59 protein-coding genes (2 of these 59 running past the window's edge) are annotated in these 56,434 nt (G+C 64.2%); 38 read left to right on the forward strand and 21 right to left on the reverse strand.

What is annotated here, in order from left to right; all coding sequences use genetic code 11:
* The 6 genes from B8784_RS06615 to fabD all read right to left on the reverse strand — a co-directional run.
* Positions 1-834: the 5' portion of a YicC/YloC family endoribonuclease gene (locus B8784_RS06615; RefSeq protein WP_084396809.1), read on the reverse strand. The gene continues 60 nt to the left of window position 1, outside the view; only the first 834 of its 894 coding nucleotides appear in the window; its start codon is at positions 832-834; the stop codon falls past the left edge of the window.
* On the reverse strand, positions 831-1,865 hold the full coding sequence (gene mltG / locus B8784_RS06620) for an endolytic transglycosylase MltG (protein WP_084396810.1): 1,035 nt from the start codon (positions 1,863-1,865) through the stop codon (positions 831-833). Before mltG ends, B8784_RS06615 begins: the two co-directional genes overlap by 4 nt.
* Positions 1,866-1,920: 55 nt before the next feature.
* Complete coding sequence (fabF, locus tag B8784_RS06625) at positions 1,921-3,204, reverse strand: beta-ketoacyl-ACP synthase II (protein WP_084396811.1); 1,284 nt, start codon at positions 3,202-3,204, stop codon at positions 1,921-1,923.
* A gap of 12 nt (positions 3,205-3,216) precedes the next feature.
* Positions 3,217-3,453, reverse strand: a complete 237-nt coding sequence (locus tag B8784_RS06630; RefSeq protein WP_084396812.1) for an acyl carrier protein — start codon at positions 3,451-3,453, stop codon at positions 3,217-3,219.
* A 109-nt stretch (positions 3,454-3,562) separates the two neighbouring features.
* Positions 3,563-4,303, reverse strand: a complete 741-nt coding sequence (fabG, locus tag B8784_RS06635; RefSeq protein WP_084396813.1) for a 3-oxoacyl-[acyl-carrier-protein] reductase — start codon at positions 4,301-4,303, stop codon at positions 3,563-3,565.
* A gap of 50 nt (positions 4,304-4,353) precedes the next feature.
* Positions 4,354-5,298 carry an ACP S-malonyltransferase gene (gene fabD / locus B8784_RS06640; RefSeq protein ID WP_084396814.1) on the reverse strand — a complete coding sequence of 315 codons (945 nt, stop codon included), beginning with the start codon at positions 5,296-5,298 and terminating at the stop codon, positions 4,354-4,356.
* 234 nt (positions 5,299-5,532) lie between these two features.
* On the opposite strand from fabD, the gene rpsF reads away from it, so the two are divergent.
* From rpsF to B8784_RS06685, 9 genes are all read left to right on the forward strand, one after another.
* Complete coding sequence (gene rpsF, locus B8784_RS06645; RefSeq protein ID WP_084396815.1) at positions 5,533-5,868, forward strand: 30S ribosomal protein S6; 336 nt, start codon at positions 5,533-5,535, stop codon at positions 5,866-5,868.
* A gap of 11 nt (positions 5,869-5,879) precedes the next feature.
* Positions 5,880-6,152, forward strand: coding sequence for a 30S ribosomal protein S18 (gene rpsR / locus B8784_RS06650; protein ID WP_084396816.1), 273 nt, complete (start codon positions 5,880-5,882; stop codon positions 6,150-6,152).
* Positions 6,153-6,164: 12 nt separating this feature from the next.
* Entirely contained in the window at positions 6,165-6,758 is a 594-nt protein-coding gene (rplI, locus tag B8784_RS06655; RefSeq protein ID WP_084396817.1) for a 50S ribosomal protein L9, read from the forward strand.
* 166 nt (positions 6,759-6,924) lie between these two features.
* Complete coding sequence (locus tag B8784_RS06660) at positions 6,925-7,317, forward strand: DUF4345 domain-containing protein (protein ID WP_158085612.1); 393 nt, start codon at positions 6,925-6,927, stop codon at positions 7,315-7,317.
* 147 nt (positions 7,318-7,464) lie between these two features.
* Positions 7,465-8,952, forward strand: coding sequence for a replicative DNA helicase (locus tag B8784_RS06665; protein ID WP_084396819.1), 1,488 nt, complete (start codon positions 7,465-7,467; stop codon positions 8,950-8,952).
* Between the two features lie 65 nt (positions 8,953-9,017).
* Positions 9,018-10,079 (forward strand): alanine racemase, encoded by a 1,062-nt coding sequence (gene alr / locus B8784_RS06670; protein WP_084396820.1) that lies wholly within the window; start codon positions 9,018-9,020, stop codon positions 10,077-10,079.
* The gene (locus B8784_RS06675) at positions 10,057-10,872 is read left to right on the forward strand and encodes an MlaE family ABC transporter permease (protein WP_084396821.1); all 816 of its coding nucleotides are present in this window, start codon (positions 10,057-10,059) and stop codon (positions 10,870-10,872) included. The genes alr and B8784_RS06675 overlap by 23 nt, the downstream gene beginning before the upstream one ends.
* Before the next feature lie 2 nt (positions 10,873-10,874).
* Entirely contained in the window at positions 10,875-11,648 is a 774-nt protein-coding gene (locus B8784_RS06680; protein ID WP_084396822.1) for an ABC transporter ATP-binding protein, read from the forward strand.
* 9 nt (positions 11,649-11,657) lie between these two features.
* On the forward strand, positions 11,658-11,849 hold the full coding sequence (locus tag B8784_RS06685) for a hypothetical protein (RefSeq protein ID WP_084396823.1): 192 nt from the start codon (positions 11,658-11,660) through the stop codon (positions 11,847-11,849).
* Between the two features lie 532 nt (positions 11,850-12,381).
* Here B8784_RS06685 and B8784_RS06690 read toward each other — a convergent pair.
* Complete coding sequence (locus tag B8784_RS06690) at positions 12,382-12,711, reverse strand: UrcA family protein (RefSeq protein ID WP_084396824.1); 330 nt, start codon at positions 12,709-12,711, stop codon at positions 12,382-12,384.
* Positions 12,712-12,871: 160 nt separating this feature from the next.
* Between B8784_RS06690 and radA the strand changes: the two genes are divergently transcribed.
* From radA to B8784_RS06710, 4 genes are read left to right on the forward strand one after another with little or no spacing between them, the layout of a single operon-like run.
* Positions 12,872-14,248: a DNA repair protein RadA gene (gene radA / locus B8784_RS06695; protein WP_084396825.1), complete on the forward strand. Its 1,377-nt coding sequence runs from the start codon at positions 12,872-12,874 to the stop codon at positions 14,246-14,248.
* On the forward strand, positions 14,245-14,793 hold the full coding sequence (locus B8784_RS06700; RefSeq protein WP_233356003.1) for a CvpA family protein: 549 nt from the start codon (positions 14,245-14,247) through the stop codon (positions 14,791-14,793). Before radA ends, B8784_RS06700 begins: the two co-directional genes overlap by 4 nt.
* A 29-nt stretch (positions 14,794-14,822) precedes the next feature.
* Positions 14,823-16,262: an amidophosphoribosyltransferase gene (purF, locus tag B8784_RS06705; RefSeq protein ID WP_084396826.1), complete on the forward strand. Its 1,440-nt coding sequence runs from the start codon at positions 14,823-14,825 to the stop codon at positions 16,260-16,262.
* A 28-nt stretch (positions 16,263-16,290) separates the two neighbouring features.
* Positions 16,291-16,989, forward strand: coding sequence for an SDR family NAD(P)-dependent oxidoreductase (locus tag B8784_RS06710; RefSeq protein ID WP_084396827.1), 699 nt, complete (start codon positions 16,291-16,293; stop codon positions 16,987-16,989).
* A 12-nt stretch (positions 16,990-17,001) separates the two neighbouring features.
* Here the strand turns inward: B8784_RS06710 and der are convergent, their stop codons facing one another.
* From der to B8784_RS06735, 5 genes are all read right to left on the reverse strand, one after another.
* On the reverse strand, positions 17,002-18,531 hold the full coding sequence (gene der, locus B8784_RS06715) for a ribosome biogenesis GTPase Der (protein ID WP_084396828.1): 1,530 nt from the start codon (positions 18,529-18,531) through the stop codon (positions 17,002-17,004).
* A gap of 54 nt (positions 18,532-18,585) precedes the next feature.
* Positions 18,586-19,932, reverse strand: coding sequence for a PQQ-like beta-propeller repeat protein (locus B8784_RS06720; protein WP_084396829.1), 1,347 nt, complete (start codon positions 19,930-19,932; stop codon positions 18,586-18,588).
* Positions 19,933-20,685: a hypothetical protein gene (locus B8784_RS06725; RefSeq protein WP_084396830.1), complete on the reverse strand. Its 753-nt coding sequence runs from the start codon at positions 20,683-20,685 to the stop codon at positions 19,933-19,935.
* 90 nt (positions 20,686-20,775) lie between these two features.
* Positions 20,776-21,597: a 3-methyl-2-oxobutanoate hydroxymethyltransferase gene (gene panB, locus B8784_RS06730; RefSeq protein WP_084396831.1), complete on the reverse strand. Its 822-nt coding sequence runs from the start codon at positions 21,595-21,597 to the stop codon at positions 20,776-20,778.
* Between the two features lie 114 nt (positions 21,598-21,711).
* The gene (locus tag B8784_RS06735; RefSeq protein ID WP_084396832.1) at positions 21,712-22,296 is read right to left on the reverse strand and encodes an NnrU family protein; all 585 of its coding nucleotides are present in this window, start codon (positions 22,294-22,296) and stop codon (positions 21,712-21,714) included.
* Between the two features lie 107 nt (positions 22,297-22,403).
* Here B8784_RS06735 and B8784_RS06740 point away from each other — a divergent pair, with 107 nt between their 5' ends.
* Entirely contained in the window at positions 22,404-23,624 is a 1,221-nt protein-coding gene (locus tag B8784_RS06740; RefSeq protein WP_084396833.1) for an FAD-dependent monooxygenase, read from the forward strand.
* Here the strand turns inward: B8784_RS06740 and B8784_RS06745 are convergent.
* Complete coding sequence (locus B8784_RS06745) at positions 23,605-24,603, reverse strand: NADPH:quinone oxidoreductase family protein (protein ID WP_084396834.1); 999 nt, start codon at positions 24,601-24,603, stop codon at positions 23,605-23,607. The two genes, B8784_RS06740 and B8784_RS06745, sit on opposite strands and share 20 nt — an antisense overlap.
* A 175-nt stretch (positions 24,604-24,778) precedes the next feature.
* Between B8784_RS06745 and B8784_RS21230 the strand changes: the two genes are divergently transcribed.
* Positions 24,779-25,534: a prepilin peptidase gene (locus tag B8784_RS21230; protein WP_158085613.1), complete on the forward strand. Its 756-nt coding sequence runs from the start codon at positions 24,779-24,781 to the stop codon at positions 25,532-25,534.
* Here the strand turns inward: B8784_RS21230 and B8784_RS06760 are convergent.
* Positions 25,531-27,207, reverse strand: coding sequence for a BCCT family transporter (locus B8784_RS06760; RefSeq protein WP_233356004.1), 1,677 nt, complete (start codon positions 27,205-27,207; stop codon positions 25,531-25,533). The genes B8784_RS21230 and B8784_RS06760 overlap by 4 nt on opposite strands.
* Before the next feature lie 316 nt (positions 27,208-27,523).
* Here B8784_RS06760 and B8784_RS06765 point away from each other — a divergent pair, with 316 nt between their 5' ends.
* The 19 genes from B8784_RS06765 (at position 27,524) to B8784_RS06855 (ending at position 45,152) form a co-directional block, all read left to right on the forward strand.
* A complete protein-coding gene (locus B8784_RS06765; RefSeq protein WP_084396893.1) occupies positions 27,524-29,998 on the forward strand; it encodes a TonB-dependent receptor in 2,475 nt (824 codons plus the stop codon).
* A gap of 95 nt (positions 29,999-30,093) precedes the next feature.
* On the forward strand, positions 30,094-32,088 hold the full coding sequence (locus tag B8784_RS06770) for a tetratricopeptide repeat-containing sulfotransferase family protein (protein WP_233356005.1): 1,995 nt from the start codon (positions 30,094-30,096) through the stop codon (positions 32,086-32,088).
* A gap of 5 nt (positions 32,089-32,093) precedes the next feature.
* Positions 32,094-32,585, forward strand: coding sequence for a MarR family winged helix-turn-helix transcriptional regulator (locus B8784_RS06775; RefSeq protein WP_084396837.1), 492 nt, complete (start codon positions 32,094-32,096; stop codon positions 32,583-32,585).
* A gap of 270 nt (positions 32,586-32,855) precedes the next feature.
* The gene (locus tag B8784_RS06780) at positions 32,856-33,308 is read left to right on the forward strand and encodes a (2Fe-2S)-binding protein (protein ID WP_084396838.1); all 453 of its coding nucleotides are present in this window, start codon (positions 32,856-32,858) and stop codon (positions 33,306-33,308) included.
* A gap of 13 nt (positions 33,309-33,321) precedes the next feature.
* Complete coding sequence (locus tag B8784_RS06785; RefSeq protein WP_084396839.1) at positions 33,322-35,523, forward strand: xanthine dehydrogenase family protein molybdopterin-binding subunit; 2,202 nt, start codon at positions 33,322-33,324, stop codon at positions 35,521-35,523.
* Entirely contained in the window at positions 35,520-35,918 is a 399-nt protein-coding gene (locus B8784_RS06790; RefSeq protein ID WP_084396840.1) for a c-type cytochrome, read from the forward strand. Before B8784_RS06785 ends, B8784_RS06790 begins: the two co-directional genes overlap by 4 nt.
* On the forward strand, positions 35,915-37,198 hold the full coding sequence (locus B8784_RS06795) for an NAD(P)/FAD-dependent oxidoreductase (RefSeq protein ID WP_084396841.1): 1,284 nt from the start codon (positions 35,915-35,917) through the stop codon (positions 37,196-37,198). The genes B8784_RS06790 and B8784_RS06795 overlap by 4 nt, the downstream gene beginning before the upstream one ends.
* A 5-nt stretch (positions 37,199-37,203) precedes the next feature.
* Positions 37,204-37,644: a sulfur oxidation c-type cytochrome SoxX gene (soxX, locus tag B8784_RS06800; RefSeq protein ID WP_233356006.1), complete on the forward strand. Its 441-nt coding sequence runs from the start codon at positions 37,204-37,206 to the stop codon at positions 37,642-37,644.
* Positions 37,645-37,655: 11 nt separating this feature from the next.
* Entirely contained in the window at positions 37,656-38,126 is a 471-nt protein-coding gene (locus B8784_RS06805; protein WP_084396843.1) for a SoxY-related AACIE arm protein, read from the forward strand.
* Between the two features lie 9 nt (positions 38,127-38,135).
* The gene (gene soxZ / locus B8784_RS06810) at positions 38,136-38,453 is read left to right on the forward strand and encodes a thiosulfate oxidation carrier complex protein SoxZ (RefSeq protein ID WP_084396844.1); all 318 of its coding nucleotides are present in this window, start codon (positions 38,136-38,138) and stop codon (positions 38,451-38,453) included.
* Complete coding sequence (gene soxA / locus B8784_RS06815; RefSeq protein WP_084396845.1) at positions 38,450-39,244, forward strand: sulfur oxidation c-type cytochrome SoxA; 795 nt, start codon at positions 38,450-38,452, stop codon at positions 39,242-39,244. The genes soxZ and soxA overlap by 4 nt, the downstream gene beginning before the upstream one ends.
* Positions 39,241-39,597: a winged helix-turn-helix domain-containing protein gene (locus tag B8784_RS06820; RefSeq protein WP_084396846.1), complete on the forward strand. Its 357-nt coding sequence runs from the start codon at positions 39,241-39,243 to the stop codon at positions 39,595-39,597. The genes soxA and B8784_RS06820 overlap by 4 nt, the downstream gene beginning before the upstream one ends.
* 42 nt (positions 39,598-39,639) lie before the next feature.
* Complete coding sequence (locus B8784_RS06825; RefSeq protein ID WP_084396847.1) at positions 39,640-41,178, forward strand: NTP transferase domain-containing protein; 1,539 nt, start codon at positions 39,640-39,642, stop codon at positions 41,176-41,178.
* Entirely contained in the window at positions 41,171-42,205 is a 1,035-nt protein-coding gene (moaA, locus tag B8784_RS06830; protein WP_084396848.1) for a GTP 3',8-cyclase MoaA, read from the forward strand. The genes B8784_RS06825 and moaA overlap by 8 nt, the downstream gene beginning before the upstream one ends.
* Before the next feature lie 4 nt (positions 42,206-42,209).
* On the forward strand, positions 42,210-42,458 hold the full coding sequence (gene moaD / locus B8784_RS06835; protein WP_084396849.1) for a molybdopterin converting factor subunit 1: 249 nt from the start codon (positions 42,210-42,212) through the stop codon (positions 42,456-42,458).
* 1 nt (position 42,459) lies between these two features.
* On the forward strand, positions 42,460-42,921 hold the full coding sequence (locus B8784_RS06840) for a molybdenum cofactor biosynthesis protein MoaE (protein WP_084396850.1): 462 nt from the start codon (positions 42,460-42,462) through the stop codon (positions 42,919-42,921).
* A 4-nt stretch (positions 42,922-42,925) separates the two neighbouring features.
* A complete protein-coding gene (moaB, locus tag B8784_RS06845) occupies positions 42,926-43,471 on the forward strand; it encodes a molybdenum cofactor biosynthesis protein B (protein WP_084396851.1) in 546 nt (181 codons plus the stop codon).
* On the forward strand, positions 43,468-43,953 hold the full coding sequence (moaC, locus tag B8784_RS06850; protein ID WP_084396852.1) for a cyclic pyranopterin monophosphate synthase MoaC: 486 nt from the start codon (positions 43,468-43,470) through the stop codon (positions 43,951-43,953). The genes moaB and moaC overlap by 4 nt, the downstream gene beginning before the upstream one ends.
* On the forward strand, positions 43,950-45,152 hold the full coding sequence (locus tag B8784_RS06855; protein WP_084396853.1) for a molybdopterin molybdotransferase MoeA: 1,203 nt from the start codon (positions 43,950-43,952) through the stop codon (positions 45,150-45,152). Before moaC ends, B8784_RS06855 begins: the two co-directional genes overlap by 4 nt.
* Before the next feature lie 22 nt (positions 45,153-45,174).
* Here B8784_RS06855 and B8784_RS06860 read toward each other — a convergent pair whose 3' ends face one another.
* The gene (locus B8784_RS06860) at positions 45,175-45,732 is read right to left on the reverse strand and encodes a c-type cytochrome (protein ID WP_233356007.1); all 558 of its coding nucleotides are present in this window, start codon (positions 45,730-45,732) and stop codon (positions 45,175-45,177) included.
* Between the two features lie 102 nt (positions 45,733-45,834).
* Between B8784_RS06860 and modA the strand changes: the two genes are divergently transcribed.
* The 3 genes from modA to modC are packed head-to-tail and all read left to right on the forward strand — an operon-like array spanning position 45,835 to position 48,366.
* Positions 45,835-46,623: a molybdate ABC transporter substrate-binding protein gene (gene modA, locus B8784_RS06865; protein WP_233356008.1), complete on the forward strand. Its 789-nt coding sequence runs from the start codon at positions 45,835-45,837 to the stop codon at positions 46,621-46,623.
* The gene (modB, locus tag B8784_RS06870; protein WP_084396854.1) at positions 46,620-47,297 is read left to right on the forward strand and encodes a molybdate ABC transporter permease subunit; all 678 of its coding nucleotides are present in this window, start codon (positions 46,620-46,622) and stop codon (positions 47,295-47,297) included. Before modA ends, modB begins: the two co-directional genes overlap by 4 nt.
* Positions 47,287-48,366, forward strand: coding sequence for a molybdenum ABC transporter ATP-binding protein (gene modC / locus B8784_RS06875; protein ID WP_158085614.1), 1,080 nt, complete (start codon positions 47,287-47,289; stop codon positions 48,364-48,366). Before modB ends, modC begins: the two co-directional genes overlap by 11 nt.
* 4 nt (positions 48,367-48,370) lie before the next feature.
* Here the strand turns inward: modC and B8784_RS06880 are convergent, their stop codons facing one another.
* Positions 48,371-49,354, reverse strand: a complete 984-nt coding sequence (locus tag B8784_RS06880; protein ID WP_084396856.1) for an alpha/beta hydrolase — start codon at positions 49,352-49,354, stop codon at positions 48,371-48,373.
* A gap of 112 nt (positions 49,355-49,466) precedes the next feature.
* Between B8784_RS06880 and B8784_RS06885 the strand changes: the two genes are divergently transcribed.
* Positions 49,467-50,297, forward strand: coding sequence for an AraC family transcriptional regulator (locus tag B8784_RS06885; protein WP_084396857.1), 831 nt, complete (start codon positions 49,467-49,469; stop codon positions 50,295-50,297).
* Between the two features lie 21 nt (positions 50,298-50,318).
* On the opposite strand, the gene B8784_RS06890 is transcribed toward B8784_RS06885, so the two are convergent.
* From B8784_RS06890 to B8784_RS06910, 5 genes are all read right to left on the reverse strand, one after another.
* A complete protein-coding gene (locus B8784_RS06890; RefSeq protein ID WP_084396858.1) occupies positions 50,319-51,311 on the reverse strand; it encodes a DUF1611 domain-containing protein in 993 nt (330 codons plus the stop codon).
* 42 nt (positions 51,312-51,353) lie between these two features.
* Positions 51,354-52,400: an N-acetyl-D-Glu racemase DgcA gene (gene dgcA / locus B8784_RS06895; RefSeq protein WP_233356009.1), complete on the reverse strand. Its 1,047-nt coding sequence runs from the start codon at positions 52,398-52,400 to the stop codon at positions 51,354-51,356.
* Between the two features lie 7 nt (positions 52,401-52,407).
* A complete protein-coding gene (locus B8784_RS06900) occupies positions 52,408-53,820 on the reverse strand; it encodes an alanine/glycine:cation symporter family protein (protein ID WP_084396859.1) in 1,413 nt (470 codons plus the stop codon).
* Between the two features lie 189 nt (positions 53,821-54,009).
* The gene (locus B8784_RS06905; protein ID WP_084396860.1) at positions 54,010-55,302 is read right to left on the reverse strand and encodes a D-serine ammonia-lyase; all 1,293 of its coding nucleotides are present in this window, start codon (positions 55,300-55,302) and stop codon (positions 54,010-54,012) included.
* Positions 55,293-56,434: the 3' portion of a serine hydrolase domain-containing protein gene (locus B8784_RS06910; RefSeq protein WP_084396861.1), read on the reverse strand. It continues 157 nt past the right edge of the window; the window shows 1,142 of its 1,299 coding nt (coding positions 158-1,299); its start codon lies beyond the right edge, outside the window; its stop codon occupies positions 55,293-55,295. Before B8784_RS06910 ends, B8784_RS06905 begins: the two co-directional genes overlap by 10 nt.

Here is a 56,434-nt window from a genome sequence, read left to right on the forward strand (position 1 = left end):
CTCATTCGTCAAATCGAGGCTGGCCGATTTGGAGCAGAGGGTATTGGCCTCGCGATTGAATTCCTGGGCGAGGAAATCGAGCTTGCGCCCGATCGTGCCACCTTGCGCCAGCAGGTCGCGGCCCGACGCGATATGGGCGGTCAGCCGGTCGAGTTCCTCGCGGACATCCGCCTTGGCCGCCGACAGCGCCACCTCGGCGGCCAGCCGGTCGGCATCGACACTGCGGTCAGCCTCGATCTCGGAGAGCTGTTTTTCCAGCCGCGCCTTGATCAGCCCCGGCTGGTCGCCAGCCAACGCTGTCGCGCGTGTAACCGCCGCAGCCATGTCATCGAGATGGGCCTTCAGCAGGCCCGCCAGCGCGTCGCCTTCGGCGTTACGCGCCTCCGCCAGCTGCACCAGAAGCGCATCCCCGGCCGCCTTCAGCATGGCGACAGTGTCCTTGTCGGCGGCAATATCTCGGGTCGACTGACTGCCTGTCTCGACCACACCCTTGACGGTCATCAGCGTGGCGAGCGTGTCGCCTTCGGACACGGGCCGCGTCGACACCGCCTCATAGGCGCGCACGAGAGACTGCAGCGCATCCTCATTGACGCTGAGGGTCTCGGAGCCGCTGCCCAGCTCGATGCGCAGATTGAGCTGCAGGTTGCCCCGCGCAAAGTATTTCTTGGCCGCCTGCTTCATGTGCTGGTCCAGCGCCTCGAAACCCGACGGCACATTCACGCGCAGATCGAGCGAGCGGCCATTGACGCTTTTGGCTTCCCAGGCCCAGCTACCCCAGTCGGCTTCCCCGGCGACGCGGGCAAAGCCCGTCATGGACGAGACCTTCGCGGTCAATTGCTGCGCTCCCGCGCAATCTCTTCGCGCTCATATTTGCGATAGGCGGCAACGTTGCGGTTATGCTCGGCCAGCGTCTCGGCAAAGAGATGCCCGCCCTTCCCGTCGGCGACGAAGAAAACATAGTCGGTCTCCGGCGGATTGAGCACGGCCTTGATCGCCTCCCGGCCGGGATTGCAGATCGGCGTCCTGGGCAGGCCGTCGATCTGGTAGGTATTCCAGTCTGTCACCTTGTCGAGCTCCGAGCGGTAGAGGGTGCGGCGCACCTGTTTGCCGTTGATCTTGCGGTAAAGCGGCTCGCCCCTGGACACACCATAGATCACGGTCGGGTCACTTTCGAGCCGCATGCCACGCTTGAGGCGCTCCGTGAAGAGGCCTGCGACGAGATCACGCTCACCGGCAATGCCGGTTTCCTTCTCGACGATGGACGCCAGAATCACGGCCTCTTCCGGCGTGTCGACCGGCAAGCCGTCCTTGCGCTGCTCCCAGATCCTGTCGAGCAGTTCGTCCTGTTCGCGCTCCATCCGCTCGATGATGTCGCTGCGGCTCGTGCCGCTGGAGAAGAGATAGGTGTCCGGCAGGAGCGTGCCCTCGGCGATCTCGCGCTCGGGCATATCGCCCTCAAGCTCGGCGTCGGCGGCGACAATACGCAGGATCTGCGCCGTCGTCAGGCCCTCGGGGACGGTGATGCGATATTCGATGACGTCGCCGGAAACGAGCTTGTCGAGGATCTCGGCAACGCTGGCGCGCGGCGGAATGGCATATTCACCGACCTTGATCGCGGCTTCCTCGCCTTCCAGCCGGGCATGGGCCCTTAGCGCGCGGGCATTACGGATCAGCCCTTCCTCTTCCAGTCGCCGGGCCACGCTGCCCAGATGCTCACCGGACTTCACCTCGAAGACGGCTTCCTGCGCCATCGGCCCGGGCTTGGCGACTTCGCTGCGCAGCCACAGCCAGCCAGCGCCCACCGCAGCCGCACCAAGCACGGCAACGATGAAACCAAGAACGAAGATGGCCTTCAGGAAACGCATGGGTCCGACTCGATCTGACTCGCCCCACTTTGCCCCAGTGTCGCCGGCAACGGAACTAGTCGACCTGTTTAAGGATCAGACAGGCATTCGTCCCGCCAAAACCGAAGCTGTTCGACATCGCGGCACGCACCTGTCCTTTCTTGGACTTGTGCGGGATGAGGTCGATCGGGGTCTCGACGCTCGGATTGTCGAGATTGAGCGTCGGCGGCATCACCTGGTCGCGGATCGCCAGCGCACAGAAGGCGCCTTCGATCGCACCGGCAGCGCCCAGCAGGTGGCCAACGGCCGACTTGGTGGACGACAGCGACAAATTCTTCGCATGGTCGCCGAACAGGCGTTCCACCGCGCCGATCTCGCCTTCGTCGCCTTTCGGCGTCGAGGTGCCGTGGGTGTTGACGTAGTCGATATCGGTGACGTCGAGACCGGAATGGCCAAGCGCCATCTTCATGGCCCGGTAGCCGCCTTCGGAGCCTTCGGCCGGGGCGGTGATGTGATAGGCATCGCCCGTCAGGCCATAGCCGGCAACCTCGGCATAGATCTTCGCGCCGCGAGCCTTGGCGTGCTCATACTCCTCGAGCATGAGGATGGCCGCGCCTTCGCCCATGACGAAGCCGTCCCGATCCTTGTCATAAGGACGCGACGCCTTTTCCGGAGTGTCGTTGAAGCCTGTCGACATCGCCTTGGCTGAACAGAAACCGGCAATGCCGATCTCGCAGATCACAGCTTCAGAGCCGCCGGCCAGCATCATGTCGGCATCGCCATACTGGATCAGCCGGGCCGAGTCGCCAATGGCGTGCGCGCCGGTGGCGCATGCGGTCACGACGGAATGGTTGGGGCCCTTGAACCCATGGCGGATCGAGACCTGGCCGGAGGCAAGGTTGATCAGGGCCGAAGGGATGAAGAAGGGGCTGACTTTCCGCGCCCCTTTTTCATAAAGGGTGATGGATGTCTCGTAGATGGACTGAAGGCCACCAATGCCGGAGCCGATCAGCACACCGGTGCGTTCACGGTCCTCATCGGTTTCCGGCTTCCAGCCGGAGTCAGCCACAGCCTCATCAGACGCCGCCAGAGCATAGAGGATGAACTCATCGATCCGCCGGCGTTCCTTGGCACTGGCCGCCGTATCCGGATCGAAGGCATACGGATCCTCGGCACTGCCGCCGCCCCGCCCGTCATTCCACGGAACCTGGCAGGCGATCTTGCAGGGCACATCCTTGGTGTCGAACAGATCAATCGGTCCGGCTCCGGACTGCCCGGCAAGCAGCCGTTCCCATGTCGGCTCGCAGCCATTGGCGAGCGGGGAGACCATGCCGATCCCGGTTATGACAACGCGGCGCATCAGCTTACCTCTTTAGGAGACGTGGGCCTTGATGTGGGTGACGGCGTCACCAACGGTGCGGATATTTTCCTGCACGTCGTCGGGGATTTCGATGTTGAACTCTTCCTCGAAGGCCATGACCAGCTCAACCAGGTCCAGCGAGTCAGCACCGAGATCGTCGATGAAGCTCGCCGATTCCGTTACCTTGTCTTCTTCAACATCGAGATTCTCGACAACGATCTTTTTAACACGCTCGAAAACGTCAGACATGGAAACCTCTCTCATAATGTCTGATGGAAAGACCGATCCGGTCTTGGAATGCCCGTTAGCACGAAGATTAATGCAACGCCAAGGGCTGTGACTGTTCGGCAAAGTGCCATCAAATCATTGCCATACCGCCATTCACATGCAGCGTCTGCCCCGTGACATAGGCTGCCTCGTCCGATGCAAGGTACACACAAGCGGAGGCAATGTCGCTCCCCTGACCGAGTTTTCCTGCCGGAATCTGGCCTAGCAGCGCCTCTTTCTGCGCCTCGGGAAGCACATCCGTCATGGGCGATTCGATAAAGCCGGGCGCCACGCAATTGGCCGTGATGCCCCGGCTTGCGACTTCCTGGGCTAGCGATTTGGTGAAGCCGATCATGCCGGCCTTGGAGGCGCAATAGTTCGCCTGGCCGGGATTGCCGGTCACGCCGACAATGGACGTGATGCCGATGATGCGGCCATGGCGCCGCTTCATCATGCCCCGCACGACCGACTTGGTGAGCCGGTAATAGGAACCGAGATTGACGTTCAGGACATCGTCCCAGTCATCCGGCTTCATCTGCATCAGCAGCTTGTCGCGGGTTATGCCGGCATTGGCGACGACAATGTCGAGCGGGCTGCCGATGGCGTCTTCTGCGCGCGAGACCAGGCTGTCGACGGAGTCTGTGTCCGACAGGTTCGCCGTCACAACGGCGCCTTGACCCGGCAGGTTGCCTTTGACTTCGTTCAGGACGCTTTCCCGCGTGCCCGAAAGGGCCACCTTGGCGCCGGCTTCCGAAAGGGCTTTCGCAATCGCGCTTCCAATGCCGCCGGAGGCCCCGGTGACCAGCGCTGTGCGGCCTGTCAGATCAAACATGAATTCCCGTCCTTCTCCCGGAGACTTTTTCTTTCTGCCCCGTTGTCGCCTTAGCCGAGGCGTTCTGCAACCGATTCGACGTCATCAGGCAGGCCCAATGTCAGTCCCTCGACGGCTTTCACGGTGCGCCGGTTCATCACACTGAGCACTTTTCCGGCACCTGCCTCGACGAAAAGCTCGACGCCCTGAGCGGCCATGTATTCGACGCTTTCACGCCAGCGCACCTGGCCGGTGACCTGCTCGACCAGCTGCTGACGGATGGAAACCGGGTCGGTCGTGATGTGGGCGGTGACATTGGCCACCAGCGGCACAGTCGGCGCCTTGATCTCGATGCCGCCAAGCGCCTTCATCATCTCGTCGGCCGCCGGCTGCATCAGCGAGCAGTGGAACGGCGCGCTGACCGGCAGCATCATCGCCTTCTTCACACCAACCTCGCCAACCTTCGAGGCGGCAAGCTCCACAGCTTCGCGCGAGCCGGAAATCACGATCTGGCCCGGCGCATTGTCATTGGCGATCTCGCAGACCCCGCCCTCGGAGGCTCCGATGGCGCACAGCGACTGCGCCTGCTCCGGGTCAGCCCCCAAAAGCGCGGCCATTGCGCCCTGGCCGGCCGGCACAGCCGCCTGCATGGCATTGCCCCGGATGCGCAGGATGCGCGCAGCATCGGCCAGCGAAATCGAGCCGGCGGCAGCCAGCGCGGAATATTCGCCCAGCGAGTGGCCGGCCACGAAGGCGGCCTTGGCCGGCGCGACGCCTTTTGCTTCCAGCGCGCGCATGGCCGCCACGCTCACCGTCATCAGGGCCGGCTGGGTATTGGAGGTCAGCTTCAGCGTATCCTCATCGCCCGACCACATCAGCTCCGACAGCTTCTGGCCAAGCGCCTCGTCGACTTCCTCGAAAACGGCTTTTGCTTCGGGATAGGCGTCCGCCAATTCCTTGCCCATGCCGATGAACTGGCTTCCCTGCCCCGGAAAGATGAACGCGAACTTGGTCATGGCATCCTGCCCTTTTGCATTTCGGAATCAGTTTTTTTAGCTGGCGCAGGGCCTATCCGGCTGCGCGCAGGCGCGCAAGAGCGGTTGATTCTTTCGCGCAGTTGAGGTTTAAGCGCGCTCTTCACGAAGACTGCGGTCCTGCGGTGCGGAATGAGCCGTACCAGCCAGGGGCCATCGCCGGAGCGGTTTCCCGCTTGCTCCAGCGCCGCGGTCTGAACACCAGGGAACGAACAAATGGCATATTACGAACACGTGCTGATTGCCCGGCCGGATATCTCGCCTGCACAGGTCGAGACTCTGATCGAGGAACTCGGCGACTTCCTGAAGAAGAACGGCGCCACGGTCGGCAAGACCGAATACTGGGGCCTTCGCAACCTGTCCTACCCGATCAACAAGCAGCGCAAGGGTCACTATTCCCTGCTCAACATCGATGGGCCGTCCGAGGCCATCGCCGAGCTTGAGCGTCGCCAGCGGATCTCCGACGACGTCATTCGCTACATGACCGTCAAGGTCGATGAGCTCGACGACGAGCCGTCCGCAATGATGGGCCGCAAGGGCCGTAAGGACTAAGGGAGCAAGCGATGTCTTCAGAAAACAACTCCGGTGATATCAACATCACCAACATCCCGGCCCGGCGCACCTTCAACCGCCGCCGCAAGGTCGATCCGTTCTCCGGCGAAGGCGCCCCGAAGATCGACTACAAGGATGTGAAGCTGCTGCAGCGCTACATTTCCGAGAAGGGCAAGATCGTGCCCAGCCGGATCACTGCAGTGAACGTCAAGAACCAGCGCAAGCTCGCCCGCGCCATCAAGCGCGCCCGCATGCTCTCGCTCCTGCCTTTCACCGTGAAATAGGAGGACACCACCATGGAAATCATCCTTCTTGAACGCGTCGAAAATCTCGGCGAGCTCGGTGACGAAGTGAAGGTGAAGAACGGCTTTGCCCGTAACTTCCTCCTGCCGCGCGGCAAGGCGCTGATCGCCAATGATCGCAACCGCGCCCGCTTCCAGGCCGAACGCGATGCCATTGAAAAGCGCAACGCCGACGCCCGTGCCGAGGCACAGACGACCGGCGACTCGCTCGAGGGTGTCGACCTCGTCCTGATCCGCCAGTCGTCCGACACCGGCAATCTCTACGGCTCGGTCTCGACCCGTGACATCTCCGAAGGCCTTGCCGAAAAGGGCTTCAAGATCACGCGCGGCCAGATCAAGCTGGACCGTCCGATCAAGACGATCGGCGTCTACGAGATGGGCATCCGCCTGCACGCCGAGGTCATGGTCGACATCACCGTGAACGTCGCGCGTTCGATGGAAGAAGCCGAGCGCCAGGCCGCCGGCGAAAACATCATCGAAACCCTGCAGGCCGAGCAACAAGGCGCATCTGCCGAGCAGGCCGCGGAACTGGCCGAAGCCAGCGCCGAGCGCGAAGAAGAAACCCGCGAGGGCGCCGAAGAGGAGTAAGCTCCCCTTCGCCGCATTGCGAGGCTCCAGGAAGGCCGCGTTCGAAAGAGCGCGGCCTTTTCTTGTGCCGCGGGGGAAAGGCTCCTGACCGCGATGTGTCGCCTTGCCGGCAGGAACTTCTGCGGCGATAGTCCTTCATCTCATGGCCTTGTGGGAGGGGCATGGCATGCGGACTTTCCTCAAGGGCTATGCAATCCTGTTCGGGGCGGTTTGCGCCCTGATCGCGATCGGGCACATTGTCATGGGCCCTTCGATCATTCCCGGCAGCATTCCCGTCAATGCCAGCATGGACAGCGAGGACCGCTTCTACGCCACGCTCTTTCTTGGCTATGGCATCGCCATGATCTGGAGCGGCCTGGATCTGGAGCGCCGCGGCCAGCTTTTTGGCTGGCTCCTGCTCGTCTTCTTTGTAGCCGGAATTTCGAGACTGATTTCCTGGGCACTGGTCGGCCCGCCCATCGGCTTCTTCATCGTGCTGACAGCGATTGAGCTTCTCTCTCCGCCTGTCCTCTGGCTTCTCTACCGGCAGGCCTTTTCACAAGCCACCGGCCGATCCTGAAAGCTCTCACCTTCAGCGACCGCAATCCACAGCCAGGTTTGATCTGTGGACGAAGTGAAAACTCCCGGGGGGTTCCTGCAAGTCAAGCCTGAAATATCTTCCGCGGCTTGGGTAAGACAGAATCATGCTAGGCTGGGAAATTGTCCGATGAATGATATGTCCAACCCGCCCTCGACTGTCGAGGCTCCACACAACCTGTCGGCCGAGGCTGCCGTCATCGGCGCGATTCTCTATGACAATAATGCGTTCCAGCGCGTGGCCGACATTCTGCGTCCGGGTGACTTCTATTCCATCCCGCATCAGGAGATCTTCGAGGTCTGCGCGAACATGATCCAGTCCGGCCGTGTGGCCGATGGCATCACGCTGCGCGAGCATTTCGAGAAGGCTGACAAGCTACAGGAAATCGGCGGCGCGGCCTATCTGGCCGAGCTTCTGAACTCCGCCGCCTTCGGGCCGGAAATCTCCGACTATGCGCATATGATCCGTGACTTCGCGATGCGCCGCGAGCTTATCGACATCGGCGCCAACGTGCAGTCGCGGGCCTTCACGCCCGGCCCGGACGAAAGCGGCGACCGCCAGCTGGAGCTGGCCGAGCGTTCGCTGTTTGACCTGGCCGACCGCGGCTCCTCGGGCCGCGGCTTCCATACCTTCGCCTCGGCGCTGAAAGAGTCGCTGCAGATGGCGGAAGCCGCCTATCAGCGCGACGGCAAGATCGCCGGCATCGCCTCCTATCTTGACGACCTCGACCAGAAGCTCGGCGGCTTCCACCCATCCGACCTCGTTATCCTCGCCGGCCGTCCCTCCATGGGGAAAACGACGCTGGCGACGAACATCGCCTTCAACGCCGCGCATGCCTGCCGGCGCGAGACACAGGAAGACGGCTCAAAGAAGACCGTGGAAGGCGCAGTCGTCGCCTTCTTCTCGCTGGAAATGTCGTCAGAACAGCTCGCTACGCGTATCATCGCCGAGCGGACCGGCATCAATGCCCACCGCATCCGTCAGGGCGATCTCGACAAGCACGATTTCGAGAAGATCCGCGAAGCGACCGAAGAGCTTCAGAACCTGCCGCTCTATATCGACGACCAGGGCGGCATCTCGGTGAGCCAGCTTTCGGCCCGCGCTCGCCGCCTGAAGCGTACCGTCGGCCTCGACATGATCGTGATCGACTACCTGCAGCTGCTCACCGGGTCGAGCGGCAAGAGCAATGAGAACCGCGTGCAGGAAATCACGCAGATCACCATGTCGCTCAAGGCATTGGCCAAGGATCTGAACGTGCCGGTCATCGCGCTCTCGCAGCTCTCGCGCCAGGTCGAGCAGCGCGACGACAAGCGCCCGCAACTCTCCGACCTGCGGGAATCCGGCTCGATCGAGCAGGATGCCGACGTCGTCATGTTCGTCTATCGCGAGTCCTACTACCTTGAGCGGACCGAGCCGCAGGCCACCCCCGACGATCCGAATGCCGGGGAAAAATGGGCCAAGTGGCGCCAGCGCATGGACGAGGTCTACGGCACCGCGGAGGTCATCATCGGCAAGCAGCGTCACGGCCCGATCGGCCGCGTGGTCCTCGCCTTCGATGCCAACACGACCCGCTTCGGCAATCTCGAGCGTGCCGTGCCCGACGGCGACTTCGAGTAGCCCGAAGGACGCGACGACACATTTCCGGTTTGCCTCGCCCGCAACGCCCATTAAACGCGAAGGCCATGAGCCTTCATCCGCGTGCGCGCATCCATCTCGATAATATCGTCGCCAACTGGCGGGCCATCGGCGCGCTGACACCCGACAGCGAAACAGGCGCCGTCGTCAAGGCGAACGCCTATGGCCATGGTGCGGTCCCCGTCGGCAAGGCCCTCTTCGAAGCGGGCTGCCGGACCTTCTTCGTCGCCTATGCCGAGGAAGGCGCGGAGCTTCGCGCAAGCGTCGGTCCGGAGGCAGTCATTCTGGTCTTCAATGGGGCGGCAGGCAATGACCGTACAATTGTACGGGAGACACGCCTCACTCCGGTCATCAATTCGCTACCAGCGCTGAGAGACTGGTTGTCGTACGATGATACGACGTCCTATGCGGTGCACCTCGATACGGGCATGAACCGGCTCGGCATCCGGGCCGAGAATGTTCCCGAAATGATAGACATGTCACGCACGCACCCGCCGGCGCACATAATGTCGCACCTGGTCGACAGCGACGTAGCTGACCACCCCCTCAATACCCGCCAGCTTTACAGCTTCCGCGATCTCGCCGAGCCATTAACCACAGCCCGAAAGAGCCTCGCCAATACCGGCGGCTGCTTTATCGGACAAATGTACGGCTTCGACGTGACCCGCCCCGGTATCGGACTTTATGGGGGCGGTCCGACACCCCCCGCCGGCACCGCGATTCGCCCCGGCATGACGCTGGAAGCCCCGATCCTGACGGTCCAGACCGTGCAGCCCGGAGAGACGGTCGGCTATGGAGCAGAGTGGACATTTCAGACCGTCCGCACGCTTGCCACGGTTGCCCTCGGCTATGGCGACGGCTTCCTGCGCAGCGCCTCGAATCACGGGGTTGCGAGCCTCGGCGGAACGCCCTGCCCAATCGTCGGACGTGTTTCGATGGATTTGACGACAATCGACGTCACCGCAGCAGGGGGCCTTGCCAAACCGGGCGCATTCGCCCAATTCATCGGTCCGGAGATCCTGCTCGAGGATCAGGCGAAACGAGCCGGCTCGGTCGGCTATGAACTGGTAACGGGGCTCGGCCATCGTGTCACACGCATCTACGAGTAAACGCCGCGGTTTCCCCAACCCTATCGCCTGGATCGGCCGCAGCACGATCGGATTGCTGAGCGAGGTCGGAAAGCTCACCAATTTCGCTGTCCGCATCATGGCAGCCGCCTTTTCGCCCTCCTGGAACTTTGCCCAGATCTGGAAGCAGGTCATCGCGATCGGTTTCTATTCCCTGCCCGTCGTCGGCCTGTCGGCGGTCTTCATCGGCGCGGCGCTGGCGCTCAACGTCTATACGGGCGGCAACCGCTTCGGGGCCGAACAGTTCGTGCCCAACATCGTTGCGCTCGGTATTACCCGCGAGCTTGGCGCCACCATTACCGGCCTAATGCTGGCCGGCCGCGTCTCCGCGGGTATCGCCGCCGAAATCGGCGCGATGAAAGTCACCGAACAGATCGACGCGCTGAAGACGCTGTCAGCCAATCCATTCCGCTATCTCTATGCGCCCCGCTTCCTGGCCGCCTGCCTGACCCTGCCGATCCTGGTCTTTGTGTCCGATATTATCGGCATCATGGGCGGCTGGCTGGTCAGCGTTTTCGGTCTCGACTTCGACTCGACGACCTATCTGCGCAATACAGTCGACTTCCTGACCATGGAGGACATCGTGGTCGGCCTGATCAAGGCAGTCGTCTTCGGCGCCGTGATCGCGACCATGGGCTGCTATCAGGGCTCGAAGTCCAAGGCCGGGGCGACCGGGGTGGGCCGCGCGGCCACGCTCTCCATGGTCGGCGCTGCCGTGCTCGTTCTGGCGGCCAACTACATGATGTCGACCCTGTTCGTGAATATCGGGATCTGAGCATGACAGAGACGACAAGCCCCATTCTCCAGCTCAAGAACGTCGAGAAACATTTCGGCAGCAATCGCGTGCTGCGCGACGTGAACCTCGATGTCGAACGCGGCTCATCGCTGGTGATCCTGGGCGGGTCGGGCTCGGGCAAATCCGTGATGCTGAAATGCGCCCTCGGCCTGATGACACCGACTGCCGGACAGATCCTGTTCGATGGCGTGGACGTCACGCATGACCAGGGCAAAACCCGCGAAGCCATGCGCGCCCGGATCGGCATGCTGTTCCAATCGGGTGCCCTGTTTGACAGCCTCACCGTCTGGCAGAACGTGGCCTTCCGCCTGCTCAATGCCCAGAAGATGAACCGCTCTCGCGCCAAGGAACGCGCCATAGAGACGCTGAAAAAGGTCCGCCTCGGCGCCTCCGTCGCGGATCTCTACCCGGCAGAGCTGTCGGGCGGCATGCAGAAGCGCGTGGCGCTTGCCCGGGCCATCATCACCGAGCCCGATCTTATCTTCTTCGATGAGCCGACCACCGGCCTCGACCCGATCACAGCCGATGCCATCAATGACCTCATTCTCGAACAGGTGAATGCGCTGGGCGCGGCCACCGTTACCATCACGCATGACATGGCGTCTGCCCGCAAGGTCGCCAACGAGATTGCCATGCTGTTCGAGGGCGAGATCATCTGGCGCGGCCCGGCCAGCCAGATCTACGACTCCGGCAACGACTATGTCGATCAGTTCGTCCATGGCCGCGCTGACGGCCCCATACAGCCCGCGATCTAGGCCACCACCATGACCCAGCGCGCCAAGACCTGCCTCGTCCTGATCATGGTTGTGAACATTGTCGCGCTGGCTGCCTTTGTCGGTTTCGGCATGTGGGGCATGGAAACGGCCGGCAAGGTCAATCCGGTGCTGATGCTCCTCATTGCCGGTAGCGACATCGCCGCCTCCTTCTGGCTCTGGCGCCGTGCGCTGGGGCGCTGAAGGAGGGGAAAACAGGCCCTGATCCAGGCGCACACGCCCCAACCACCACAAATAAGCGATAGAGAAACGGGCAAGCCTGTGCCCTTGGCCGCGGTCCGGACGTCCCCCCGCTTGCCAGGTGGCCTCCTTCGGCCTCAAAAAGCCCCGATTGGAGATGACACGCCCCGCGCCGGCCAGATCGACACATCTCTTCTTGTGCAGCAAGAGCAGCAGTTTGCAGCCATTTCCAGAGCACAAGAGTTACAAATGTAACTTTTTCAAATGGAACGACATAGAGCCGCACAGCCCCGCCCTTTCCTGGATATGACGTCACGAATTTGAGGCGGCCTGCGCGGCTTGATCAGTCAACCGACCGTTCGGCGCCAGAAGAATTTAGTTACCCTTGCACCTCCCTAGAGCCTCTTTTGGTCAAGCAGTCGCCCCCATAAAAAATGCCCCGGCGTTCTCCACCGGGGCATCTTCGATCTGAAGCGAGGGCCGCCCGAATTTCTCAGGTACGGACGGCCCTCTGACTGGAGCTGAAGGGGTATCATCAGCCTTTCCAGACCCTCCTGACAGCGACCTTCCGTTCCGGGTCACCACCGATTGAATCAATTGCATTTTCCATCGCATCGTTGATGCACGCCCGCTCATAACGGAGCTGTTGGAGCGTCTTCACACCGCTGCGAACACCGCAAACGCTATCTGCGGCTTTCTCAAGACGTTTCAGCACCATGCGAGCACCATTTTCGGTGCCCAGGTCATAGCCGGAAATGTCGACATCGACACTCCGGACCCGATGGGCCGGGTCGGCAAAGGCCGGGGCGGCAGCGCCAGCGATGAAAGTTGCGGTGATAATGCCTGCAAGAATAGTACGGGACATGGGTATGCCTTCTCTGTCATTTTTATCGACCCTTTCCCTTGAGCCGTTTCAGGCTATCAAATCTTATTGTTTTTCAATAATTAATTCCATGTAATGTTACAAATGTCACTTATATGACGTCCCTTCCCTCGCGGCGCGCATCACCTTAGCTCTTTTCTCCATGGCGCGTTCAAACACCTCCTATACCTGCCAGGCTTGCGGGGCGGTCCATGCCAAATGGGCCGGGCGCTGCGAGGCGTGCGGGGCATGGAACACGCTGGTCGAGGAGACCGTATCCGCCGCGCCCGGTGGTTTGGCCGCCCCGAAGACCTTGTCGAAAAAGGCCGGCAAGGCCGATCTCACGACGCTTAGTGCAGTCAGCGAAGCGCCAGCCCGCCATGTCATCGGCGTTGATGAGCTGGACCGCGTTTTCGGGGGCGGCCTGGTGCCCGCCTCGGCCACGCTGATCGGCGGGGATCCCGGCATCGGCAAATCCACACTGCTCCTGCAGGTCGCCGCGCGGCTCGCCCGCAACGGTTTGAAGACCGTCTATGTCTCCGGCGAGGAAGCGGCCGCCCAGATCCAGGAGCGCGCCCGCCGGCTCAAGGTTGCCGAGAGCCCGGTCGATCTCGCCACCGAGACAGACCTCAGAAAGGTGCTCGCCACGCTGAAAGCGGCCAAGCCGGATTTCGTCGTCATCGATTCGATCCAGACCATGTGGTCCGACGGCCTCGAGGCTGCGCCCGGCTCGGTTGCCCAGGTGCGCGCCTGTGCGCAGGAACTGACACGCTGGGCCAAGAAGTCTGGCGTTGCGCTGATCCTCGTCGGCCACGTCACCAAGGAAGGCCAGATCGCCGGCCCTCGCGTGGTCGAGCACATGGTCGACACCGTCTTCTATTTCGAGGGCGAGCGCGGCCACCAGTTCCGTATCCTGCGCGCGGTCAAGAACCGGTTCGGCCCGACCGATGAGATCGGCATCTTCGAAATGCACACTTACGGCCTCGCCCCAGCGCGAGAGCCCTCCGCCCTCTTTCTTTCCAGCGACAGCGAAACCTCCGGCGGTGCCGCCGTCTTCGCCGCCATGGAGGGCTCGCGGCCCGTCCTCGCCGAAGTGCAGGCGCTGGTCTCGAACTCCGCCTATGGCACGCCCAGGCGCAGCATTGTCGGCTGGGACGCCAACCGTCTGGCCATGGTGCTGGCGGTGCTGGAAGCGCGCTGTGGCGTCTCACTTGGCGGGCGTGACGTTTACCTGTCGGTCGCCGGCGGCTACCGAATCGCCGAGCCGGCCGGCGACCTTGCCGCGGCCGCCGCCCTGCTCACATCCCTGGCCGACAAGCCGGCCCCGGAAAAATCCGTCTTCTTCGGCGAGATCGCGCTCTCCGGTACAATTCGTCCGGTTGCACGCACGGAACAACGCCTCAAGGAGGCCCAGCGGCTGGGTTTCCAGCATGCTTTCGTGCCTGAAGGCAGTTTCCCGGCAATTGAAGGGTTGACCGTGACGGCCCTGACACGGCTATCTGAACTCGTAGAGTTACTTGGTCCGGAACCAGACGCATGATGGACGCCCTCACAGCTTTTGACGCGATCGTGATCGTCCTTCTGATCATCTCGACGCTCATGGCTCTGGCGCGCGGTTTCATGCGCGAACTCGCCACGCTCGGCGCCTTCATCGCAGCGCTTGCCGCCGCCTATTATGCCCGGCTTTTCCTGCGCGATGCGGTCTCCAGCATCATGCCCGGCGATTCGCCTGACTGGCTGCCGGACCTGATCCTTTTTCTCGGTTTCTTCCTGCTGGTCTATGTGATCGTCGCCTGGTTCGGCGCGAACCTGTCCAAGTCGATCCAGGGGGCGGAAGGTGTCAGTGTTTTCGACCGCGTGGCAGGCGCCGCCTTCGGCTTCTTCCGGGGCGCTGTCGTGCTGATTTTCTTCGTCTTTCTCATGCGCATGGCCCTGGATCAGGACCGGATCCCCGAATGGATCCGCAACGCGCAGACCTATCCGCTTCTGGAAGAAGGCGCCGCCTATGTCGAGCGCCATGCGCCTGAGGTCGGCGAGCGCGTTCAACAGCAACCCGGACTTGACGCCCGCACGGACCCGGCATAACTCGCAGGCAACTGCCAAGCGAGGTGTCGATGTTCTGGGATCATGATGACGACAAGCCTCGTGAAGAGTGCGGCATCGTAGGCGTTTTTGGCCACCCTGAAGCATCCCTTCTGACAGCCCTTGGCCTCCACGCCCTCCAGCATCGCGGACAGGAAGCCTGTGGTATCGCCACCTTCGACGGCGAACGCTTCCACAATGAGCGCCATATGGGCCTCGTCGGCGAGAATTTCGGCGGCGACCTGACCGACCGCCTGCCCGGCCATTCCGCCATTGGCCACAACCGCTACTCCACCCAGGGCAAGCCGGCAGTCCGCAACATCCAGCCGATCTTTGCCGATCTCGCCTCATCCGGTTTCGCTGTCGCCCATAATGGCAACATCACCAATGCCCGCGCGCTGCGCCGTGACCTGATCGAGAAGGGCGCGATCTTCCAGTCGACCATGGACACAGAGGTCGTTCTGCAACTCGTCGCGCGCAGCCCGAAGCCGCTGATGCGCGACCGCTTCCAGGAAGCCTTGACCTATATCGAGGGCGGCTACGCCCTGGTCGGCCTGACCAACAAGAAACTGATCGGCGCCCGTGACCCGATCGGCCTGCGCCCGCTCGTCCTCGGCAAGATCGGGTCCGGCTGGGTGCTGGCGTCTGAAACCTGCGCGCTCGACATCATCGGCGCGGAATTCGTCCGCGAGCTGGAGAACGGCGAAGTCGTCATCATCAACGAGGATGGCGTCGAGAGCTATTTCCCCTTCCCGCGCCGGCCGGAATCGCCCTGCCTGTTCGAATATGTCTACTTTGCGCGGCCCGATAGCGTCGTACAGGGCCGCTCGGTCTACGAGGTCCGCCGCCGCATGGGCAACCAGCTGGCACGTGAGAACCCGGCCGATGTCGACGTGATCGTGCCTGTGCCGGACTCCGGCGTACCAGCCGCCATCGGCTTCTCCGAGGAAAGCGGCATCCCCTTCCAGCTCGGCATCATCCGCAGCCACTATGTCGGTCGCACCTTCATCGAGCCGACCCAGACCGGGCGTCAGCGCTCCATCTCGCGCAAGCATTCTCCCAACAAGGCGGTGCTCGAAGGCAAGCGTGTGCTGCTCGTGGATGACTCCATCGTGCGCGGCAACACCTCCAAGAAGATCGTCCAGATGGTGCGCGATGCAGGCGCCCGCGAAGTGCATATGCGCTCGGCTAGCCCGCCCATCACTCATCCCGATTTCTACGGCATCGACATGGCCGCGCAATCCGAGCTGATGGCTGCCAACCACTCGCTTGAGGAAATGCGCAACTTCCTCAAGGTCGAGACGCTTGGCTTCCTGTCGGTGCCCGGCCTCTATTCGGCGATCGGCGTCGAGCGGAACTCCGCCCAGCCGCAATTCTCCGATCATTGCTTCACGGGCATCTATCCGACCCGGCTGGTCGATCACATGCGCGACGAAAGCGCCAAGGAACGCCAGCTTTCCCTGCTGGACTAAGCGCACACAGCCGATTAGGCCGCCTTCCATGGATAAACGCATCACACTGGTGACCGGGGCGTCCCGCGGGATCGGCCGCGCCGCAACCCTGGAACTGGCCCGCCGCGGGCATCACATCGTCGCCGTCGCCCGCTCGAAACTGGCGCTGGAGAAGCTCGATGACGAGATCAAGGCCGAAGGCGGCAGCGCCACGCTGGTGCCAATGGACCTGAAGGACCCGACCGCCTTCGAGACACTAGGCCAGGCGCTGGCAACGAAGTTCGGCCGCCTTGATGGCGTGCTCGGCAATGCCGGCATTCTCGGTACGCTGGGCCCGTTGCAGGCGATTGGCCCGCGCAGCTTCGAAGAGACGATCGAGGTGAACCTCACGGCCAACTGGCGGCTGATCCGGGCCATGTCACCGCTGCTGCAGCGCTCGGAAGCGCCCCGCGCGGTCTTCATCACCTCCGGTGTCGTGCCACGCCCGCGCGCCTTCTGGGGCCCCTACCAGGCCTCCAAGGCCGGCCTCGAAGCGCTTGTCGCCGCCTGGGCCGACGAGAACGAGAATCTGAAGCTCCGGGTCAACCTGTTCGACCCTGGTGCCACGCGCACCGGCATGCGCGCCGAAGCCATGCCGAGCGAAGACCCGATGACGCTGCCGACGCCGGAAGAGGTTGTGGGCAAGCTCGTGCCGCTGCTCGAAGAAAGCGAAATGCGCACGGGTGAGCGGATTACGTATCGGGACTGAGGAAGCCCGGCCCTACTTCTTCCGCCGGCCCTGCGCCTTGTCGGCAAAGGGGTTCGCCCCCTGGCGCACGAATAGCCGGATCGGCACGCCGGGCATGTCGAAAGCCTCACGGATCCCGTTGATCAGGAAGCGCTTGTACTGTTCCGGCATATGCTCGCCCCGCGAGGCGATCAGCACGAAGGTCGGCGGGCGCGCCTTCATCTGCGCCATATAGCGCGGCTTGATGCGCTTTCCGTGGACCGATGGCGGCGGATGGCGCTCGATCGTGTAGCGCAGCCAGCGATTGAGATCGCCCGTCTTCACGCGCGCGGACCAGTCGTCATAGACCTTGGCCACCGCCGGCATGAACCGGTCGACCCGCTTGCCCGTCAGGCCCGACAGCGTGACCACAGGCGTGCCCTTGGCGTTCGGCAGCAGGCGCTTGGCGAGGTCGCTCAGCTCGCGCATCTTCTGGGCGTGGTTCTCGACCGTATCCCATTTGGAGATGACGAAGACGAGCCCCCGGCCTTCACGCACGGCGAGGTCGGCAATCTGCAGGTCCTGCTTCTCGAAGGCATCATCGGGATCCATGACCAGGGCGATGATGTCGGCATATTTGAGCGAACGGACCGTCTCTCCCGTCGACATGCGCTCAAGGCGCTCCTGCACCTTGGACTTGCGCCGCAGGCCGGCCGTGTCGACCAGCTTGATCCGGCGGCCTTCATACATCCAGTCGACGGCGATAGAATCGCGCGTGATCCCGGCTTCCGGCCCGGTGAGCAGCCGCTGCTCGCCGAGCAGTTGATTGACCAGGGTCGACTTGCCGGCATTCGGACGCCCGACAATGGCAAGCCGGATGGGGCGCTTTTTCGCTTCCTCGCGCGCGGCAAGCTGCGCCTCGGCCTCGGCGGCGTCATCGATGCCAGCCTCTTCCAGCGCCGCACTCAGCGCTTCTTCCGTCAGGTTCGGATCATCGACATCGATCTCGGCCAGGCGATCCAGGATTTCATCATCGAAGCCCTCGCCCTCGGCCGCATCGTCTTCGGTGAAGGCGGCGAGGAAGGCTTCCTCGCCCAGCGCAGCGCGGATCGCGGCATAAAGATCGCCCAGCCCCTCGCCATGTGCGCCTGACAGCCCGACCGGTTCCCCGAAACCGAGGCCCCAGGCTTCGGCAATGCCGATATCGCCCTGGCTGCCTTCGGCCTTGTTTGCCGCGAGCACGACGGGCAGGTCGGCCTTGCGCAGCACTTCGGCGAAAGTCTCATCGGTCGGGGTGACGCCGGCGCGCGCATCGATCAGGAAAAGCGCGAGCTCCGCCTCGCGGATGGCCACTTCGGTCTGGTGACGCATGCGCGCTTCCAGCGACTCGTCATGCACATCCTCGAAGCCGGCCGTATCGATCAGGGTCAGCGGCAAGTCGGCCAGCCGACCTGAGGCTTCCTTGCGGTCACGCGTCACGCCCGGCTGGTCATCGACCAGCGCGATCTGCTTGCCAGCAAGACGGTTGAACAGCGTCGACTTCCCGACATTCGGGCGGCCGACAATCGCGATCTTCAACGGCATGAGCCGCCCCTTCCCAATGCACCCCGCGCCTGGTCCGGGGCAAAGCGCAGCCTCTTAGCGGATTGCGATCAGGCGTGCATTATCTGTCAGCACAAACACCTTGTCGCCGGCTGCAATCGGCTCGATGTAGACCGGGCTCTTGAGATCGATGGAGTCGATACGCTCCCCGGTCTTCGGCGACAGGCTGATCAGCTCACCCCGCGAAGACACGACAATCACCTGGTTCGAGGCGATGATCGGCCCGGAATAGGAAATCCGGCCCTTCTTCTTCTTCGGCTTGGCAAAGCGCGGCAGCTCGCTGACCCAGTAGACTTGGCCATTGTTCGCGGCAAGGCACGCCACACGGCCATCGGTGCTGGCGACGAAAAGATAGTTGCCGGCAAGCGCCGGGGCAGACGTCGAGCCGACCGGCTGGACCCAGACCCGGTTACCGGTGCGCCCGTCAATCGCGGCCATGACACCCGACTGGTTCGCCGCAAAGACGAGCCCGCCGCCGATCACAGGGCGCGAAGCAATGTCGTTGATCGAGGAGATCGGCGTGAACCGGCCCGGCCGCGACAGCGCCTCGTTCCAGAGACGGCGGCCATTGGCGGCCAGATAGGCGATGATCTCACCCGAGGAATAAGGCGTGATGACGATGTCCTCGATCGCCGCCGAGCTGGGCGAGCCGAGCACGCGGGCGGATTCCGCAATCGCCTGGTCCGACCAGAGGATACGGCCCGTCTTCAGATCGAGCGCGAAGACTTCATTGTTGTTCGAGGAGACATAGGCGCGCTTGTCCTTGATGGTCGGCGAGCCGGTCATCGGCGCTTCCATATCGCGCCGCCACAGCTCGCTGCCATCGGACGCATCGAGCGCACTGACAAAGCCATAGCCGCTGGCGACGATGAGCCTGTCATCGGCCAGGGCAATACCGGAGCCGACGCCGATCTGGTCGCGGCTGTTTCCGGATTTGAGTTCACGGGTCCAGAGCCGGTCCCCGGAGGCGATGTCGAAAGCCCGGACGGTCTGGTCGGAATCGATGACATAGATTGTCGTCTCGCTCGTCACCGGCGGAGAGGTCAGCGCGCGTTTCGTCGCCGAGCCGCGTCCGGCATCGATGCGCCAGGCAACCTCGAAATCCTTCGCCGCCGCGATATGCCCGGCCGCCTTGGTCGCTTGCGAACCGGCCTGCGGCCAGCTGGTCAGAACCTCCGCGTCCGGCAGCGTGACCTCTTCATCGGCCAGTTCGGGGCTCGGCTCGATCACTTCGTCACCGAGAACCATCTCGATGCGGCCTTCCTTCTCCTCAGCCGAAAGGCGTTCCTTCTCCGCGCGCTGGTTGCGGAAATAGGAGCAGGCGCTGAGCGACAGGATGAGTACACCTGTCAGCGCAATGCGGAAGGTCTTGTTCGCGGTCATTTAGGTGGGGTCTCCATCTGTCTGGGACGCATCGGGGGCTTCAGCGGGCGTACCGGTTTCGGCATCCTCGCCGCCGGCTTGCGAAGCTGTGTCGCTGTCTGCCGCCTCGGACGGCTCAGCGGCTGGCAGGGTATCAAGCGCGATGCGGGCGCGCTGCTGAACGCCTTGCGGCACATTGGCAAGGAAGCGCAGATCGTTGAACGCCTCGCGCGCATAGGCATAATCTTCTTCTTCTGCTGCCTTCGCCGCGACCAGTTCGAGCGCCAGCGCCCCGAACTGCGACTCTTCATCGGCCAGCCCGCCGAGATAGGTTTCCAGCTCGCTGCGGCTCATCGTTTCCGATTTGAGATAGGCTGCCTTGAGCAGCGACAGCTTGCCGATGGGCGTCTCGGTATTGGCCGCCTTTTCCAGCGCGGCCACGGCAGCGGTGCGGTCGGCATTGCCTTTCAACCGGGCCTCGGCGAGATAGTTCGCCGCCACCGGCGCAATCCGCGCATCGCTGTCCGACAGCGTTTCAAAGGCGGTCGCCGCCTGCTGAAAATCCTGGTCGTCGAGCGTGTCGCGTGCGGTTTCGAACTGTTCCGCACTCGCTTCGACCGATTGGGACTGGCGATGGTCGATGAACTCGTAAAGCGCGACACCGCCAATCAGAAGGGCTGCGGCGATATAGGCGAAGATGCCGTATTTTTTCCACAGGCGCTCGGCCCGATCCTGGCGAAGGCCCTCTTCAACTTCCTCAAAAATATCAGCCACTTGGCCTACTCCGGTTTCGCGCCGTCAAATCAATCCGCGCGCACCCTAACCCCGAGCCTGTCCCCCGGCAACGCGCGAAAGCGGTTTGCTTTATTGTTTCCTCAGCTTGTAGGTTTCCGCCTCTCCCGGGAAGCGTCTGGCCCGCACATCGGCGGCATAGCTCTGCGCCGCCTTGCCGATTTCGGTGCGCATATCGTGATAGGTCCGCACGAATTTCGGCGTCCAGTCGAAATAGCCGAGCATATCCTGCAGAACCAGCACCTGCCCGTCACAGGAGGCCGAGGCCCCGATCCCGATGGTCGGACATGACACCTGCCGCGTGATCTCATCGGCCAGATCTTCAGCCACGCCCTCGATGACGATGGCAAAGGCTCCGGCTTGCTCGGCTGCCTTGGCCTCTTCCATGACGCGGGCGCGCTCGTCGGAATTGCGCCCCTGCGCCTTGAAGCCACCTGTGACGTTTACCGCCTGGGGGCGCAGGCCGACATGGCCCATTACCGGCACGCCGCGCTCGACGAGATGCGCGATCTGGTGGGCGGCATAGGCGCCGCTTTCGAGCTTCACCGCCTGGCAGCCGGTTTCCTTCATGATGCGCGCGGCATTCTCGAAGGCGGTATCGGCATTGGTCTCGTAAGAACCGAAAGGCATGTCGACGACGACGAAGGCCTGCTCCGAGCCGCGCATCACGGCCTGACCGTGCAGGATCATCATCTCCATGGTGACGCCGACCGGTGTGTCGAGCCCGTGCACCACCATCCCCACCGAATCGCCGACCAGCAGCACATCGCAATGCTCGTCCAGGATCGACGCGGTCGGGGCGTCATAAGCGGTCAGGCAGACAAGCGGATCGCCCCCCTTGGCAGACGCGATATCCTTGACCGTCTTGCGGCGCGTTTGGGTCTGTTTCGACATTCTACACTCCAGTCAGGGCCTAGCAGGCCGAAGGGGAAGGCGTCCTCCTAGCAGAGCCGAACGCCAGAGGCCAAGCCATGATCGCGAGGGTGCCTCTCCAGGCGGGCCGTTGCGCTAGCCCTGCGGCAGCGCCGGCATGCCGAACAGGATGGGATGCAGCCACAACAGCATGGCCACCCACAAGCCGGTCCCGATCGCGACGGCAAAAACGTCTCCCATAAGCGCCGGCTTCACATCGGCCGGCGGGCCATTGTCGCCGCGCTTTTTTACCGCGATCCGGTCGATCACGGCATAGGCGAGGAAGCTGCCGAACAGGATGATCGAATTGAGCTCGCCATTCGCCAGCAGGTGGCCGGTCGCCCAGAGCTTCACCCCGACCAGCATGGGATGTTTCAGCGTCTTCTTGATACGCCCGGTCGGTGTGTAGGCGGCAAACAGGATAACGAAGGCGAAAAGCTGGATCAGCACGTTCAGATGCTTCAGCCCGACCGGCGGTGACCAGACCACCATGGAAGGCCGCATCGCGCCGTATCCGATGACGATCAGAACGAGGCCAGCCACCGCGACAAGGCTGTAGAGCCCCATATACGGCCCATAGCCCATGCGGACCCGAAGATCGCGCCCCGCCGCGCGCGAGCGGAAGCTGGAAAACAGGTGGCAGCCGAAAAACAGCACCAGCCCGGCAATCAGATAGACCATGTATCCCTCCCCTCACTTTGAGTGAGCATGTCCCGGAACGGACTCCGCCGCAAGCCGCGACCGGATAACACCGGGACAGGCCCGGCAAAGCCCGCTAAGGCCAAAGCATGGCACGGGAAACGAGCAAGCATCAGAATAGCGGCATGGCGCTCGTCGCCGGCGGCGGCATTGGCGGACTGACAGCCGCCCTCTGCCTGTTGCAGCGCGGCTGGTCGGTCCACGTCCTGGAAGCCGCCGACGCGCTTGAAGAGGTCGGCGCCGGCCTTCAGCTCAGCCCCAATGCCATGCATGTACTCGATGCGCTGGGCCTCGGCGACGCGATTCGTGCCGCCGCCTTCGAGCCCGAAGCGCTGGAACTGCGGCTCGGGCGCTCCGGCCAGCGCGTCTTCTCGATTCCCGCCGGGCCTGCCGCGCGCAAGCGTTGGGGCGCTGACTATCTCCACATGCACCGGGCCGACCTGCTCAAGGTGCTGGCGAATGCGGTGCGCGCCAATCCGGCCGCCGGGATCAGCCTCGGCGCGCGCGTCACGGGCTACAAGAATACCGAGAGCGGCCCGCAAATCATGCTGGCCTCCGGCGAACCGCTGGCGGCCGATCTCGTTATCGGCGCCGATGGCATCCATTCCACCCTGCGCACACAGATGCTCGGGCCCGACAGCCCGCGCTTTACCGGCAATCTCGCCTGGCGCGTCGTCGTCCCGATGGAACGCCTGAAACACCCTCCGCCGCCAACCGCCTGCGTCTGGGCAGGGCGCGGGCGCCATGCCGTCACCTATCGCCTGCGCGGCGGGACGCTCGCCAACCTTGTCGGCGTGATCGAGCGCCAGGACTGGCAAGGCGAAAGCTGGACCGAGCAAGGCACGAAACAGCAGGCACTTGCCGACTTCGCGGGCTGGCCCCTGCCGGTGACCGAACTCATCAACCAGGCCGATGCGCATTACCGCTGGGCCCTGTTCGACCGCGCCCCGCTCGCCTGCTGGCACGACGGCGCCGTCGCCCTGCTCGGCGATGCCTGCCACCCGATGCTGCCTTTCATGGCGCAGGGGGCGGCCATGGGGATCGAGGATGCCTGGGTGATGGCCCGCGAGGTGACACAGGCCGAAACCGTCGAGGCCGGGCTTGCCCGCTATGAAGCGATCCGCAAGCCGCGCACCTCCCGCGTCCAGGCCGCCTCACGCGGCAATATGAAGACCTTCCACCGCAAGAGCCCGCTCGGGCAGCTCGCCACTTACGGACCGATGTGGCTGGGCGGCCAGTTCCTGCCCGGCGTCGTGCGCGCCCATCAGGACTGGATCTACGGCCACAACGTCACTGCGACGGATCGATGATCACGCGCCCGACGACGCGGCGCTCCTCCATCTCCATGAACGCCTTGCGCCAGTCGTCCAGAGAATAGACGCCGTGGACGTAGGGGTGCACCGCCCCGTCCGCGACCAGTTTCCAGACCGCTTCCATATTCTCCCGGCCCTTCTCGGGAAACCGCCGGCCATATTCGCCGGCCCGCACGCCCACCACGGAAAAGCCTTTGATCAGCGGCATGTTCACGCCGATCTCGGGAATGCGTCCCGACGCAAAGCCGATGACGAGCAGCCGCCCGTCGAAACCGATGCAGCGCACGCTCTCATCGAAGACGTCCCCGCCAACCGGATCGTAGATCACATCGGCCCCGCCACCGGTGATCTCCTTCACCTTCTCGCGGAAGCCATGCGTGACATTGATGAGGGCGTCGGGCGCGTACGCCTCACGGATGATCTCAAGCTTCTCGCCGGTGGAGGCTGTCGCGATGACCTTCGCGCCAAGATGCTTGCCGAGATCAACGGCTGCGAGGCCCACCCCGCCAGCCGCGCCATGCACGAGCAGCCATTCCCCCGGCTGGATATTGGCCCGCCGCACCAGCGCGACATAGGCGGTGAGATAGGCCGACCCGACCGAGGCAGCCTCGGCAAAGCCGAGACCCTGCGGGATCTTGCGCACCTGGCTGGCGGAATAGACGGCATATTCGGCAAAGGCCCCGCCGCGTCCCCCGGTCACGACCCGGTCGCCCACCGCGAAACCGGACACGTCCGGGCCGAGCGCCACAATCTCTCCGGCGACATCGCCGCCCGGCGTGAAGGGCAGGTCCGGCTTGTGCTGATAGCCGCCGCGCGTCATCAACAGGTCGGGAAAACCGAGACTGCCCGCCCGGACCTTCAGCAGGATCTCGCCCGCGCCCGGTGACGGCACCGGTATGTCGCGCACCGCGCAGCCCTCATAGTTTTCGGCAAGGCGTTCAAGGCGCAGGGCGCGCATGGTCTCTGGCAGGCTCATCGGATCACTCCCGAACGGGGACTTTACAAGCCTCCGGTCTAGGCGAGGGCCATCGCCGCTGTCCATGCTGACATTGCGTGAGGCAACGAGGAATGATCTTGGCTCTGGAAAAATCTCCGGGTCTGGGTCAGGACTGCCATGTTCGCGCCTGCCTGCGATGGAAAATCCCTGTCCGATGCCCCTGCCTGAAAGCCTGCTCATCCTTGCCAGCCCGTTCGCCGGCATGCTCGCTGGCTGGCTGGCGGCGAACTGGCGCCTGGAGGGTTTGCAGCGTCTCGGGCCGCCAGCCTGCGAAGCCTGCGGGCGAAAGCCCGGTTGGACAGCCTGGACTCCGTTTCTGGATGTCGCCCTGATGCGAGGCCGCTGCCCGGCCTGCCAGGCCCCGGCGGGGTGGCTCCAGACCGTTTGCGAGATGGCCGGCATATTGGTCTCACTGAGTGCGCTGGCGTTTGCACCAGCCGGCACACTTATCCTGTCCTGCCTGTTCGGCTGGACGCTTCTGGCCTTGGCGGCCATCGACTGGCGCACCTTCCTCCTGCCGAACGTCCTGACGTTTCTGGCCGTAGCGCTCGGCCTTCTCATGCTGTGCCTGACAAAGCCGATCAACTGGCCCGACCATTTGATCGGCGGGGCGGCAGGATATCTTCTCCTGCTGGCTGTCGAGCTTTTCTACCGTTACAGCCGCGGCCGTGACGGGCTGGGCCGGGGCGATGCCAAACTGCTCGGCGCGCTCGGGCTCTGGATAGGCTGGCAGGGCCTGCCGGACATTCTGCTGGTAAGCTCGCTCTGCGCCCTCATCGCCGCACTTCTCATGAGCTGGCGCTCAGGCGAGAGCCTGCGAGGCACGACCGCCCTGCCCTTCGGGCCATGGCTCGCGCTGGCCGGCTGGACCATCTGGCTCACCGGGCCGCTAATGGCGCTTCTTTCCTAGGCGCCCGAGCCGGATTGCTCTGCCTCAGAGCTGCTCTCTGCCTCGGCTTCCTCCACGGCTTTCATGAAGCGCAATTCGTCACGCATGCCGAGGAAGAGGCTGATACAGCAGGCCAGCAGGATCGAGGTAAATGGCAGGGCCGCCGTAATGGTGCCGGCCTGCAGGGAGTCCAGCGTATCGCGGCCACCGCCATAGAGCAGCATGGACGCCGTCACGCCCAGCATACAGGCCCAGAAGACCCGCTGAGGCACCGGCGCATCCGTCTTGCCGCCGGAGGTGATGCTGTCGACCACCAGCGCGCCGGAGTCTGCGGACGTCACGATGAAGACGACGAGCAGGAAGATCGCCGCCGTCGAGGTCAGCCAGGCCAGCGGCAGGCTGTGCAGCATTTCGAACAGGGTCAGCGAGGCCGTCGACATACCCTCGGCCAGATCGCCCACGCCACCTTCATATTGCTGGATCGAGGTCTCGCCGAAAGTGGTGAACCAGATCACGCTGATCGCGACCGGCGCCAGCACAACCACGGTCATATACTCCCGCACGGTCCGCCCGCGCGAAATCCGGGCAATGAACATGCCGACGAAAGGCGACCAGGAAATCCACCAAGCCCAGTAGAAGATCGTCCAGTCATGGAACCAGGCCGTATCTTCCCGGCCGAACCCGTTCGACAGGGCCGGCGCGTCCTTGATGTACTCTAGGAGGTTCGTGCCGAATCCGCTGATGATGGTGAGCGTCGGGCCCAGAATGAAGACGAAGATCATCAGGATCAGCGCGATGAACATGTTGAGGTTGGAGAGGAGCTTCACCCCGCCATCCATGCCGCGCAGAACCGAGATCACAGCCAGGCCTGTAATGCTGAGCACCAGCGCGATCTGCATGCCGAGCGTAATCGGCATGTCGAGAAGATAGCCGATACCGCTACTCGCCTGCGTCGCGCCGATACCGATCGTGGTGGCCAGACCGAAAACCGTGGAAATGACGGCCAGCGTGTCGATGAAATGACCCCAGAACCCCCAGACCCGTTCACCGAGAATCGGGTAGAAGGCGGCGCGAATGGTGAGCGGCAACCCCTTGTTGTAAGCGAAGAAACCGAGCGCCAGGCCGACGACCGCATAGATAACCCAGGGCGAGACACCCCAGTGAAAGAGCGTTGCACTGAACGCCAGCTTGCGCGCTTCCGGCGTGCCGGGCTCGACATTGAAGGGTGTACCGGCCCAGTCGGAATAATAGGCCAGCGGCTCTGCCGCGCCATAGAACATGAAGCCGATCCCCACCCCGGCGGCAAACAGCATGGCCAGCCAGGAGTGGATGGCGAATTCCGGCCGGGCATCAACCCCGCCAAGCCGGATCCGGCCGAGTGGCGAGAAGGCCAGGAACAGGCAGAAAAAGGCCAAGATGACCGGTGTCATCGCGAACAGCCAGTCGAAGGTCTGCAGCACCCATCCCTTGGCGGCTTCCAGGCCACCGGCCGTCGCATCGCGGAAAACCAGCGACGCAATGGCAAACAGGATGACCAGACCGGCGCTCAGGAAAAAGACGGGTTTGTGGATGTCGAGGCCGAGAACTTCGACATTGTCCTGGCCGACCTCGTAATCAGTGTCATAGGCGGACTCAAATTCGATATCACTCATGGAATCCCCGGAATCGTCCGGGCCTTCATTTTGTTCATTCATCTAAATAGTCCTCTGAGCGGTATCGAACACATTTGACGTGTCATTCCAATCAGCAAAATATTCTCCGAGATATGTGACAAAGATGTCACATGCATATAAGTGTATGATTTTTAACTGCTTTAACATAAATCAAAGTGACTGCTAACAAGGCAGCCGCAGGCGCATATGCGTCCAAACCTTTTACAAATCGAACTATCCCAATAGTTGGCCGATCAGAACCGAGCGCGCAGCGTCCTTCTGCTTTCATGCGCTTGTTCTGGTCCACCTCGCCTGCGGGTAACGCAGGCCATGTACAAATGAAAAAATGGGGAAAACCATGAAACGACTTAAGAGTGGAGCTTCTCTGCTCGCCCTTGGCGCACTCGCCTTTGCTGCACCCGTGGCCGCCCAGGCCCAGGATCAGCAGCCCGCTCCCGAGAAGAGCAAGCGGCTCAAGGCGGTCACCGTCACGGCGACCAAGGTCGAAGAAACTGCCCAAGACATTCCCGTAGCCGTTCAGGCCGTCGACGGAGAGACCCTCGACGATCTCAATGTCGGCAATTTCGACGACTATCTCAAACAGCTGCCGAGCGTCTCGTCCGGCGGCCGCGGCCCGGGGCAGAACACCGTTTACATCCGCGGCATGGCTGTCCAGCCGATCACCGTGCTGCTTTCCGGCGCCCAGGGCACCGTCCCGAACGTCGCGATGTATCTCGACGAGCAGCCGATCACGGCGCCCGGCCGTAACCTCGATGTCTATGCGACCGATCTGGAGCGCATCGAGGTCCTGCCTGGGCCGCAAGGCACGCTCTTCGGTGCATCGTCCCAGGCCGGTACCATCCGCCTGATCACCAACAAGCCCGTGCTTGATGAGTTCCAGGCCGGTATGGACGCCGAATATTCGATCACCAAGGATGGCGAGCCGTCCACCGGACTTGAAGGTTACGTCAACATCCCGGTGATCGAGGACAAGCTCGCCTTCCGGGCCGCGCTCTACTCGGTCAATCTGGGCGGCTATATCGACAACAAGCCGGGCACGTTCACGCTCGATCCGTCGATCAACCCGGACTCCAATGCGACGCCGGATGCGGTCAGCTATGAAACGGCGAACAACAACCGCCTCGTCGAAGAAGACTTCAACGACAGTTCGTATGAAGGCATCCGGCTCGGCGCGACCTACGCCATCAACAATGACTGGACGGCCACCGCCCAGTATTCGCGTCAGAAGCTCGAAGCCGACGGCGTCTTCGACTATGACCCGGAAGTTGGTGACCTCGCCGTCAACCGCTTCTTCGAGGACAGCCTCGACGACGAGTTCGAGCAGGGCAACCTGACCATCGAAGGCCGGATTGCCATGCTGGACGTGGTCTATACCGGCTCCTTCCTGGACCGCAGCATCGACCAGTCGGTCGACTATACCGGGTACAACAATTCCGGTGCCTTCATCGACTATTACACGTGTACCTACGCCTCGGGGAATGCGGCACAGGCCGCCTTCGTGACACCGGGCGGGCGTGAGTGTCTGGACCCGGTCAAAGGGGCGATCATCGACCAGACGCAGACGCGCAACACCCACGAGTTCCGCTTCTCGACACCGCAGGACTATCGCTTCCGTGTCACGGCTGGCGTGTTCTACGACGATTTCGAACTCGAGACGGTCGACGATTTCTACTATTTCGCCAACTTCGACGGCACGGAACTCGGCTTCGCCCCGAACGCGCCGATGGCGGATGCAGTCCAGATCGATCCGCGTACACGCCCGTCGAGTGTTGCTTTCTTCAACGACATCCGCCGGACAGAGGAACAGGTCGCCTTCTTTGGCGAAGCCACCTACGACCTCATCCCGGACACGCTGAGCGCGACCGTCGGTCTGCGCGTCTACGACATCGAAAGCGATTTCGAAGGCTCGTCCAACTTTGCGAACGGCATCTTTGCGACGCCGGACGTCGCACTGGACGATCTCGATTCGGGCCGCGACTATGACGTCTCCGGCGGTCACACCGACGAGCCGCTGACCACGGACGGCGAAGTGTTCCGGGCCAACCTGTCCTGGACGCCGGACGCAGACAAGCTGTTCTACGCGACCTATTCGGAAGGCTTCCGTCCGGGTGGCTGGAACCGTGGTGGCGGCCTGCCGTCCAACAATCCGGCTTTCCCGACCGTTTCGGCGACCTATGACACCGACGACGTGAAGAACTATGAGCTCGGCTGGAAGACCCTGCTGCTGGACGGCAATCTGCAGTTCAACGGCAATGTCTACTTCGTCGAGTGGACCGACATGCAGGTCTCGCGTTTCGACCCGGAAAACGTGTCGATCCTGACCTTCATCGAGAACGCCGCCGACTCCGAGATCTTCGGTGTTGAAGGCGATGTCGCCTGGGCAGCTACCGACAACCTGACGCTGTTCGGTGCCTTCTCCTACAACGACACCGAGCTGAAGTCGGTCGATGCGCAGATTGCGGAACTGGCCCCGGTCGGCTCGCAGCTTCCGCTGGTGCCGGAACTGCAGCTCACGGGCCGTGCCCGGTATGAGTGGATGGTCGGCGAATATGACGTCTACGCTCAGGGCGGCTTCCAGTATGCCGGCAAGAGCTACTCCTCACTGATCCAGGAGATCCGCGAAGAGCAGGATTCCTACATCACCGCCGATGCCGCCGTCGGCTTTGGCAAGGAGCAGTGGAGAGCAGAGCTGTTCGTCGAGAACCTGACGGATGAACGCACCGAGCTGTTCATCAACGAGCAGGACGACATCCGCCGCATCACGACGAGCCGTCCTCGCACGATCGGCCTGCGTCTTTCCTATGACTACTAGGAAATACACAATCTGACATGACGCACCGTGGGCGGCCCCTTATAGTCGGGGGCCGCCCACCTTTTTTCAGGATTATCAGGTCCTCGGAGACAGTTTTGACCGAGACGTCACCCCAGACCGACTTGCTCGCCCATGCGCGCACAGCACTTCAGGCGGGTGATTTTGCCCGCGCCGCAGAGGCCGCCACGGCCGCGGTTGCCGCAAGCCCCGACGATGCGGATGCGCTTTACATACAGGCCGTATCCCTGCGCTATCTGGGCCAGCATGACCGCGCGCTTCAAGCGCTTGCCTCGCTGCGCCGCGCCCGTCCGGGCTATGGCCGCGCCTGGCAGGAAGAAGCCCATTGCCTTCGCGACATGAACCGCACAGGTGAGGCCCGCGCCGCCTATGCCGAAGCGGTGCGCCTCAACCCGGCCCTGACAGCGAGCTGGCACGAACTGGCGAGGCTTCACGAGGCGCTCGGCGATATGCCGGCCGCCCGCCTTGCCCAGGAGCAGGCCAACCGCCTGGCCGCCTTGCCGCGTGAACTCGCCGCCGCCGCCTCCATGATCCACGAAGACCGGATCGCGCGCGCCGAGACAATCGTCCGCGCCTGGCAACAGAAACACCCCAAGGATGTCGAAGGCATGCGCCTGCTCGCCGAAATCGGCGCGCGGCTGAACGTTGTCGACGACGCGGAATTCCTGCTTTCAACGGCTGTCGCCCTCGACCCCGACCATGCCTTGGCGCGCCTCGATTATATCGGCATCCTGCACAAGCGTCAGAAGTACGCCGAGGCGCTGGAGCAGGCGAAAATCCTTCGCGAGAAATTCCCGGGTCATCCAGTCTACGACAACGCCTATGCCGGCGAAGCTCTCGCCGTCGGAGACTTCGACGAAGCGCTGCGCGTCTATGACCAGATCCTCGAAACCATGCCCGACAGCGCACAGATCCAGCTCGTGCGCGGCCATGCCCTGAAGACCATCGGCAAGCGTGAAGAGGCTGAAGCCGCCTATCGCGCCGCCTGCCGGTCGAAACCCGATTTCGGCGATGCCTACTGGTCGCTCGCCAACCTCAAGACCTACAGCTTCTCCGAAGACGAGATCGAGCAGATGCAAGCCGCCGAGGCCGATCCGCGAACCGCCCTGCCCGACCGCTACCATCTCTGTTTCGCGCTGGGTAAGGCTTTCGAGGATCGCGGCGACGCAGATGCCGCCTTCCAGTATTATGCTCGCGGCAATGAATTGAAGCGGGACGAACTCGGCTATTCGCCCGAGCGGATGGAGCAGGAGATGGAGCGCCAGAAGGCCGTCTGCACGCCGGCGCTCTTCTCTGCCCAGGGCGGGCAAGGCCACGAAGCCCCCGACCCGATCTTCATCGTCGGCCTGCCGCGTGCCGGGTCGACGCTGATCGAGCAGATTCTCGCCTCTCACAGCATGGTCGATGGCACATTGGAACTTCCGAACATCCTGGCGCTCGTTCACCGGCTGAATGGCCGCCGACGCGCCGAGGGCGAGCCGCGCTATCCCGCCATCCTCGAGACACTTCCTGCCGATCAGCTGGAAGCGTTTGGCCGTCAATATATCGATGAGACCCGCATCTACCGGGAGGGCGCCCCCTTCTTCACCGACAAGATGCCGAACAATTTCCGGCATATCGGGCTTATCCAGCTGATCCTGCCGAATGCAAAGATCATCGACGCCCGGCGCGAGCCGATGGCCTGCTGCTTCTCAGGTTTCAAGCAACTCTTCGCCGAAGGTCAGGAATTCAGCTACAGCCTTGAGGATATCGGCCACTATTATCGCGACTATGTCGATCTGATGGACCACTGGGACCGCGTTCTGCCCGGCAAGATCCTGCGCGTGCAGCATGAGGACGTCGTCGCCGACCTGGAAGGCCAGGTCCACCGCATTCTCGACTATTGCGGCCTGCCCTTCGAACAGGCCTGCATCGACTTCCACAAGACCAAACGGGCCGTGCGCACAGCCAGCTCCGAACAGGTCCGCCAGCCCATCAACACCGCGGGGCTCGACCAGTGGCGGCGTTTCGAGCTGCACCTTGCCCCTCTCAAACAGGCCCTCGGCCCCGACCTCGCGCCCCAACTCGAATAGGTTTCATGGACCAGAAGACGACCGATGCCCTGATTGCGCTCCGGCGGATACAACGCCGGACCGAACTCTATGCCCGTTCGCTGGCCCAGGCGACGGGCCTGAGCGTTTCCCAGCTCAAGGTCCTTCAGCTCCTCTCCGGGCCGGGCGCGGCCACCGCAGGCGAACTGGTCCAGATGACCGCTCTCAGCAATGCGTCCATCACCTCGCTGATCGGCAAGCTCGAAGCGCGCAAGCTAGTGGCGCGCACGCGGGATCCCGAAGACGGACGCCGGGTCGTCATCGCCCTTCAGCCGAAAGGCTATGAAATGTTGCGCAATTCTCCCAATCCCTTGCAGGACCATTTCGAACTTCTGTTCACGGCCCTGCCGGAGTGGGAGCAATCGATGATCGTCTCGGCCCTGGAACGCGTCGCCCAGATCGTGGATGCCCGCTCGGAAATCACTGATTCCGAACCGATTCTCGATGTCGGCCTGTTCGACGAACCGGTCGCGCCCTGAGCCCGAGGTGTTATGCCGCACGACAGCCCGGACGGCCCGGTGGCAAGCGATCACAATCCGGTCATTACAGCCCGCGCAGGCACTTTTTTGCAAGCGCCCTACTGGTCCGGACCGGCCGGTCTATATAGACTGTAATAAACAGGAGCGACCATCCAGCCAGCCGCCGCCCGAGAGGGACCAGCACCGGACTGACAGGATGCCTGAACAAAACCGACTGCGTCCTTGCAGGGCGGGTAAACTTGGCGAGCTGCGAATGAGGAGGGGTTGGCTATGGACCTCAAGGTAAACGGAAAAACGGTTTCGGTGGAGGCGGATGAATCGACCCCGCTTCTCTGGGTGCTTCGTGAGCATCTGGGCCTGACCGGCGCGAAATACGGCTGCGGGATTGCCCAGTGCGGCACCTGCACCATTCACATCGACGGCCAGGCGGTGCGCTCATGCACCTATCCGATCGGCGCGCTGTCGGGCGAGGAAGACATCACGACAATCGAAGGCCTGTCGGAAGATGGCAGCCACCCGGTCCAGCAGGCCTGGGTCGAGCTGGACATCCCCCAGTGCGGCTATTGCCAGCCGGGCATGATCATGGCCGTCGCCGGCATGCTCAACAACACGCCGGACCCGAGCGATGAGGACATCGACGCGCAGGTCACGAATATCTGCCGCTGCGGGACGTTCACGCGGGTGCGCGAAGGCATCCATCTCGCGAAAACGAAAAAGGCCTGAGGGGGCTCCAGTCATGGCTGATACGATCAATCTTTCCCGCCGCGGCTTTATTGTCGGTACCGGGGCAACAGGCCTCACCATCGGCATTCTCGCCGCCTGCTCGCCGGGCAGCGAAGAGGCCGGCACCGACACCGCCGCAAACACCGAACCGAACCCGGAAGTGAATGCCTGGGTCCATATCGCGGCCGACGACACCGTCACCATCCGCATTGCGCGCTCGGAGATGGGCCAAGGCACGCTCACAGGCCTCGCCCAGCTTGTCGCCGAAGAGCTGCAATGCGACTGGGACAAGGTCATTACGGAATATCCGACGCCGGGCGAGAACCTCGCCCGCGACCGCGTCTGGCGCAGCTTCTCGACCGGGGGCTCCCAAGGCATCCGCGGCAGCCACGATTATGTCCGTGAAGGCGGTGCCGCCGCCCGCATGATGCTGATCCAGGCCGCCGCCAACCGCTGGGACGTGCCGGTGGATGAATGCTCGGCCGAGAAGAGCGTCATCACACACGGCCCCTCCGGCAAGACCTTCACCTATGGCGAAGTCGCCGACGAGGCCGCAGAGGTCGAGGCGCCCACCGATGTCCCGCTTAAGGATCCATCCGAGTGGACCATTATCGGCAAGCCCGTGAAGCGCCTCGATACCGCCGACAAGGTTACCGGCAAGCAGATCTACGGCGCCGACTTCAAGCTCGACGGCATGGTGAACGCCGCGGTCAAGCAGGCCCCGATGCGCAGCGGCACGCTGAAATCCTTCGATGCCGATGCCGTCTCCGGCATGCCCGGCGTGAAGCAGGTCCTGAAGGTGGACGACAGCACTGTCGCTGTCGTCGCGGACATGTGGTGGCAAGCCAAGAAGGCCATCGACGCCCTGCCCGTGGAATGGGAACCGGGTCCGGATTCCGGCTTTTCCACCGCCGCCTTCGAGGCCGATCTCGACGAGGGCCTGACGGCTGAAGACGCCTTCATCGGCAATGAAGCCGGCGATGTCGATGCCGCCTTTGAAAACGCCGCCCAGGTGATCGAGGCGCAGTACAATTCCCCTCACCAGAACCATGCCTGCATGGAGCCGATGAACGCCACGGCCGTCTGGACCGAGGAGAAGTGCGAAGTCTGGTGCCCGACGCAAAACGGCGAGTCCGCGCTTGCGGCGGCGGCCGAAGCCGCCGGCCTGCCGATCGAGCAATGCGATGTCTACAAGCTTCTGCTCGGCGGCGGTTTCGGCCGGCGCGGCATGAGCGACTATGTCACCCAGGTGGTGAACATCGCCAAACAGATGCCGGGCACGCCGGTCAAGGTGCTCTGGACGCGTGAAGAAGACATGCAGCATGGCTTCTACCACCCGATCACCAAGGCCCGCTGTCAGGGCGCGCTCGATGCCGACGGCAACCTGACAGGCCTCAAGATCCGGATTTCCGGCCAGTCGATTTTCGCCGGGCTGATGCCGCAGGCGCTCGATAACGGCAAGGACTTCCTGGTCTTCCAGGGCCTTCTGCCGACCGGCGTGAACGAGCGCTATGAAGACCAGTCGCTGAAATACACCTTCCCGGCGCTGAAGATCGATCACGCGATGCGCAACCCGCCTGTTCGTCCCGGTTTCTGGCGCGGCGTGAACGCCAACCAGAATGCGATCTATCTCGAATGCTTCATGGATGAGCTGGCGCTGGCGGCCGGCAAGGATCCGCTTGAGTTCCGGCTCGCCTATCTGAAGGACAGCCCGAAGCTCGCCGCTGTCCTGCAGGCCGTGGCCGACAAGGCCGGCTGGGGCTCCGGGGGTGGCAAGGCCCGCGGGCTGTGTGCCTATTATTCCTTCGGCAGCTATACCGCCGCCTGTGCGGAAGTGACAGTGAGCGAGGACAACCAGCTCAAGATCGACCGCATCGTCGCGGCGACCGATCCGGGCTACGGGGTCAACCCGCAGCAGATCGACGCCCAGGTGTCCGGCTCCTTCGTCTATGGCCTCTCGGCCATGCTGCACGAGGAAATCACCTTCGAGAACGGCGAGACCGTTCAGAAGAATTTCGACACCTACAATTCTATGCGCATTGCAGAGATGCCGGAAGTCGAGACCATTCTGATGCCCTCCGGCGGCTTCTGGGGCGGGGTTGGCGAGCCAACCATCGCCGTGACTGCCCCGGCCGTTCTGAACGCGATCCATGCGGCCACCGGCAAGCGTATCCGCCAGCTGCCGCTGAAGGACCAGAGCCTGAGGGACGCGTGAGACAGAGGCGCACCGCCGCCTTTCTGACAAGCCTCGTCGCAGGCGGCCTGTTTCTGGCCGCCTGCGACGCCGGCCCCGAGGCCGCTGCGCCAGAGTCCGGGCCACCTGACTCCGGGGCCGACGCGCCGGCCTCGACCAAAGCGGAAGACGCCGAGGGCCACCCCACCCTGCAGCGGCCGGCGGCCCTCGCCTTGTCCTGTTCCGGCTGCCATGCCACGGCGGGCGAGGCGATTCCGAGCCTTGAGAGCCAGACACAAGCGACGCTTGAAGAAAAGCTCACCGCCTACAGGACGGAGACAGACGGCACGACCGTCATGCACCGGCTGATGCGCGGCTATAGCGAAGCCGATATCGCCGCCATCAGCGCCTATATTGCCGGTGAGGCCGACCAATGACGCATGCCTTCCTGCCCCATCGCCGCAGCGTGCTGACCGGCCTGGCCGGGACAGCGGCCATGGCCGCCTTCGCACCGCAAGCCTTCAGCCAGACATCGGCGCGCCTTGTCGTCGTCGGCGGCGGCTTCGGCGGTGCCACGGCGGCCCGCTTTCTCAAGACCTATCTGCCGAACGCCTCGGTCACGCTGATCGAACCGAACGCGGCCTATCACGCCTGCCCGTTCAGCAATCTCGTCATTGCCGGCCTGCGCGACATCGAGGCCCAGCGCTTCGGCTATGACAGCTTGCGCGCGGCAGGAATCGAGGTGGTCGCCCAGCGCGCCATCGACGTCGATCCGGCCAGGCGCACCGTCTCGCTCGAAGGCGGCGGGGAAGCGGTCTATGACAAGCTCGTCCTCTCACCCGGCATCGACATCCGCTGGGGCGCACTCGAAGGCTACGACGAAGCCGCTGCCGAGGTCATGCCGCATGCCTGGAAGGCCGGGCCGCAGACCACGCTTCTGCGCCAGCAGCTGGAGGCGATGGAAGATGGAGGACTGGTCGTCATGTCGGCCCCGGCCGCGCCTTTCCGGTGTCCGCCCGGCCCGTATGAGCGGGCCAGCCTGATCGCACACTATCTCAAGACGCAGAAGCCGAATGCGAAACTGCTCATCCTGGATGCCAAGGATGTCTTCTCCAAGAAGCCGCTTTTCCTTGAAGCCTGGGCCGAACACTATCCCGAGCATCTCGAATGGCGCGGCGCGGCCGATTTCGGGCGGGTCGTCTCGGTCGATCCGGCTAGCATGACGCTCTCGACCGATTTCGAGGATATCCAGGCCGATGTCGCCAATGTCATCCCACCGCAAAAGGCCGGCGAGATTGCCGAGCGCGCCGGGGTCGCCGACGAGACGGGCTGGTGCCCGATCAATGGGCTCGACTTCTCCTCGCCGCTTCAGAAGGATATCCACGTCATCGGGGACGCGACCATCGCCGCGCCGATGCCGAAATCGGCCTTCTCGGCCAACCTTCAGGGCAAGCTCTGCGCCATGCAGATCGCCCGCATCCTGTCCGGCCTCGAACCGCAGGCGACCGTGCTGGCCAATACCTGCTACTCCTATGTCACGCCGGACGCGGCGGTCTCGATCACCGGCGTCTACGGCAATGAAGGCGGCACACCCACCAGCAAGGAAGGCGCGGGCGGGCTCTCGCCGGAAGGCGCGCCAGGCGATGTGCGTCAGGCCGAGGCCGCGCAGGCCGAAGCCTGGTTCCAGACAATCACCGCCGAGGTCTTCGGCGGATGAGGCCCATGGCCGCCCTATGCCTCCTCGCCGCCATGACGGCCTGCAACGGGCACAGTGATGAGCGCCTCGCCAGACCTGCCGAGATTGACGGCGACGCCATCACCGCTTCGCTGACCGGAGAGCCGGGCGATCCGCTCCGGGGCCGGGAGGTCTTTGCCAGCCGCGACCAGGGCCACTGCGTCCTCTGCCACGCGATTGACGGGCTGGAGGCCGAATTCCAGGGCAATGTCGGCCCCGCGCTCACCGGGGTCGGCACCCGCCTCACGCCCGGCCAGATCCGCCTGCGCATCGCTGACGCGCAAATGATTTGGCCGCAGACGCTTATGCCCTCATATTACCGGGTGTCGGGCCTCAATCAGGTCGCCGCCGAATATCAAGGCGAACCGGCCCTCACCGCCCGGCAGATCGAAGACCTCGTGGCCTATCTTTCGCGTTTGGAAAACTGAAGCTTGCTCCCATGACCCGTCCGCCCCATGCCTTTCCCCTGACCCGCCGCAGCATCCTGCTGACGGGCACCGCCGGTCTCGTCTCGGCCGCCCTGCCCTTTGGCGCCAGCGCGACGCCGGAAGATGCGGACGCCGCGATCCGCGCCCTCTTCGGCGACCGGCTCATCAATGACGGCAAGGTCACCGTCAAACTGCCGCCGATTGCCGAGAACGGCAATTCGGTTGCAATCGGCGTTTCGGTCGACAGCCCGATGAGCGAAGACGATTACGTCAAGCAGATCGCGCTCTTCTCGCCGCGCAACCCGATTGCCGATGTCGCCCGTTTCCATCTCGGGCCCCGCGCTGGCAAGGCCGAGGTCTCGACCCGTATCCGCATGGCCGGCACCCAGACCGTGCGCGCGATTGCCGAAATGAATGATGGCAGCCTCTGGAAAGGCACAGCCAGCACCGTCGTCACCCTCGCCGCCTGCGTGATCGGATAGGAGCACCCCATGACCATCCGCATTGCCGCCCCCGACACCGCAAAAAAAGGCGAGGTCATCGAGATCAAGGCGCTGATCCAGCATCCGATGGAGACCGGCTATCGCAGCGACTCCAAGGGCAAGGAAATTCCGCGCGACATCATCACCGAATTCGAATGCAGCTATGATGGCGAGACTGTCTTCGCGGCCAACTTCTTCCCCGCCATCGCGGCCAACCCGTTCCTCACCTTCTACACAAAGGCGACCACGAGCGGCACGCTCGAATTTACCTGGACCGACCAGGACGGAGAGAGCTGGTCGGAGACGCATGACCTCACCGTGGAATGATGCGGGCCTGCCTTCTCGCCTTCCTGACGGTCACGGCCTGTACTGAAGCCAGCGCACCGGACACCACGCCCGAGCGCACGAGGCTTGCGCCCGGCGAGATCCGCTCCGGCTACACCTTCCTGCAGCCGCAGACGCAGGCCCTGCAGGATGACGATTTCGCCAATCCCGGCTTCCTCTGGGTCGACAGGGGCGACGCGCTTTTCCACGAGGCCGCCGCCAACGGAAAATCCTGCGCGAGTTGCCACGGCGAAGAGGGTGAGGAACTGGCGAGCGCCGCTGCCCACTACCCCGCCATCGACGAAGACAGCGGCGAACTGGTGAATATCGAAGGCCGGATCAATCTCTGCCGCGCGCGCCATCAGGAGCGTGAACCGCTCGACTATGAAAGTGACGACCTCCTGGGCCTCACCGCCTATGTCGCCTATCTCGCTCGCGGCGTGCCAATGTCGGTCGACATCTCCGGCGCCGCACAGAGCTGGTATGAGAAAGGCGAAGACTACTTTTACACGCGGCGCGGCCAGTTCAATCTCGCCTGCAGCCAGTGTCACAATGAAAGCTGGGGCAAGAAGCTGCGCGGCGACACGATCAGCCAGGGCCATGGCAACGCCTTTCCAGGCTACCGGCTGGAATGGCAGAGTTTCGGTTCACTGCAGCGCCGCCTGCGCGATTGCGATAGCGGGGTGCGCGCCGAGCCGCTTGATTATGGCTCCGACACCTATAAGGCCGTCGAGCTCTACCTCGCCAAGCGCGCCGAAGGCCTGGCCATGGAATCACCGGGAGTGAGACGATGACAGAGAGACAGGGCCCCGGCCTCAGCATCCGCATCAATCTGGCCAATGGCGGGCGGTTCGGCCCCGGCAAGGCCGCCCTGCTGCGGGCGATCGCCGAGCATGGCTCGATCCGGCAGGCTGCCCAGTCGCTCGCCATGTCCTATCCCCGCGCCCTGAAGCTCATCGACGAGATGAATAGCGACTTCACTGCGCCGCTGCTGGAATCCAGCCATGGCGGCGCCACTGGCGGCGGCTCGTCCCTCACGCAGACGGGCCGGGATCTTCTCGAGGCTTATGACACGCTTTGTGCAGAGGCCGGCAAGGCTGCCAGCCCTGCGCTCAAGACCTTCCGGACCCAAGAAAAATCAGCCTGAGCGCTGGCTTCGCTATCAATGAGCGTTTAGAACGGGAGACCAATGGAACAGACCGTCTCCTATCTCGAACATGCCGAAGATGTCCTGGACCGCTGGCTCGCCTGGCGTGAGCGCGGCGGCGTGGCCCTCATCATCGTCACGACCATAGAAGGCGGCGCCGTGCGCGCCCCGGGCGCGATGATGGCTGTGGCCGAAGATGGCGAGACGGCCGGCTATATCTCCGGCGGCTGCATCGACGCCGATGTCGTGCTACAGGCCCAAGCAGCGATCAAGGCCGGCAAGGCCCGCGCCCTGCGCTATGGCGCGGGCTCCCCCTTCACCGACCTGCCCCTGCCCTGCGGCGGGGCGATCGAAGTCACCGTGTTGCCGGACGCCAATCCCGAGACGCTGCGCGCCTGCCATGACCGGCTGGTCGCGCGCGAGACGGTCAGGCTGAGTATCACGCCGGAAGGCACGGTTTCGCTCGACCCGGCCGCCTCCGCCGACAGTTCCAGCTTCCACTATACGCCCAAGCTGCGCCTGCGCATTGCCGGACGCGGAGCCGACTGCCTGGCGCTCGCCCGCGCGGCCGAGGCGACCGGCATCGAGACGACGCTCTGGCTGCCGGATGGCGACGATGCCGACCAGGCCACCCGTATGGGGCTGGCCGAGCCCGTCCGCCTCAAGACCCCGAACGACCTGCCGCCCGCAGAGGACGATGCCTGGACGGCCTTCGTTCTCGCTTTCCATGACAGGGACTGGGAGACCGGCCTGCTCACCCAGGCGCTCGCCGGGCCTGCTTTCTATATCGGCGCGATCGGCAGCCGGCGCACACATGCCCGCCGTTGCGAAACACTGCGCGAGGCCGGCCAGACCGCCCATCAGATTGCGCGCATTCGCGGCCCCGTTGGCCTGATCCCCTCCATGCGCGACGCCTCCCTGCTGGCAGTCTCCATCCTCGCCGAAGTGATCGAGGCGCACCAGCAGAAGCGCCGCACTCCCTTCGCCAGGACAGCCCTCATCCTGCTCGCCGCCGGTCAGTCGCAGCGCTTCGCGGCAGGCGACAAGCTGCTTGCATCGCTCACGGACCAGCCCATTATTGATCGCGCATCAGGGGCCCTCGCCGATGAGACCGTCGGCGCCCGCATCGCCGTCATCGGTCCGGACCAGGACGAACGCGCCGCCGCTCTCACAAAGGCTGGCTGGCAGATCGTTCTCAACCCGCACGCCGCCGAGGGTCAGTCGACCTCGCTCAAGGCCGGGCTGGACGCGGCCGGACAGGCAGAGGCCGATATCGACGCCGCCATGATCCTCCTGGCGGACATGCCCTGCGTACCGGATGCGCATCTCCATGCGCTGCGCGATGCGATGACACCGGACAAACTCGCCGTCATGTCGGCGACCGGCGACACGCGCCTGCCACCGGCCATCTTCTCACGCGCCGTCTTCGACAGGCTTGGCGCCCTCACCGGCGACACCGGCGCCAAGCGCGTTTTCGAGACGCTCGACAACACGGCCACGGTCGCCCTCTCGCCGGACCAGGCCGTGGACATAGATACCACTGACGACCTCCAACAACTGGAAGGCCTTACGCATGCCTGATGGGTTCTCCCCCTCAACGACCACCCAGCCCCTCATCGACCGCTTCGGCCGCCAGGTCAGCTATCTGCGCCTTTCGGTGACAGACCGTTGCGACCTGCGTTGCAGCTACTGCATGGCCGAGCACATGACCTTCCTGCCCAAGAAGGATCTGCTTAGCCTGGAGGAACTTGAAACCGTCGCAGCCGCCTTCATCCGGCGCGGCGTACGCAAGATCCGCATCACTGGCGGCGAGCCACTGGTGCGCAAGGATATCGGCGAACTCTTCGACCGGCTGGGCGCCTATATGGATCACGGCCTTGAAGAACTGACCCTGACCACCAACGCCACCCTGCTCTCGGCCCATGCCGAGCGGCTCTACAAGGCTGGCGTGCGGCGCGTGAATGTCTCTCTCGACACGCTCGACCCGGCCATGTTCCGCGAAATCACGCGGCGCGGCGACCTTCAGAAATCCCTTGATGGCATCGCCGCGGCGAAGGCGGCCGGCCTCAAGGTCAAGATCAATACGGTTGGTCTGAAACATCAGAATGCGGACGAAATTCCCGAGATGATAGAATGGGCGCATGCTGAAGGATTTGACATGACGCTGATCGAGGTGATGCCGCTTGGCCTCACCGGCGAGGATCGTGTCGATCAATACATACCGCTCTTCGAGATCCGCGACCGGCTGGAAAAGCGCTGGACGCTGAAAGACGAGAAGACCGGCGACGCCCAGGCCGGGCCATCGCGCTATGTGCGCGTCGAAGAGACAGGCGGACGGCTCGGCTTCATCACGCCGCTGACCAACAATTTCTGCGCCGGCTGCAACCGGGTGCGCGTCACCTGTACCGGCCGCATCTATATGTGCCTCGGCCAGGACGACCATGTCGACCTGCGCGCCGCGCTCCGCGAAAGCGAGGATCCGCAAGCCGCCCTCGACGGGGCGCTCGACCGGGCACTTTTTGCCAAGCCCGAGCGCCATGAATTCGCGATCCGCGAACGCGGCGATGCCCCGGCCCTGCCGCGCCACATGTCGGTCACAGGGGGCTAAAGCCATGGCGGATATCCTCTATTTCGGACGTCTCGGCGATGTTACGGGCATCCCCTCGGAACACATCGCCCTGCCTTCCAATATCAGCAATACGCTGCAACTGCGCACCTGGCTCGACGGCGAGAAATCGCTTGGCGGCGCGCTGCTGGAAAAGACCGTGCGGCTCGCCGTGAACAGCGAAATCGTGGCCGACCCGCACCCCGTTAAGGATGGCGACGAGATCGCCTTCATGCCCCCGGTCGGAGGCGGCTGAGATGATCACGCTGAGCGCGCAGCCTTTCGATGCGGGCGACGAGCTGAAAGCCTTCGAGGCACGCGCCAGCGGCGCCGGCGCCATCGTCAGCTTTACCGGGCTGGTGCGTGACCGCGCCAGCGACGAGAACGTCCGCATACTGCATTTGCAGGCTTACTCACCGATGACCGAGCGCGGCATCGAACAGGCCGCCGCCCGCGCCGAAGCCCGCTGGCCGCTCACCGCGATCCGCATCCTGCACCGTATCGGCGATATGGGCCCGGGCGAGCCGATCGTCTTTGTCGCCACCGCGTCGGCCCATCGCCGCGACGCCTTCGAAGCCGCCGACTTCCTGATGGATTATCTCAAGACCGAGGCCGTCTTCTGGAAGAAGGAAGTGACCGACACCGGCGAGCGCTGGATCGAGCCGCGCGCCGAAGACTATCAGGACAGTGCCCGCTGGGCGCTTACAGGAGAAGACTGACCCCATGCATGGCATCAATGAAAGCCTCGCCTTCAAACCCGTGCGCATCGCCGTTCTGGTGATGAGCGACACGCGCACGCTCGACACCGACACGTCCGGGCTGACGCTCGTCCAGCGCATCGAGGGCGCAGGCCACACGGTCGCCGACCGCAAGATCGTGCCCGACGACAAGGCCGCCATCCGCGCGCAGGTCTCGGCCTGGATTGCCGATCCGGACGTCGACGTTGTCATCACGTCCGGCGGCACCGGCCTCACCGGCCGGGACGTCACACCGGAAGCCATCACGCCCCTCTTCGACAAGGTGATCGACGGTTTCTCGGTCATCTTCCACCAGGTGAGCTATCAGAGCGTCGGCCTGTCGACGCTACAGTCTCGCGCCATTGCCGGGGTCGCCAGCGGCACTTTCATCTTCTGCCTGCCGGGCTCCAACGGCGCGGTGAAGGATGGCTGGGACAAGGTCATCTCGCTGCAGCTCGACAGTCGTCACAAGCCCTGCAACCTTGTCGAGATCATGCCGCGCCTCATGGAAGACATGGAGCATTCGCATTGAGCGACGGACTGACCCATATCGGCCCGGATGGCCGCGCGCGCATGGTCGATGTCGGCGCCAAGGATGTCACCGAGCGCGTCGCCATCGCCCAGGGCCAGGTGCGCATGGCGCCCGAGACTCTGAACCTCGCGCTCGGCCGCGACACCAGGAAGGGTGACCCGATCGCGATTGCGGAACTCGCCGGCATCATGGCCGCCAAGAAAACCTCCGATCTCATCCCGCTCTGCCACCCGCTGCCACTTGCCAGCGTGAAGGTCGAGATCGAGGAAGCGCCCGGCGAACCGGCCCTGACCGTCACAGCCTGCGTCAAGACAAGCGGGCGCACCGGCGTGGAAATGGAAGCGCTGACAGCGGTCTCGGCAGCCTGCCTGACGCTCTATGACATGCTGAAAGCCGTCGACAAGGCGATGGTGATTGGCGGCATCGAACTCATCGAAAAGACCGGCGGCAAGTCGGGCGACTATCGGAAGGCCCCGGTTTGAGCGGGCTCATCAGCGTCGACGAGGCGCTCGCGCTCCTGCGTGGGCAGGCCATCGCACCGGGCACGGAAACGGTCGCGCTCGAGGGCGCGCAAGGGCGCCATCTGGCTGAGCCCGTTATCGCCCGCGTCTCCCGCCCGCCCGCAGCGGTCTCAGCCATGGATGGCTATGCCGTGCGGCTGGCCGATGTCCGCAACTCTGGGGCCAAGCTTACCGTGATCGGGGAAGCGCCGGCCGGCGCCCCCTTCGAAGGCCGCCTCGACGCCGGTCAGGCCGTGCGCATTTTCACCGGCGGCGAGATCCCGGACGGCGCCGATCATATCGTCATCCAGGAAGACGCCATGCGTGATGACGATACCCTCGTCTGCCGGGAGGCCTATGACGCGTCGCAATTCATCCGGCCCGCCGGTCTGGATTTCACCGAAGGCGATACCGTCCTGCCTGAAGGCGCCAGGCTCGGCGCGGGCGAACTGGCCCTCGCCGCCTCGGCCAATGTCGCCGCCCTGACGGTCCATAAACGCCTGCGCGTCGGCATCCTCGCCAATGGCAATGAGCTGAAAGCACCGGGCTCCGACCTCGCCCCCGGCGAGATCGTCAATTCCAATCCTGCAGGCCTCGCCGCCCTCATCAGGGAGTGGGGCGGAGACCCCGTCGATCTCGGCATTGCCCGGGACACGCTGAAATCGATCCGGGACTCAGTCGCCGCCGCACCCGAGATCGACATCTTCCTGCCGGTCGGCGGGGCCTCGGTCGGCGATCATGACCTGATGCGCCCGGCCTTCGCCGCTGAAGGGTTCGAGCCCGTCTTTCAGAAGATCGCGGTCAAACCCGGCAAGCCGACCTGGTTCTCGGCCCGCGACGCACAGCGTGTGCTCGGCCTGCCGGGCAATCCGGCCTCGGCGCTGGTCTGCGCCCATCTCTTCCTGAAGCCGCTGCTGACAGGCCGGTCGCACAGCTTCGTCCCGGCCCGCCTCGCCGCGCCGGTCGCGGCGAATGGTCCGCGCGAACATTTCATGCGCGCCGCGCTCGCGGTTTCCGATGATGGACGTCTTGTGGCCACCCCGGCGGCCAATCAGGACAGCTCGCTCATCCGGCCCTTCATCGAAAGCCAGGCCTTGCTGCGCCGTGAAACAAATGCGCCCGCGCTGGGCGCGGGCGATGTGGCAGACTGCCTGCTGATGCGGGGGCTACAGGATGGCTGAGCCCCCGCATGGCAGAGAAAGATCAGGACGGCTCGTAGCCGGTTTCCGCCATGATGTAGGCGATGACGGCTGTGCGGTCGTCCGGCCGACGCACGCCGGCAAAGCTCATCCGGTTGCCCGGCAGGAATTCCCGCGGATTGGCGAGCCACTGCTCCAGCTGTTCCGGCGTCCAGGTAAAGTCGGCTTCCTGCAGCGCCGGCGAATAGTCGAACCCCTCCTTGGTGCCGACCTCGCGGTCGAACAGCCCGTAAAGGTTCGGGCCCAGAACGGCCTGACCGCCTTCTTCAAGCGTGTGACAAGACTGGCACTGGTAAAAGATGCGGCGTCCGCGGTCATAATCCGCAGAGGCGTAGGGCTCGGGCAGCCCGGCAAATTCGTTTGCGGCGGGCTCGGCCTCAGCCGTCTCGGACGGCTCGCTGGCCGCATCGGTCTCGGCCGGGGTCTCCGGCGTGGTGGCCGACTCGCTCTCGGCGGGCGGCGTGGGGGCGTCAGCCTGAGGTTCGCTCTCACCGGAGCCGCCGCAGGCAGCCAGCAATCCTGCCGCAAGGCCGAGGGCAGCCCAGTTCATCGTCCGTTTCATCATATCGCTCCTGACGTATCGGTTTCCCGTTCTTGTCTCCCAGCCCCGGTCAGGGCTTCGGCTACTGCATATGGCGCAGCACGACTGGAGCGGCAAGCCGACGTGTGGCGAAAACCACCCTTCCAGAGCTGTGTGATAAAGCCGCGCATCGGCCTGGCCGGCGCCATGCTGGCCCTGCTCGCGCTCTTTCCAGCCCAGGCTCAGGCTGACGAGGCGACGATTGCCGTCGCCTCGAATTTCCGCCCCGTCATGGCGGAACTCGAAACCGTCTTCGAATCGCAGACAGGGCATGATCTCACCGTCTCCGTCGGCTCGACCGGCAAGCTCTACACCCAGATCATCCACGGCGCGCCCTATGACATTTTCCTGGCCGCCGACGAGGCCCGGCCCAAACGCCTTGAAGCCGAATCGCAGATCGTGCCCGGCACACGCTTTACCTATGCCATCGGCCAGCTGACGCTCTGGCGCCCCGAGGGCGGCGAGATCAGCCCGGAGGCACTGGCCGCGCCCGACCTGCGCCATGTCGCCATCGCCAATCCGGAGCTCGCCCCTTATGGCGCCGCGGCGACGGAAGTCATCGCCGGGCTGGGCCTCACGGGCCAATTGGAGGGCAAGCTTGTGCGCGGGGAGAATATCGGCCAGGCCTTCGCCTTCGTGAAGACCGGCAATGCCGAGCTTGGCTTCGTGGCGCTGTCGCAAGTGCTCTCGCTGGAGGACGGCGAACGCGGCGCCCGGTGGGATCCACCGCAGACGCTCTACACCCCCATCCGCCAGGACGCTGTCCTCCTGAAGCGCAGCGCCGACAATGAGGCCGCCCAGGCCTTCATCGCCTTCCTGCGGGGCGACGATGCGAAAGCCATCATCTCCGGCTACGGGTACGACACGCCGTGACCCTGCCCGATCTTCCGGCCCTGTGGCTGACCTTGAGGCTCGCCCTGACGACAACGGGCCTGCTGCTCCTCATTGGGACGCCGCTGGCCTGGTGGCTGGCGACAACACGTACCCGGGCCAAGCCCGTCATCGAGGCGCTGGTTGCCCTGCCGCTCGTCCTGCCGCCGACCGTGCTCGGCTTCTACCTGCTGATCGCCTTTAACCCGGACAGCCCGATTGGCAGCTTCTGGCTGAGCGTCACCGGCGACACGCTGACCTTCTCATTCGCCGGGCTCGTCATTGCTTCGGTGATCTACTCCCTGCCCTTCATGGTGCAGCCTCTACAGACCGCCTTCGAGACGACCGGACGCAGCGCCATGGAACTCGCCGCCAGCCTGCGGGCTGCGCCGCTGGACGCCTTCTTCACCGTCGCCATGCCGGGCGCCGCGCGCGGCTTCGTGACCGCCATCGTGCTCAGCTTCGCGCATACGCTTGGCGAATTCGGCGTCGTGCTGATGGTCGGCGGCAACATCCCGGAGCGCACCCGCGTCATCTCGATTGCCATCTATGAGCATGTCGACAACCTCGCCTATGCGGAGGCTCACACGCTCTCGGCCATCCTGCTGGGGCTGTCCTTCATCGTCCTGCTCTTCGTCTATGCCTTCAACCGGCGCTTCCCCGTCCATGCCCACTGACACGCTCACCCTCGACCTGGAGAAGCGTTTCGCAGGCTTCGGGCTGGCGCTGTCGCGCGACCTCCCGCTGGAGGGCATCACCGCCATCTTCGGGCCGAGCGGGTCCGGCAAGTCGACCCTGCTGCGCCTGATAGCCGGCTTCGAGCGCCCGGATCGCGGCCGCATCCTTGGAAGAGATGAGGTCTGGTGTGACACCGCCGCACGCCGCTTCCTGCCGCCGTACAAGCGCCCGGCCGGGTTCGTCCGCCAGGGCGCGCCCCTGCTGCCGCATCTCAGCGTCGCCGGCAATCTGAGCTATGGCGAGAAGCGTACCGGCAAACGTCCGGCCCGTTACAGCCTTGAGGACGTTACCGCCGCGCTCGACATCGCCCCGCTCATGGAGCACCGCCCGGCCATGCTGTCGGGGGGCGAACGCCAGCGGGTCGCACTCGCCCAGGCCCTGCTGACCCGGCCGGACATCCTGCTTCTCGACGAGCCCTTTTCCGCGCTGGACCGCAAGCGCAAACTGGCCATTCTGCCCTATCTGCAGCGCCTTCAGGCCCAGTTCGCCATGCCGGTGCTCTATGTCAGCCACGACATTGAGGAGGTCGCGAGCCTGGCCGACCGGATCCTCATTCTCGAGGCAGGTCGCGAAACCGCCTATGGTGATGTCACCGCCTGTCTCAACGCCCATGCCTTTGGCGAAGACGATGATGGCGCCATCCTGTCCGGTCAGGTGACGGCTTTCGACGAGCGGCTTGACCTGATGGATATCGAGGTCGCGGGCGGGGTCCTCCGCCTGCCGGCCGAACAGTCGCGCTCCATCGGCGATCCTGTCCGGCTCCTCCTGCGGGCCAATGAGGTCGCGCTGTCGCTCACCCGGCCCGACGGGCTCAGCATCCGAAATGCGCTGACAGGAGAGGTGGCGGCTATCCGTGCGGACGGCGATGGGCCGTTCATGCGGGTCGAGGTCACGCTGTCCGGCACGCACCTTCCAGTGCGCGTGACGCGGGCGGCGGCTGAAGACCTCTCCCTACAGGAAGGCCAGGCCGTCTACGCTCTGATCAAGACCGCGACACTGGCCGGCTGAGGCGCTAGCGCCCCGCCTGCCGCCGCAGCCAGTCCGCGGCATATTGAAGGGCGTCGCGTGCCGTCGGCGCCGTTTCCGCAGCCTCGATAAAACTGTGGCAAGCGCCCTCGAAAACACGGTGGTCAACCGACACACCGGCACGTTCCAGCGCCCCGGCGAATTTCAAATTCTGCTCAGCCAGGACGTCGCATCCGGCAATCACCGAGGCAACAGGCGGCAGGCCGTCCAGACAGGCCTGGGAAAGATTGGCAAGCGGGTTTTGGGCGTCGGCATCGTCCGCGAGGTATGTCGTCCAGAACTCTTCCATTTCCGCAGCCGTTAGCAGGTTCTCCGGGCCGCCATAGCGCCGGACCGCTTCGGCTGAACACACCCGATCAACGACGGCGTAAAACAGCAAGAGCCCTTTCAGGAGATCCGGCCGGCCCTCGTCGCGCAGCGTCAGCGCGGTCGCGACCGACAGATTGCCGCCCGCCGAGTCCCCGCCGATATACAGACGCGCCGGATCAATTTCCGGACAGCACTCGCCCTCGGACAGGGCGCGAACGACCTCGGTGATCTGCCCAAGCGCCCCAGGGAATCTGACCTCCGGCGCGAGCGCATAGTCGATGCCGACCACGACCATACCAGAGCGCACGGCAAGTTCGCGCATGATGCGCTCATGGGTCTCGAGGCTGAAGATCATCCAGCCCCCGCCATGCAGATAGATCAGGGCGGGCTGGCTGTCGGCCCCGTTCGGATCGAAAATCCGCACGCGCGTCTCACCGAGCGAGGTCGGGATCATGGTGTCGCGGACCCGCCGCATATCCGGCCCGCCGCTGGACCAGCGCTGTCTCGCCTCTTCCGCGATGGCGCGGCGTCTGGCCATCGGAAGGTCGGGATGCGCGCCGAGCCGCTGCGACTCCCGGACAAGGGCGTCCGCGAAATCGCGCAGCTCGGGGGTGAGCCAATCATCCGTCTTGGCGTCCTGGGAAGGCGTATCTGTGGCCATAAGTCGGGCTTACCTGATGCTATGGTCATTTCAGCAGCAGGGCCGCACCTGTGGCAGCTGCTCGCATGATCCGTGTTGAGCCTTTCTGCCGCAAGACGTATTGTGAAGCCCCATGAGCACGCAATTGAGATCGGCGCCGGATTTGTCTTGTGAGGGCCAAACTGGCCGCAGCCGTCGTGGTATCGACTATCAGGACGTTCCACGCCCTGTTGCCGCCCTGGCGGACGAGTATGAGCCGCATTTCATCGACCCGCCGCACACCCACAAGCGCGGGCAGCTTCTCTACGCCTCGTCCGGCACCATGGTGGTCAACACCGAGAAGGCAAGCTTCACAGTGCCCCCGCAACGCGCAGTCTGGATTCCGGGCGGCCACAGGCACGAGATGCGCGCCCGCGGAAACGTGTCCGTGCGCACGCTCTACATCGAGCCCGACTACGATCCGCGCCTTCCCAGGGAAGCGACGCTGATCGAGGTCTCGCCGCTCTTCCGCGAGCTGCTCATCGAAGCCGCCCGCCTGCCCATCGAGTATGACGAGACAGGCCGCGACGGCCGCCTGATCCGGCTGATCATGGACGAGTTGATCAACAGCCCGCCCTTCCCGCTCGAATTGCCGCTGCCCAGCCATCCGCGCCTGCTGCAGATGTGCCAGACCATCATCGAGAATCCGGGCGATGCGCGCACGCTGGAAGACTGGACGCAGGAAACCTTCATGAGCCGGCGCACCTTCACACGCGCCTTCCGGAAGGAAACCAATATGAGCTTTGCCACTTGGCGTCAGAATGCGCGGCTCATGGTGGCGCTGTCACGCCTGCTGGAAGGCCAGCCGGTCACGACCGTGGCGCTCGATGTCGGCTATAGCAGCCCGAGCGCCTTTACGGTCATGTTCCGACGGACTTTCGGTCACTCCCCGACCCAATATGTCGGGACGGTCGCCAGACACTAGCCAGCAGCCGCGCCCGCCCGGTCATCCAGCCAGCCGGTCCACGATCCGGCCCACGCCGAGACGGATCGGGTCAACGCAAGGCAGCCCAAGCCGGGCCTCTTCCCGCTCGAGCAGCTCCCGGGCCTCATCCTCGCCCATGGCCGACGTGTTCATGCTGACACCGATCACCTCGATGTCAGGATTGGTGAGCGCACCGGCCTCGGTGTAGCGCCGGACGGCTTCCTGCAGGTCAGGCTGGGGATAATGCTCGAAGGCGCCGATCCCGGTCCGGGTCGGGTCGGTGCAGAGCACCAGCGCATCGGGCTGGCTGCCATGCAGCAGGCCCAGCGTTACACCGGCATAGGCCGGATGGAAGAGCGAGCCCTGGCCCTCGATGACATCCCAATGGGCCGGCTCGGCTGGCGGTGACAATTGCGCCGCAGCCGCCGCGATGAAGTCCGCCACGACAGAGTCGATCGGGATTCCGCCCCCGGCAATGAGGATACCGGTCTGGCCGGTGGCGCGGAAGGTCGCGTCCAGGCCGCGCGCCGTCATTTCCTGTTCGATGGCAAGCGCGGTGTACTTCTTGCCGACCGCGCAGTCGGTGCCAACGGTGAGCAGGCGTTTGCCCGGCCGCCGTTCAAACGTGCCGAAGGGATAGCTCGGCTCGGGCGAACGCACATCCCAGAGAGTCCGGCCCAGCTCGTCGGCCAGAGGCTTGATGACAGGGTGGGCGTTCAGCCGGTCGTGTAGGCCACTGGCAATATCGAGCCCGGCCCGCAGGGCCTTGCAGACATCATCGACCCAATGCTCCGGCAGGCCGCCGCCGGGCGGGGCCGCCCCAAGCAGCATCGTTCGCGCGCCCGCCTTGAAAGCCTCATCGAACCCCGTGTCCGGCAGGTCGAGGCTGACCGGATTGGAGGCATGGCGATACTGCGCGATGCATTGTTCGGGACGCCAGTCCCGCACGCCGCGGGCGGTCTTCACGAACTCGGAATCACCGATGAAGAGAAGGTAGGGCATTGCGATATTCACGGTCCGGTCCTCCTGACCAGGTTTGATCGTTGAATGATGGGGTCAGCCCCACAGGGCGGGCTCCGGGGGTGAGACGACGCCCTTGTCATAGACCAGCGCGGTCTCACGGTCGGCACCGACCAGCAAGGGCGCATCGATATCGACGAACGCACAGCGCTGGGCGACGAGATGTGCGGGCGCCATGGCAAGCGAAGTGCCGAGCATGCAGCCGACCATGGGGGTAAATCCCATTTGCTCAGCACGGGTCAGCAGCCGCATCGCCTCGGTCAGTCCGCCCGTCTTGTCGAGCTTGATGTTGACGACATCATAGAGGCCCTTCAGACTGTCCAGATCATCGGCGACATGGCAGGACTCGTCGGCCCCGACGGGCACCAGCCGCTCCAAGCCTGACAAGCCTGCATCCTCTCCGGCCCGCAGCGGCTGTTCCAGCATGCGCAGGCCCGCCTTCTGAAGGGACGGCATGTTCGAGATGACCTGTTCGCGCGACCAGGCTTCATTGACGTCGGCGATCAGCACCTTGTCCGGCGCGGCCGCACGCACCGCCTCGACATGGCCGGCATCGCTCTCCTTGCCGAGCTTCAGCTTCAGGTGCCGGTATGCCCCGGCGGCAGCGGCCGCTTCGGCCATGCCTGCGGGCGTGTCTATGCTCAGTGTAAAGACGGTTTGGACCAGCCCCGGCTGCGGCAGTCCCAGAATCTCATGCACGCGTTTGCCATTGTGTTTGGCGACCAGGTCCCAGACCGCGCAATCGACGGCATTGCGCGCCGCCCCGGCCGGAAACGCATCATGGCACTCGGCCCATGAACGGCCCACGCAAAGCATGTCCGTCATCCGGGTGGCCAGCGCGACGACGCCGTCCGTCGTCTCTCCGTAATGGTCGACCGGACAGGATTCACCCCGCCCTGTCACCCCATCGGCCTCGAGCGTGACGACAACAACGTCGACAGCATCCATACGCCCACGCGCGATGATGAAAGGCTTTGCGAGCGTCCAGCGTTCGACAGCGACGGTCGCCTTTATCGCCTGGGGCCAGGCCTGCGCCTTCATGGCCGAGAGCGGGTCCATCTGATGTCCTGAAGTCTGTTGCATAGGCGGTTCAGCTCCTGCTTGAGAGGCGCGCGCGCTGGCGCTTGACGTAGCCGAGACACTCGCTCCGGATGTCCGCGGACATGATATAAAGGCCGATCACATTGGGCACCGAGAGCAAAAAGAAAAAGCTGTCGGAAAACTTGATCACTGTGCTGACATCGACCAGCGACCCGATCGGCAAGGCGCCGCAGAAGAAGGCGAGATAAAGCCGCGCCTTCAATGGCGAGAAGCCGACCAGATAGCCCCAGGCCTGAAGGCCGTAATAGCCGACCGTGATGATGGTGGAGAAAGCGAAGAGGCAGACCACGACCGCCAGCACGGAGGGGAACCAGGAGACGACGCTTTCAAAGGCCGCCGACGTCATGGCGATGTCGCTATGCTCGCCCTGATAGGCCCCCGTGACGACGACGACAAGCGCCGTACACGTACAGATGACGATCGTGTCGATGAACGGTTCGAGCAGGGCCACGATGCCCTCAGACGCCGGCTCGTCGGTCTTGACGAGCGCGTGCACGATGGAGGCTGTGCCCACGCCGGCCTCGTTCGAGAAGACGGCCCGTCGCATCCCGGCCACGAAGGCCCCGAATATCCCGCCGGCCACGGCCTCCGGCGCGACGGCATCCTTCAGAATGATCCAGAGCGCGCCGGGGATGAGCGTCGCATGGGTCGCCAGCACGACCACGACGCCCATGACATAGATCAGGCACATCAGCGGCACGAGACGGGACGTCACACTCGCCAGCACCGTCACGCCCCCGATCAGGACAAGCGCGGCCAGCCCGGCGATGACGAGACCGAAGACAAGCGCCGTCGTCTGGCTCTGCTCCCAGCCCATGACCACGCTCAGCTGCGAATAGGACTGGTTGACCTGGATGACCTGGATGAAGGCGAACATGCAGAAGCCGGCATAGATCCCGCCGAGTATCTTGCCGAGCCGCGGCCGTCCATGCGCGGCAAGCCCGTTGCGCAAGGTCCACATCGGCCCGCCGCTGACTTGGCCATTCTCGCGGATCTGGCGGTATTTCACCCCGAGGGTCACTTCCACGCATTTCAGGGTCATGGCGAAGAAGCCGAGCAGCACCATCCAGACCACGGCGCCCGGCCCGCCCATGGCGATGGCGATGGAAACCCCGGCAATATTGCCAAGGCCAACCGTGCCCGAGAGCGCGGTCATCAGCGCTTCGAAGTGCGACAGCTCGCCGGCTGCCCCTTCTTCCTTGCGCCGCTGCACCAGATTGCGGATCGCCAGGGGGAAGGCGCGCACATTCAGAAAGCCGAGCCGGACGGTAAAGAAGATCATGGCCGTCGCCAGCCAGACCACGATGAGGTTGATCTCCACCCCGCCGACATTGACCGCATAGAAAGTCGTTGAGGCGAGCCAGTCGGCCAGGGCCGCAAAACCGTTCGAGATTGGGGACATATCGTTCTGGGGCCTCTTTCCGGATCAGTCAGACAAAGCTGCGCAGGCTCACGCCACACGGCCTGGCCCATTCGGTGACGAAGGGGCTGGACGGAAAGCCTAGGGATGCCACCCCGCCCTGCTCTCTCTTGCAAGCCATCGACTCGCTCGCACGGGTCATTCTCGTCCCGTCTCCGGCAAGGCGCCGCATCAGCGAGCGCCCCCAGTTCCGGCCGAGGATAAAGACGTGGTCAGCAGCGGCTCGAACTCGTCATCCGGCAGCATGGCGCCGCCTGTGGTCCAGACCACGAAGCGGGCACGCGCCGGGCGCTCCATTTCCGGGAGCACGCGTTCAAGCGCGGCAAAACCGGCCGCGCCCGACGGCTCCAGCCGCAGCTCCATATCCCTCCAGGTCCGGTTGACCCAATCCAGCATCGCCGGATCGGAGACGCTGACAAAGCCGTCGACCGCCTTGCCGACAAGCTGGAAGACGAGGTCGGAGACACAGGGCACGGCCATGCCGTCGGCAACGGTCCGGTTGGTCCGGCCGATATCGTAGACGGTGATGTCGGGCTCGTCCGGCCGGAGCGCGCGCAGGAGGAAGCATGGCGCCTCGACGGGCTGGACGAGAACCGTCTTCACAGCCTCGCCGAAAACGGCCTTCAGACCGAAGGTGATCCCGCCCGGCGCGCCGCCGACCCCACAGGGCAGGAAGACGACGACGGGCGCCTCTTCCGTGGGCACGATCCCGGCCTGTGCGAACTGCTCTTTCAGCCGCAGCGCCGCCGTCGCATAACCGATGAACAGCGTCTCGGAATGCTCGTCATCCACGAAATAGCGCTTCGGATCAGCCTCGGCGATCCGGCGCGCTTCGGCCACAGCCGAGCGGTAATCCCCCTCATGCTCGACGACCGTCGCGCCGACCTTGCGCAGACGCGCCTTCTTCCAGGCCTTCGCCTCGGACGACATGTGCACTTCGGCGCCCAGGCCGAGCGCACGGGCCGTCAGGCCGATGCTGAAGCCGAGATTGCCGGTGCTGCCGACGACGACGGTATGGCCGGAAAAACAGTCGCGGGCCTCGCGGGACCCGAGAGAGCGATAGTCACCCTCGGTGAGCAGGCCAGCTTCGCGGGCGATCTTTTCAGCAAAGGCAAGCACTTCATAGACCCCGCCGCGCGCCTTCACGCTGCCCGCCACTGGCAAGGCGCTGTCGGCCTTGATCCATAGCTGCTCCAACTGAAGTCCGACATAGGAGGCCAGCGCATCGCCGGGCAGGAGCGGCGACTCGATGATCCCGCCCGTCTCTTCGAGCTCCGGAAAGACAGCCTGAAGCAGCGGCGCGAACCGGCGCAGGCGCCCCTCGGCGGCCTCGATGTCTGCAAGCGACAGCCGGCTATTCGCCAGGGCATCCGGCACCTTGAGCGGATTGGCGAACACGCAAGGCTGGCCTGCCGACAGCGCCCGCATGACTTCACCGGCAGGACGCGACGGGATCAGTTGCATGACGCCTCCAGAAAGGCCTGAAGCTCGGTTTCTGCCTGCGAGACCGGACGCCCCCAGGCCCGCGCCATCTGGCGCAGCAGCGGATTGGAAAAGAAGACCTGCCCGGCAGAGGGCTGGCCGCCTGTGTGCATGCTGCCGACATTCGTCAGCAGGGCGACGGCGAAGCCCTCTTCCCGGTTCCAGAACAGTGCCGCCGACCCGCCAAGGACGTCACCGCCATGGCCGAAAACCTCGAAGCTGTCCGTGCCGATGTCGAAGACGCCATGGCCGGTCGATATCCGCCCGCCCGGCCCGTAGGCCTCAGCGGCCCAAGGCGCATCCACCTCGCGGAAGGTCTCGAGCACGGCCTGCTGATCCGGCTCCAACAGTGCGCCGGAGGCAAGCGCCCAGCCAAAGGCGGCAACCTCCCGCGCGGTCGCTACCATGCCGCCAGCCGCCCATTCGGTTGAGAGGTTGGTTTGCGACGCCGTGAACAGGCCGGAAGCCAAGCTCTCCGAGCCGGGCGGCAGACCGCCCGCCGCCTCATGGAAGGCTTGCGTGTCGTAATGAAAGCGTGGGGCCCGGCGTACGTCGGGGGCTGCTTCATGGCCTTCGAGCCATGTCTCCGTCAGGCCAAGCGGGCCGCGAATGCGCCGGTCGAGCTGCTCGGTCACTGCGGTGCCCGTCACCGCTTCGACAATCAGGCCGAGCAGCGTGTGATCGGTATTGGAATAGGCATAGCGCTCCCCGGCTGGAAAGAGCGCTGGGGTGCCGCGCACATAGTCCAGCGTTTCGGCAGGCGCCCAGTGATGGCTCGCCTCAAACTCGGCGCCGCGCCCCTTGCGGATCCAGTCGGGATTGTCCTCCCAGCTCGGGATGCCGCTTGTATGGTTCAGCAGGTTTGCGACGGTCGCCGTCCCGGCATTGGCGATGCCTTCTGCCTGATCGCCCAGCCGGTCCGCCACCGTATCGTCGAGCGAGAGTTGTCCCTCGCCGACCAGCTGCAGGACGATGGTGGAGACATAGACCTTGGTGATGCTGCCAAGCGGGAAGAGGCTCGCTTCGTTGACCGGCCTGTCTGCCTCGCCCGCGCGACCCTCCGAAACGCCGGTCCAGACCACGCCAGCGTCCGTCGCGATCGCCGCACTGACGC

The sequence above is a fragment of the Henriciella aquimarina genome (genome assembly GCF_002088975.1).
Taxonomy (GTDB): domain Bacteria; phylum Pseudomonadota; class Alphaproteobacteria; order Caulobacterales; family Hyphomonadaceae; genus Henriciella; species Henriciella aquimarina.

Excerpts from the sequence above, each read along its gene's own strand:
- mltG (WP_084396810.1), bottom strand. The coding sequence starts at position 1,865 with ATGCGTTTCCTGAAGGCCATCTTCGTTCTTGGTTTCATCGTTGCCGTG.
- fabF (WP_084396811.1), bottom strand. The coding sequence starts at position 3,204 with ATGCGCCGCGTTGTCATAACCGGGATCGGCATGGTCTCCCCGCTCGCC.
- B8784_RS06630 (WP_084396812.1), bottom strand. The coding sequence starts at position 3,453 with ATGTCTGACGTTTTCGAGCGTGTTAAAAAGATCGTTGTCGAGAATCTC.
- fabG (WP_084396813.1), bottom strand. The coding sequence starts at position 4,303 with ATGTTTGATCTGACAGGCCGCACAGCGCTGGTCACCGGGGCCTCCGGC.
- fabD (WP_084396814.1), bottom strand. The coding sequence starts at position 5,298 with ATGACCAAGTTCGCGTTCATCTTTCCGGGGCAGGGAAGCCAGTTCATC.
- rpsF (WP_084396815.1), top strand. The coding sequence starts at position 5,533 with ATGGCATATTACGAACACGTGCTGATTGCCCGGCCGGATATCTCGCCT.
- rpsR (WP_084396816.1), top strand. The coding sequence starts at position 5,880 with ATGTCTTCAGAAAACAACTCCGGTGATATCAACATCACCAACATCCCG.
- rplI (WP_084396817.1), top strand. The coding sequence starts at position 6,165 with ATGGAAATCATCCTTCTTGAACGCGTCGAAAATCTCGGCGAGCTCGGT.
- B8784_RS06660 (WP_158085612.1), top strand. The coding sequence starts at position 6,925 with ATGCGGACTTTCCTCAAGGGCTATGCAATCCTGTTCGGGGCGGTTTGC.
- B8784_RS06665 (WP_084396819.1), top strand. The coding sequence starts at position 7,465 with ATGAATGATATGTCCAACCCGCCCTCGACTGTCGAGGCTCCACACAAC.
- alr (WP_084396820.1), top strand. The coding sequence starts at position 9,018 with ATGAGCCTTCATCCGCGTGCGCGCATCCATCTCGATAATATCGTCGCC.
- B8784_RS06680 (WP_084396822.1), top strand. The coding sequence starts at position 10,875 with ATGACAGAGACGACAAGCCCCATTCTCCAGCTCAAGAACGTCGAGAAA.
- B8784_RS06685 (WP_084396823.1), top strand. The coding sequence starts at position 11,658 with ATGACCCAGCGCGCCAAGACCTGCCTCGTCCTGATCATGGTTGTGAAC.
- B8784_RS06690 (WP_084396824.1), bottom strand. The coding sequence starts at position 12,711 with ATGTCCCGTACTATTCTTGCAGGCATTATCACCGCAACTTTCATCGCT.
- radA (WP_084396825.1), top strand. The coding sequence starts at position 12,872 with ATGGCGCGTTCAAACACCTCCTATACCTGCCAGGCTTGCGGGGCGGTC.
- B8784_RS06700 (WP_233356003.1), top strand. The coding sequence starts at position 14,245 with ATGATGGACGCCCTCACAGCTTTTGACGCGATCGTGATCGTCCTTCTG.
- purF (WP_084396826.1), top strand. The coding sequence starts at position 14,823 with ATGTTCTGGGATCATGATGACGACAAGCCTCGTGAAGAGTGCGGCATC.
- B8784_RS06710 (WP_084396827.1), top strand. The coding sequence starts at position 16,291 with ATGGATAAACGCATCACACTGGTGACCGGGGCGTCCCGCGGGATCGGC.
- der (WP_084396828.1), bottom strand. The coding sequence starts at position 18,531 with ATGCCGTTGAAGATCGCGATTGTCGGCCGCCCGAATGTCGGGAAGTCG.
- B8784_RS06720 (WP_084396829.1), bottom strand. The coding sequence starts at position 19,932 with ATGACCGCGAACAAGACCTTCCGCATTGCGCTGACAGGTGTACTCATC.
- panB (WP_084396831.1), bottom strand. The coding sequence starts at position 21,597 with ATGTCGAAACAGACCCAAACGCGCCGCAAGACGGTCAAGGATATCGCG.
- B8784_RS06735 (WP_084396832.1), bottom strand. The coding sequence starts at position 22,296 with ATGGTCTATCTGATTGCCGGGCTGGTGCTGTTTTTCGGCTGCCACCTG.
- B8784_RS06740 (WP_084396833.1), top strand. The coding sequence starts at position 22,404 with ATGGCACGGGAAACGAGCAAGCATCAGAATAGCGGCATGGCGCTCGTC.
- B8784_RS06745 (WP_084396834.1), bottom strand. The coding sequence starts at position 24,603 with ATGAGCCTGCCAGAGACCATGCGCGCCCTGCGCCTTGAACGCCTTGCC.
- B8784_RS21230 (WP_158085613.1), top strand. The coding sequence starts at position 24,779 with ATGCCCCTGCCTGAAAGCCTGCTCATCCTTGCCAGCCCGTTCGCCGGC.
- B8784_RS06760 (WP_233356004.1), bottom strand. The coding sequence starts at position 27,207 with ATGAATGAACAAAATGAAGGCCCGGACGATTCCGGGGATTCCATGAGT.
- B8784_RS06765 (WP_084396893.1), top strand. The coding sequence starts at position 27,524 with ATGAAACGACTTAAGAGTGGAGCTTCTCTGCTCGCCCTTGGCGCACTC.
- B8784_RS06775 (WP_084396837.1), top strand. The coding sequence starts at position 32,094 with ATGGACCAGAAGACGACCGATGCCCTGATTGCGCTCCGGCGGATACAA.
- B8784_RS06780 (WP_084396838.1), top strand. The coding sequence starts at position 32,856 with ATGGACCTCAAGGTAAACGGAAAAACGGTTTCGGTGGAGGCGGATGAA.
- B8784_RS06785 (WP_084396839.1), top strand. The coding sequence starts at position 33,322 with ATGGCTGATACGATCAATCTTTCCCGCCGCGGCTTTATTGTCGGTACC.
- B8784_RS06795 (WP_084396841.1), top strand. The coding sequence starts at position 35,915 with ATGACGCATGCCTTCCTGCCCCATCGCCGCAGCGTGCTGACCGGCCTG.
- soxX (WP_233356006.1), top strand. The coding sequence starts at position 37,204 with ATGGCCGCCCTATGCCTCCTCGCCGCCATGACGGCCTGCAACGGGCAC.
- B8784_RS06805 (WP_084396843.1), top strand. The coding sequence starts at position 37,656 with ATGACCCGTCCGCCCCATGCCTTTCCCCTGACCCGCCGCAGCATCCTG.
- soxZ (WP_084396844.1), top strand. The coding sequence starts at position 38,136 with ATGACCATCCGCATTGCCGCCCCCGACACCGCAAAAAAAGGCGAGGTC.
- soxA (WP_084396845.1), top strand. The coding sequence starts at position 38,450 with ATGATGCGGGCCTGCCTTCTCGCCTTCCTGACGGTCACGGCCTGTACT.
- B8784_RS06820 (WP_084396846.1), top strand. The coding sequence starts at position 39,241 with ATGACAGAGAGACAGGGCCCCGGCCTCAGCATCCGCATCAATCTGGCC.
- B8784_RS06825 (WP_084396847.1), top strand. The coding sequence starts at position 39,640 with ATGGAACAGACCGTCTCCTATCTCGAACATGCCGAAGATGTCCTGGAC.
- moaA (WP_084396848.1), top strand. The coding sequence starts at position 41,171 with ATGCCTGATGGGTTCTCCCCCTCAACGACCACCCAGCCCCTCATCGAC.
- moaD (WP_084396849.1), top strand. The coding sequence starts at position 42,210 with ATGGCGGATATCCTCTATTTCGGACGTCTCGGCGATGTTACGGGCATC.
- B8784_RS06840 (WP_084396850.1), top strand. The coding sequence starts at position 42,460 with ATGATCACGCTGAGCGCGCAGCCTTTCGATGCGGGCGACGAGCTGAAA.
- moaB (WP_084396851.1), top strand. The coding sequence starts at position 42,926 with ATGCATGGCATCAATGAAAGCCTCGCCTTCAAACCCGTGCGCATCGCC.
- B8784_RS06860 (WP_233356007.1), bottom strand. The coding sequence starts at position 45,732 with ATGAAACGGACGATGAACTGGGCTGCCCTCGGCCTTGCGGCAGGATTG.
- modC (WP_158085614.1), top strand. The coding sequence starts at position 47,287 with ATGCCCACTGACACGCTCACCCTCGACCTGGAGAAGCGTTTCGCAGGC.
- B8784_RS06880 (WP_084396856.1), bottom strand. The coding sequence starts at position 49,354 with ATGGCCACAGATACGCCTTCCCAGGACGCCAAGACGGATGATTGGCTC.
- B8784_RS06885 (WP_084396857.1), top strand. The coding sequence starts at position 49,467 with ATGAGCACGCAATTGAGATCGGCGCCGGATTTGTCTTGTGAGGGCCAA.
- dgcA (WP_233356009.1), bottom strand. The coding sequence starts at position 52,400 with ATGCAACAGACTTCAGGACATCAGATGGACCCGCTCTCGGCCATGAAG.
- B8784_RS06900 (WP_084396859.1), bottom strand. The coding sequence starts at position 53,820 with ATGTCCCCAATCTCGAACGGTTTTGCGGCCCTGGCCGACTGGCTCGCC.
- B8784_RS06905 (WP_084396860.1), bottom strand. The coding sequence starts at position 55,302 with ATGCAACTGATCCCGTCGCGTCCTGCCGGTGAAGTCATGCGGGCGCTG.